The organism is Oceanobacillus locisalsi (genome assembly GCF_042675985.1).
Classification (GTDB): domain Bacteria; phylum Bacillota; class Bacilli; order Bacillales; family Amphibacillaceae; genus Oceanobacillus; species Oceanobacillus locisalsi.
On sequence record NZ_JBHTKK010000031.1, the window covers coordinates 1 to 43542 of the forward strand.

General features: G+C 38.5%; 39 protein-coding genes and 3 pseudogenes. 11 read left to right on the forward strand and 31 right to left on the reverse strand.

Annotated features, from left to right (window positions below):
- The first annotated feature begins 1010 nt into the window (after positions 1-1010).
- Positions 1011-1766: a polysaccharide deacetylase family sporulation protein PdaB gene (gene pdaB / locus ACFQ19_RS17995; RefSeq protein ID WP_379594069.1), complete on the forward strand. Its 756-nt coding sequence runs from the start codon at positions 1011-1013 to the stop codon at positions 1764-1766.
- 194 nt (positions 1767-1960) lie between these two features.
- Here the strand turns inward: pdaB and ACFQ19_RS18000 are convergent, their stop codons facing one another.
- Entirely contained in the window at positions 1961-2728 is a 768-nt protein-coding gene (locus ACFQ19_RS18000) for a KinB-signaling pathway activation protein (RefSeq protein WP_379594070.1), read from the reverse strand.
- Between the two features lie 69 nt (positions 2729-2797).
- Here ACFQ19_RS18000 and gerD point away from each other — a divergent pair, with 69 nt between their 5' ends.
- Entirely contained in the window at positions 2798-3415 is a 618-nt protein-coding gene (gene gerD, locus ACFQ19_RS18005; protein ID WP_379594071.1) for a spore germination lipoprotein GerD, read from the forward strand.
- A gap of 66 nt (positions 3416-3481) precedes the next feature.
- On the opposite strand, the gene ACFQ19_RS18010 is transcribed toward gerD, so the two are convergent.
- Positions 3482-4540, reverse strand: a complete 1059-nt coding sequence (locus tag ACFQ19_RS18010) for an Mrp/NBP35 family ATP-binding protein (RefSeq protein ID WP_379594072.1) — start codon at positions 4538-4540, stop codon at positions 3482-3484.
- Positions 4541-4859: 319 nt separating this feature from the next.
- Complete coding sequence (gene cwlD, locus ACFQ19_RS18015; RefSeq protein ID WP_379594073.1) at positions 4860-5588, reverse strand: N-acetylmuramoyl-L-alanine amidase CwlD; 729 nt, start codon at positions 5586-5588, stop codon at positions 4860-4862.
- Between the two features lie 255 nt (positions 5589-5843).
- On the opposite strand from cwlD, the gene ACFQ19_RS18020 reads away from it, so the two are divergent.
- Positions 5844-6275 carry a DUF948 domain-containing protein gene (locus ACFQ19_RS18020; protein ID WP_379594074.1) on the forward strand — a complete coding sequence of 144 codons (432 nt, stop codon included), beginning with the start codon at positions 5844-5846 and terminating at the stop codon, positions 6273-6275.
- 48 nt (positions 6276-6323) lie between these two features.
- On the opposite strand, the gene ACFQ19_RS18025 is transcribed toward ACFQ19_RS18020, so the two are convergent.
- Genes ACFQ19_RS18025 through ACFQ19_RS18035 form a run of 3 tightly spaced genes read right to left on the reverse strand, consistent with a single transcriptional unit; the run spans position 6324 to position 7442 of the window.
- On the reverse strand, positions 6324-6557 hold the full coding sequence (locus ACFQ19_RS18025; protein WP_379594075.1) for a hypothetical protein: 234 nt from the start codon (positions 6555-6557) through the stop codon (positions 6324-6326).
- Positions 6547-6999 (reverse strand): DUF948 domain-containing protein, encoded by a 453-nt coding sequence (locus tag ACFQ19_RS18030; RefSeq protein WP_379594076.1) that lies wholly within the window; start codon positions 6997-6999, stop codon positions 6547-6549. The genes ACFQ19_RS18025 and ACFQ19_RS18030 overlap by 11 nt, the downstream gene beginning before the upstream one ends.
- Complete coding sequence (locus tag ACFQ19_RS18035; RefSeq protein ID WP_379594077.1) at positions 6996-7442, reverse strand: DUF948 domain-containing protein; 447 nt, start codon at positions 7440-7442, stop codon at positions 6996-6998. The genes ACFQ19_RS18030 and ACFQ19_RS18035 overlap by 4 nt, the downstream gene beginning before the upstream one ends.
- Before the next feature lie 391 nt (positions 7443-7833).
- On the opposite strand from ACFQ19_RS18035, the gene ACFQ19_RS18040 reads away from it, so the two are divergent.
- Entirely contained in the window at positions 7834-8700 is an 867-nt protein-coding gene (locus ACFQ19_RS18040; protein WP_379594111.1) for a YihY/virulence factor BrkB family protein, read from the forward strand.
- Between the two features lie 44 nt (positions 8701-8744).
- On the opposite strand, the gene ACFQ19_RS18045 is transcribed toward ACFQ19_RS18040, so the two are convergent.
- The 3 genes from ACFQ19_RS18045 to ACFQ19_RS18055 form a co-directional block, all read right to left on the reverse strand.
- A complete protein-coding gene (locus tag ACFQ19_RS18045; RefSeq protein ID WP_379594078.1) occupies positions 8745-9926 on the reverse strand; it encodes a GNAT family N-acetyltransferase in 1182 nt (393 codons plus the stop codon).
- A gap of 128 nt (positions 9927-10054) precedes the next feature.
- Positions 10055-11461 (reverse strand): NADP-dependent phosphogluconate dehydrogenase, encoded by a 1407-nt coding sequence (gene gndA / locus ACFQ19_RS18050; RefSeq protein ID WP_379594079.1) that lies wholly within the window; start codon positions 11459-11461, stop codon positions 10055-10057.
- 212 nt (positions 11462-11673) lie between these two features.
- Positions 11674-12087 carry a CotD family spore coat protein gene (locus ACFQ19_RS18055; RefSeq protein WP_379594080.1) on the reverse strand — a complete coding sequence of 138 codons (414 nt, stop codon included), beginning with the start codon at positions 12085-12087 and terminating at the stop codon, positions 11674-11676.
- A gap of 300 nt (positions 12088-12387) precedes the next feature.
- On the opposite strand from ACFQ19_RS18055, the gene ACFQ19_RS18060 reads away from it, so the two are divergent.
- Positions 12388-12651 carry a hypothetical protein gene (locus ACFQ19_RS18060; RefSeq protein WP_379594081.1) on the forward strand — a complete coding sequence of 88 codons (264 nt, stop codon included), beginning with the start codon at positions 12388-12390 and terminating at the stop codon, positions 12649-12651.
- A gap of 199 nt (positions 12652-12850) precedes the next feature.
- Here the strand turns inward: ACFQ19_RS18060 and lhgO are convergent, their stop codons facing one another.
- The 8 genes from lhgO to ACFQ19_RS18100 all read right to left on the reverse strand — a co-directional run bounded on the left by lhgO (position 12851) and on the right by ACFQ19_RS18100 (position 24335).
- Positions 12851-14056: an L-2-hydroxyglutarate oxidase gene (lhgO, locus tag ACFQ19_RS18065; RefSeq protein ID WP_379594082.1), complete on the reverse strand. Its 1206-nt coding sequence runs from the start codon at positions 14054-14056 to the stop codon at positions 12851-12853.
- 21 nt (positions 14057-14077) lie between these two features.
- Positions 14078-15358: a (Fe-S)-binding protein gene (locus tag ACFQ19_RS18070; protein ID WP_379594083.1), complete on the reverse strand. Its 1281-nt coding sequence runs from the start codon at positions 15356-15358 to the stop codon at positions 14078-14080.
- The gene (locus ACFQ19_RS18075; RefSeq protein WP_379594084.1) at positions 15351-16757 is read right to left on the reverse strand and encodes an FAD-binding oxidoreductase; all 1407 of its coding nucleotides are present in this window, start codon (positions 16755-16757) and stop codon (positions 15351-15353) included. The genes ACFQ19_RS18070 and ACFQ19_RS18075 overlap by 8 nt, the downstream gene beginning before the upstream one ends.
- Positions 16758-16769: 12 nt before the next feature.
- A complete protein-coding gene (locus tag ACFQ19_RS18080) occupies positions 16770-17471 on the reverse strand; it encodes a FadR/GntR family transcriptional regulator (RefSeq protein WP_379594085.1) in 702 nt (233 codons plus the stop codon).
- Positions 17472-17478: 7 nt separating this feature from the next.
- Positions 17479-19416: a TRAP transporter permease gene (locus tag ACFQ19_RS18085; RefSeq protein WP_379594086.1), complete on the reverse strand. Its 1938-nt coding sequence runs from the start codon at positions 19414-19416 to the stop codon at positions 17479-17481.
- On the reverse strand, positions 19416-20423 hold the full coding sequence (locus ACFQ19_RS18090; RefSeq protein ID WP_379594087.1) for a TAXI family TRAP transporter solute-binding subunit: 1008 nt from the start codon (positions 20421-20423) through the stop codon (positions 19416-19418). Before ACFQ19_RS18090 ends, ACFQ19_RS18085 begins: the two co-directional genes overlap by 1 nt.
- Positions 20424-22203: 1780 nt before the next feature.
- The gene (locus ACFQ19_RS18095; protein ID WP_379594088.1) at positions 22204-23448 is read right to left on the reverse strand and encodes a cytochrome P450; all 1245 of its coding nucleotides are present in this window, start codon (positions 23446-23448) and stop codon (positions 22204-22206) included.
- 188 nt (positions 23449-23636) lie between these two features.
- Positions 23637-24335: an L-2-amino-thiazoline-4-carboxylic acid hydrolase gene (locus tag ACFQ19_RS18100; RefSeq protein ID WP_379594090.1), complete on the reverse strand. Its 699-nt coding sequence runs from the start codon at positions 24333-24335 to the stop codon at positions 23637-23639.
- A gap of 149 nt (positions 24336-24484) precedes the next feature.
- Here ACFQ19_RS18100 and ACFQ19_RS18105 point away from each other — a divergent pair, with 149 nt between their 5' ends.
- Positions 24485-25372 carry a LysR family transcriptional regulator gene (locus ACFQ19_RS18105; protein WP_379594092.1) on the forward strand — a complete coding sequence of 296 codons (888 nt, stop codon included), beginning with the start codon at positions 24485-24487 and terminating at the stop codon, positions 25370-25372.
- A gap of 80 nt (positions 25373-25452) precedes the next feature.
- Positions 25453-26895 (forward strand): sodium/proline symporter, encoded by a 1443-nt coding sequence (locus ACFQ19_RS18110; RefSeq protein WP_379594093.1) that lies wholly within the window; start codon positions 25453-25455, stop codon positions 26893-26895.
- Between the two features lie 104 nt (positions 26896-26999).
- On the opposite strand, the gene ACFQ19_RS18115 is transcribed toward ACFQ19_RS18110, so the two are convergent.
- The 5 genes from ACFQ19_RS18115 to ACFQ19_RS18135 form a co-directional block, all read right to left on the reverse strand.
- Entirely contained in the window at positions 27000-27806 is an 807-nt protein-coding gene (locus ACFQ19_RS18115) for a VOC family protein (protein ID WP_379594095.1), read from the reverse strand.
- Between the two features lie 163 nt (positions 27807-27969).
- Positions 27970-28497 (reverse strand): GNAT family N-acetyltransferase, encoded by a 528-nt coding sequence (locus tag ACFQ19_RS18120; RefSeq protein WP_379594096.1) that lies wholly within the window; start codon positions 28495-28497, stop codon positions 27970-27972.
- 24 nt (positions 28498-28521) lie between these two features.
- Positions 28522-28974 carry a MarR family winged helix-turn-helix transcriptional regulator gene (locus ACFQ19_RS18125; protein WP_379594097.1) on the reverse strand — a complete coding sequence of 151 codons (453 nt, stop codon included), beginning with the start codon at positions 28972-28974 and terminating at the stop codon, positions 28522-28524.
- Positions 28975-29102: 128 nt separating this feature from the next.
- A complete protein-coding gene (locus ACFQ19_RS18130; protein WP_379594098.1) occupies positions 29103-29408 on the reverse strand; it encodes a monooxygenase in 306 nt (101 codons plus the stop codon).
- A gap of 16 nt (positions 29409-29424) precedes the next feature.
- Entirely contained in the window at positions 29425-30351 is a 927-nt protein-coding gene (locus tag ACFQ19_RS18135; protein WP_379594100.1) for a DsbA family protein, read from the reverse strand.
- A gap of 179 nt (positions 30352-30530) precedes the next feature.
- Between ACFQ19_RS18135 and ACFQ19_RS18140 the strand changes: the two genes are divergently transcribed.
- The gene (locus ACFQ19_RS18140; protein WP_379594101.1) at positions 30531-31082 is read left to right on the forward strand and encodes a TetR/AcrR family transcriptional regulator; all 552 of its coding nucleotides are present in this window, start codon (positions 30531-30533) and stop codon (positions 31080-31082) included.
- A 149-nt stretch (positions 31083-31231) separates the two neighbouring features.
- On the opposite strand, the gene ACFQ19_RS18145 is transcribed toward ACFQ19_RS18140, so the two are convergent.
- The 3 genes and pseudogenes from ACFQ19_RS18145 to ACFQ19_RS18155 all read right to left on the reverse strand — a co-directional run.
- On the reverse strand, positions 31232-32389 hold the full coding sequence (locus ACFQ19_RS18145; protein ID WP_379594102.1) for a pyridoxal-phosphate-dependent aminotransferase family protein: 1158 nt from the start codon (positions 32387-32389) through the stop codon (positions 31232-31234).
- Positions 32390-32548: 159 nt separating this feature from the next.
- Positions 32549-33112: a cysteine hydrolase family protein gene (locus tag ACFQ19_RS18150; protein WP_379594103.1), complete on the reverse strand. Its 564-nt coding sequence runs from the start codon at positions 33110-33112 to the stop codon at positions 32549-32551.
- Between the two features lie 261 nt (positions 33113-33373).
- A pseudogene (locus tag ACFQ19_RS18155) lies at positions 33374-33964 on the reverse strand (pyroglutamyl-peptidase I); the annotation flags it as partial.
- 278 nt (positions 33965-34242) lie between these two features.
- Between ACFQ19_RS18155 and ACFQ19_RS18160 the strand changes: the two are divergent.
- Positions 34243-34803: a PadR family transcriptional regulator gene (locus ACFQ19_RS18160; protein WP_379594104.1), complete on the forward strand. Its 561-nt coding sequence runs from the start codon at positions 34243-34245 to the stop codon at positions 34801-34803.
- A 187-nt stretch (positions 34804-34990) separates the two neighbouring features.
- Here the strand turns inward: ACFQ19_RS18160 and ACFQ19_RS18165 are convergent.
- Positions 34991-35558, reverse strand: a pseudogene (locus ACFQ19_RS18165) (site-specific integrase); the annotation flags it as partial.
- Between the two features lie 272 nt (positions 35559-35830).
- On the opposite strand from ACFQ19_RS18165, the pseudogene ACFQ19_RS20350 reads away from it, so the two are divergent.
- Positions 35831-35893, forward strand: a pseudogene (locus ACFQ19_RS20350) (hypothetical protein); the annotation flags it as partial.
- Positions 35894-36232: 339 nt separating this feature from the next.
- Here ACFQ19_RS20350 and ACFQ19_RS18175 read toward each other — a convergent pair.
- From ACFQ19_RS18175 to ACFQ19_RS18185, 3 genes are all read right to left on the reverse strand, one after another.
- Complete coding sequence (locus ACFQ19_RS18175) at positions 36233-36745, reverse strand: TetR/AcrR family transcriptional regulator (protein WP_379594105.1); 513 nt, start codon at positions 36743-36745, stop codon at positions 36233-36235.
- A 23-nt stretch (positions 36746-36768) separates the two neighbouring features.
- Positions 36769-37977 (reverse strand): MFS transporter, encoded by a 1209-nt coding sequence (locus ACFQ19_RS18180; protein ID WP_379594106.1) that lies wholly within the window; start codon positions 37975-37977, stop codon positions 36769-36771.
- A 647-nt stretch (positions 37978-38624) separates the two neighbouring features.
- Positions 38625-39776, reverse strand: a complete 1152-nt coding sequence (locus tag ACFQ19_RS18185) for an FAD-dependent oxidoreductase (protein ID WP_379594107.1) — start codon at positions 39774-39776, stop codon at positions 38625-38627.
- Between the two features lie 173 nt (positions 39777-39949).
- On the opposite strand from ACFQ19_RS18185, the gene ACFQ19_RS18190 reads away from it, so the two are divergent.
- The gene (locus tag ACFQ19_RS18190) at positions 39950-40543 is read left to right on the forward strand and encodes a TetR/AcrR family transcriptional regulator (protein WP_379594108.1); all 594 of its coding nucleotides are present in this window, start codon (positions 39950-39952) and stop codon (positions 40541-40543) included.
- A gap of 130 nt (positions 40544-40673) precedes the next feature.
- On the opposite strand, the gene ACFQ19_RS18195 is transcribed toward ACFQ19_RS18190, so the two are convergent.
- A complete protein-coding gene (locus ACFQ19_RS18195) occupies positions 40674-41717 on the reverse strand; it encodes an aldose epimerase family protein (protein ID WP_379594109.1) in 1044 nt (347 codons plus the stop codon).
- A 150-nt stretch (positions 41718-41867) separates the two neighbouring features.
- Positions 41868-43256 carry a sugar porter family MFS transporter gene (locus tag ACFQ19_RS18200; protein WP_379594110.1) on the reverse strand — a complete coding sequence of 463 codons (1389 nt, stop codon included), beginning with the start codon at positions 43254-43256 and terminating at the stop codon, positions 41868-41870.
- Positions 43257-43542 lie beyond the last annotated feature (286 nt).

A 43542-nucleotide genomic window follows, 5' to 3' on the forward strand; every position in this document is an offset into this window, starting at 1 on the left:
TCAAACTCTCCATAAAAGTGTTTGTGTTTCTTAGCTTTCAGAAGTCATTACTGACTTTTTTTAAGAAAAACGAGGTTGTCTTTCTTCTTTCGTACTGGTTGTTTTGTTCAGTTTTCAAAGAGCAATTATTTAATCTGTCGTTTTTAGCGACAAGATATAATTTATCATGTTTCGTTTTTGTTGTCAACAACTTTTTTTAAAGTATTTTGTCGAAGCAAAATCGCTTTATTTCGTTTCTTTATGACAACAAAAATTAATATACCATAGAAAAAAGAGAAGGGCAATACTTTTTTACAAAAAAATTACTAATTAAATTACTTTTTTATCCTCTACTTAGAGGAACATAATCCGCCAAATATACAATGGCATTATTCTTACGCAGAAATATCCCTCATAAATGTTGTGTTCAGGTAATGTCTATGAACTCTTTTCTATCTTTATTATACACATTTTAACATTTTACCTGCAAATTATACATCTTAGACAGGTTTATTTTTCTACTATCTATTATTCCAGAAATTTTGGAAACATTTCATACATAATTATGCCATTGACCCATTCTTTTCTCTATACATAATGATTTTTTATAAAATCACACAAGCTTGTACATAACTCTCCAAACACAGCATATATATTAACTATATAAGTTGAATTATTAAATCTATCTTTTTAATTTTTCTAACGTAATCATTCATAATTATGTTGTTATAGCTGTAATCAGCGGAAGAAAACACGGAGAGTCCTAGTCGGCTAAGACCGGTCACGTCCTGTGACCAACGGCCGACACTAGGACGTCCTGTCCGTCGTGGGAACAGGACGAGCTTCAGCTAACTTGAAAAGAAACCCGCTTTTCAAGTTAGCTGAAGCCGGCCCCATGGAAAGGGCAATGTTTTTCCAGAGCGAATGCCAGAAGGCAAAATCTTTACTTCAACTTATATAGAACGAATTATTTCGCACTTCTACAAGTACCGGTCATACATTTCACTACATGGAAAAAGGGAGGAATAAAATTGAATCACTTCTATACAATTCGTTTGAATCGGAAGAAAATAATATTAACTGCTGCTATTATCTTAACAGTAGCGATTCTTATCGGAACGCAAACACCTTCTATCATGGCAATGTTTACAAAAGACGAACCTGCCGCTCTCTCAAAAGGAAATGAAGATGTAGAAGATGTTGCTCTCACCTTCAATATTAGTTGGGGAGAAGAGAGGGTAGAAAGTATTCTGGATGTTTTAGAAACAGAAGATGTACAAGCTACTTTTTTTGTCAGCGGCGAATGGGCTGAGAGGCATCCAGATTTATTAGAAGCAATTTCTGAAGGAACACATGAAATCGGATTGCTCGGTTATCGCTATAAGAGTTATTTAGATCAGGAGCCAGAACAAATAAGAAAAGATTTAATAAAAGCGCAAGAGGTTATGGATAAATTGGGATATGAAGATGTTCAACTTTTACGGACGCCGCATGGGCATTTAAACGAAGAAATTATTGAGTTGGCGGAGAGCATGCAATTTCAAGTTATTCATTGGAATGTGAATCCAGACGATTGGGAGAATCCTGGAGTAGAATCTATCATTGATGAAGTCATGGAACAAACAGAAAATGGGGATATTATTCTGCTGCACGCTTCTGATAGTGCCAAGCAGACCGCCGAAGCTTTGGAGACAGTGCTTCCCGGATTAAAAAATAAAGGGTATGGGTTGATTACGATATCAGAGATGGTTAATCAGGCAAAGGCAGATACCGAACTTATCGATTGATGTTTGCCGTCATCCTAAAATTCTCTATAGTCGCCATGGAGCCTCCCTTTTAAATATAAAAAAGCATAAAAACATGCAACAGGCAGCACCTTTTTAATACAAAAGACGCTGCCTGTTTACTGTTTATTCTTAAATGGTAATTCCATCAACTTATAGAGCACTTCCATGGTGAGGTTAGGCTCTTTCTCATCTCGTTACGCTTTCTTCCTCTGCTCTTTATTTGATTTCTGCTGCACTTTCTTTTCCCTGTCTGGTTTTTTCTCCACAAAAGGCAACTTATGCAGTGTCAAGATTTGATACGTGTTACAAGCTAATAGCGGAACAACCATTAACCAAGCGTAATCCGTACCATCTACCATTAATCCGGGAACCCATTCGGCTGTTGTAAAAACGATCATAAAAAAAAGCGCTGGAACAAAAGCTGTCGTGTTTGTTTCTTTTGTTTTTATTTTTGCAACAATCCATCCAATAACAAGCATTGCAGCCGCAATCAGTATAAACCAATATATTGCTGTTTCTCCATTTGCTGCACGATACGGAAAATAGATAAGATCAAATAAAACAAAAATAATTAAGCCGACTTGTACGAATGTCCAGTATCCTTTGAATACATTCAACCCCATCCGATTGACAAATAAATACGCAAAAAATCCTGTCATACTTACTGCTGCAAAAGTTAAACCCAAACCTAAAAAGAAAACAAATACCCCAAGTAACTCCATCACATCAAACGGAGACATATATGTAAGATATTCTTCCGGTCGTATAAAGAAACTTGCAATCAAGCCGGCAAGCCCTCCAAGCCAGAATGTTTTCCAAAAGAAATTAACCAATATTCTCGTGTTCAATTCTTCACCCCCTAAAGAAGTCGCCATCCGTATTTTATCACGAAGTATCTTATTTTTCTTCATTGCCTGTGTATATTTTGTTAAATTATCAAACATATTAAAGGTACAGATCATATTCTTATCCTCTAAAATTTTCTTTGTACCATAATACTTTCTGATTCCGCTTACGAAAGGAGCGTATATATGAAACGTCACTTGCCCATTATATTTTTACTCCTATTCCTATGTTTTATCTCTGCCTGCGGAAATAATGAAGAATCGCGTGAAGCTGAGTATGAAACCACAAAAAGAATGGTTGTTGATATTTTACAAACAGAGGACGGCAAAGCTGCCATAAAGGACATCCTAAACGATAACGAATTGCAGGAGAGTATCGTTATCGAATCAGATGAAGTAAAAGAAGCTGTAACAAGCGCTTTATCATCCGACAAAAGCAAAGAAAATTGGAAGAAAATGTTCCAAGACCCGGAATTCGTACAAACTTACGCAAAATCTATATCTACAGAGCAGCAGAAACTGATAAAAGACCTGATGCATGACAGTCAATTTCAAGAGCAGATGATTGAAATATTGAAAAATCCGGAAATGGAGGAGCAGATGCTTTCTGTCATGACAAGTCAGGCATATCGAGCGCATCTGGAACAAACCATTCAAGAAACGCTCCAATCTCCGTTATTTCAAGAAAAAATAGATAAAGCATTAAAAGAAGCTGCCAAACAAAGTTCCTCCGGCAATAATGGAGAAAGCAGCGAGGAATCTCAAGATAACAATGAAAATGACGGGGCAGATTCCTCCAATTAAGGAAATTTTGCACGTAAACAAATAGGGTGCTGTTCTTCTAAACAGACACCCATTTGTTTTACCATGCTATTCCTCTAATTTTGCAACTATTTTTGCTGCAAGCTTATGATACTCTTTTCCATTGGGGTGATCCTCCTGATAAACAGACGGAGCAAATTCCTCTTCTTCCTCATATGGCTGCTGCAGTGACAATTGCCCGATAACTTTTGTTTTCAAAGCATCCGCCAGCTTTTGGCCGCCGCCTTTTCCGAAAACATATTCCTTCTCACCTGTTTTTCTGCTCTCATAGAATGCCATGTTCTCCACGACGCCAAGAATCTCATGTTCTGTTTTCAGAGCCATTTGGCCCGCACGAGCTGCTACGAAAGCCGCTGATGGGTGAGGTGTGGTCACAATCACTTCTTTACAAGATGGCAGGAGTTCATGCACATCCATTGCAATATCGCCTGTTCCAGGTGGTAAATCAAGCAATAGATAGTCTAATTCTCCCCATTCTACTTCTGTAAAGAAACTGTTCAACATTTTACCGAGCATCGGCCCGCGCCAAATAATCGGCGAATTGTCCTCTACAAAGAATCCCATGGAGACCACTTTGACACCAAATCGTTCTACAGGAATAATCTTTTCTCCGCGAACAACAGGCCTTTCTTCTACCCCCATCATATCAGGAACACTAAAACCGTAAATATCCGCATCGAGAATACCTACTTTCTTACCTAAACGCATCAAAGAAACTGCTAAATTAACAGTTACAGTGGACTTGCCGACACCGCCCTTTCCACTGGCTACAGCGATAAACTGTGTATTGGAAGCGCCGCTTATTAATGTCTCTTCTTTTGCTTTTTCCGCTTCTCCCTGATATTTCTGCACCGTTTCTTCCGGGAGCTGTTCAAAACGCAGCCCGACTGTATTAGCTCCATTACGTTTTAAAATCCCGACAATCTCTTGTTGCAACTCCATCTGCTCGCCGGTATTCGTCTTGGAAATGCCAACTTTCACACTGACATGTTTTTTGTCTTCCTTAATCGTAACAGAAGAAATCGCATCCAATTCCTGCAAGGTTCTATGTAAAAAAGGATCTTTTACAGAGCCAAGTAACTCTATAACCTCTTCTTGTGTTAACATATTTCCACCATCCTTTATGAATCTGTCCACTGGTTAGTATAACATAAAACGAAACTTCATTCAGTTGGTTTGCTTTATAACCAACTGAATTAGCCTAAGTTAATCAGGAGATGTAGTGACCGTTTTTTCCCAATCTCTTTACCATAACCCTTATATAAGCTTCGGGAAAATTACGGACACTCATGCTGTGGAAAAACGAAACTTCATTCAGTTGGTTTGTTTATGCTTCGAAATCATCCCTTCAAACACGAAAAGGCTTGGCAGCAGCCAAACCCTTTTACGCACAAAGATTAGAAAACCAATATGATTTTTTCGTTCCTTACTCTTCCTCATTGCCTTGAGGCTCTTCTGTAACATATCGTAAAATACCTTCATAAATACTAGCAGCCATTTGTCTTTGATATGTGTCGTCCTTCAACAGCTCCCGTTCCCGTTCATTCGATAAGAAGCCAATCTCCACCAATGCGCCCGGCGCCTCTGCATGCTTTAACAAATACATTTGATCGATAGCAAGAGGCTGCCTATCGGTATTTTCTAAATTTCTGGTGATTTCTTCCTGAATCATCGTCGCCAGATGCTCTCCCTCTTCAAACTTTGGATAATAAAATGTCTGAGCGCCATGCCACTGCGAATCAGGTAATGCATTCAAATGGATAGAAATAAAAAAATCCGCCTCTTTCTCCTGAATAAATGCTAAACGATTCCGTATATCCTCGGATTTACGATTAGCCAGACCGCTTGTCCCTTCTGATGCTAAATCCACATCCTCCTCACGAGTTAAATGAACAATTGCCCCATGCTGCATCAGATAGGTTTGAATACTTTTGGATACAGCCAGCGCAATATCTTTTTCTTCTGTACCGTCTGAACCGACTGCACCACCATCCGGACCTCCATGCCCAGGGTCAATAACAATCACTTTTCCATTTAGCGGCAGCGACCAAGTAGAATTGGAAGAATTAATTGCTTCCTTCGTGGGATACTGTAATAAGAAAATAAGTATGAATAAACCAAGAAACCAAAAGGACAGCTTCTTCTTTTTTGACATATGGCTTCGTTCCTTTCGTTCCCATATTATTTAAGGGCATATTTTTTATGAGGTTTGGTTTTGCCGCACAGCTATTTCTAACAGCATGTACAATCTTTAAAAGATATAAACAACAAAAGCCTTTATTAAAAATTTATGGGAGAAACTCACGGTTTATGACTTATCTTTTGTAGTATGCTAAAATAAAAATAAATGTTTGAAACTGTTCCACATGTGATATTGTATTTATAGGAATAATGATTCGGAGGTATTATTATGGCAGATTGGATATTAATTGTATTAGGTATTGGAGCTGTTCTGATTGGCATTGGTTTACTTGGGGTAGCAGCTTTTCTTTTTCTAAAATTAGGAGGAGCAGGCAAACTGATCGCAAGCGCCAAAAAAACAACAGATCAATTGCCAGAACAAATGGAAGGGATCACTTCGCAAATAACAGATGTTCTTAAAACAGGGAATGAAACATTGCAGCAAGTGAATCAACAAATTAAAGAATTATCTCCTATATTCTATTTGATTGGTGATGCAGGACGGGCTACTCACAACATGTCATCATCTGTACTTAAAACCGCAAATCAATTACAGGAGACGACCGAAGAAGCAAGTATGACAATCGCTAATAAAAACCTGCAAGGCATCTACGGTCTGGCAACAATTGGTTATTTCCTTGCACAGATGAACAAGAAATAAACCATTAAAAATCCGCTTGGAATATCGTTTGATTTCCAAGCGGATTTTTTACTTTTCTTCAGCAATTCTATTTTCAACTTCCTGCCGTATCTCCCGTAGCTCTGTCGATTTTTGAAATCCGTCATGATAAAGACGTTGTTCAAAATCCCGCATCCGGGCCAGCAATGGCGGATTCTCTTCCAAGTTTCGTTTCTTGTCCAGATAAGAAGCGGCTGCCCATCCTAATGCGGCGCCAACAGCGGAACTGACCACAACTCCTGCTTTATATACTTTATTGTTCATGAGTATATGCCTTCTTTTCCCGCTTCAAGTCCCGCTTTTTCTTTAACCAGTAATAACCAAGCGCAACGCCGCCGTATACACCGCCTAAATTATTTTTACCGGACAATTCCTGCCCTGCTTCTGTTTTTGTTTTTACAGAATCTGTAGCATCCACTAGAGAAGAAGACAGTTTTCTTGTTGCATTTCCTACATCTCCAACAATATAAAAGAGCGGACTTAATTGTTCCATTTTATTATTTATATCCGCTAATGCCTGATTACTTTCATTCATAATACTCGTTGTTTCTTTTAAAATGCCATCCATTTGTTCCGGCAATTGCTGTACTGTCTTGTCAACGCCGCTTAATACACTTGCTAAGTTATTTAATAAATGACCAATAAAAATAGCTAAAATAATACATGCGACTCCAATGATGATGACGCCGACTCCGATTAATGTCATTTTACTTCCTCCTTCTTCTGGTTGCCTTTATTTGTTTTGCCTGCCAGGTAAATTTTATAAATTTGTATCGCTGCTTCGCTCCAAGTGATGCCTTTCATTGTCTTATTTAATTTTTCCTCTAAATTCGCATCATCCAATGCTTGCCGCTTCACTTTATAAGCTTCATTCAGACTCTGAACAGAGGTGCCCATATCTTCTAAAGAGCCAAAAACACTGTCTGTTGCCTGCAGCTTTTCATGTGTATCATCTATTAAATGATTTACCTCTTGTAACGATGTCGAAATTTCTGGCGTAATATGATTCATTTCCTCTTCCATTTTTACAACGGACCTGCCGAGTGAACGAATATTGCCGGTAAGCCGGTTTAACGTAAAGGCTATATAACAACATACGATAGCGAACGCAATAGCAACAAGTAAAATCCCTACGGAAATAATAGGCATATGTAAAAATCCCTCCTTTTTCATTGCGTGTTCAAAAGAATAAAATGGATTTGCTGAAGCTTTCAGTGGTGAACGCTTCTTTTTCCATTTTGAACCGGACTTTTTGAACAGCCTCTATAGACAATATTATACCACCTTCAAAAATAAATAAAACGTCTTCTCCTATAATATCAGAAAACTTGACATTCGTTAAAGGGAATATCGAAAGCATCTGTTGTTTTCTTCATCATCTAGAGGAAATCTTATAAATTTCCATTTGCCAAGATTATATTCTTATCTTTTCGGGTATAGAATCCATATACCTTATCTTTTCCAAAACGTTATAGATATATTTATTCCATTTTTTAAGGAATACCTCTAGAATAGAAAGGTATTAAAATTTCCATTGGAGGTGCCTAGGCTTATTAAACAATTCGGTAAAGATTTCATGAAACGTTTTTCAGAAAATAATACAACATTACTTGCAGCTGCACTGGCTTATTATTTTCTATTAGCCGTATTCCCGCTTCTGATTGTCGGTTTTGCAATTATTCCTTACTTTAATATAAGTCCCGATGATGCTGTCAGCTTTATCGGTTCCATCATGCCGGAAGAACTCGCATCAACTTTTGAAGAAAATATTATCAGTTTGGTTGATACAACCCGCGGCGGATTGTTAACCGTAGGGATTTTAGGAACAATCTGGTCAGCGTCAAATGGTATTAATGCTTTTATTAAGGTTTCCAACCAAGCATTTGAAGTGGAGGAAACAAGGTCTTTTCTTAAAGCACGGGGAGTAGCCATCCTGCTGACAATCGGATTGCTTTTAGCAGCTATTTCGTCTATTATCCTTCTGGTTTTTGGCGATATGATTATCCATTTCTTGACTTCCTTTATAGGTATCAGTGCAGGTACAGGAATTATCTTGCAAATATCACGAGTAGTTATGGTAATCTTGATTGTAACGCTTATTCTACTCGGTCTGTATCGTTTTGCACCAAATAAACGGTTACCATTCCGACATATTTTACCTGGTACCTTGACTGCCAGCATATTATGGTTAGTGAGCTCTTTTGCTTTTTCCATTTATGTATCTAACTTCGGAAATTATTCCGCTACGTATGGAAGTCTAGGAGGCATTATCGTTCTGATGATCTGGTTCTTCTTAACAGGCATTATCCTTCTCGTAGGAGCACTGTTAAACAGTATGTATCACCAGAAAAAAATAGATGATTCTGCAAAGGCTGAAAAAGAAACAGCCAGTACCAGTGAAGAGTAATGTTAGAAGCCAAAGGCCGGCCTTTGGCTTCTTCTTTATCTGATTTAGAAAAAATCTGCTAAATATGGATGCCGTTTTTTAGGAAGAAAAGCATCCAGATGTTTTATACGTTCGAAGTGGCCAACAAGCAACCCTTGTTCATAAAGCTGTTCCAATGTATGTTTCCCTAATAAAATCATCGCTAATTGTTGGACAGTCAATGATGCTGTTATTTCTTGCGTGCTGGCGTCTTCTATTTTTTCTACATGATGAGATTCCTTTCGAAGATGAAGACGGTATAGCCCGCTGTTCTCTTCAAAAGCAGCGTCTTCTACTTTAATCGTATACGTTTCTTCTTTATCTGCAGATGCCCGGAATGGATAAACTCCTAAAAAAGCTTCCACATCTACAATCCTTGTCATGAAATACGGCTTTTGTTCCTGCTTTGCTCTTGGTTCGTCCATAAACAGCGGGAGAACATCATCATCCGGTAGCGTCATATGCACTTCCTTTGCCATGGAATCATGATTTGCAATAAATTGAAGCAACCGCTTTTTGCTATTCGGAGTAACCGTAATCCATTCATCAATGTCCATCTTATTCTCTTTCACTTTATACCGCATATATCCATCTGCGTGTCCTTCTGGATCATAGCTGATCGCTGTAGTAAATCCTTCTTTCTCAAAAACTTTATATTCCCACCAATGTTCGTCACGTACCAGCATACCTGTATACTGTTCCGTATAAGCTTGATACACTTCCTTTACCTTTGCTTCATCGCCTTGTTTCATACGGCGCACACAGCCTGCCGCTTCCTTGAACTTAGGAACATACTCCATCGGGATGGTAAATTTCATTTCATTGATGGTCATTTCCCATCCAAATTTCCGATAAAACGGAACACTGAATGGTGCCAGATAGGAAATAAGATAACCTTGCTTTTTCATTTCAGAAATGGCATGAGTCAGCAACTCCCGAACAGCGCCTTTTCTGCGATGTTCAGGCCATGTGGCAACATTGGTGATGCCCCCTGTTTTAACCACTTTTCCATGGATCCGCATTTCTAACGGAAGCAGATGGACCTTTGCTGCCAGGTCTTCTCCTTCCATCCAGCCCCAGACTATTTCACTTTGTTTTTCCTTCTCTTTTTTCTTCTTCTCTATCTCTTCGGGTGTAGGCTTAAATTGAAAAGCAAAAGCAGATAGCTCATAAATTTCATCGTTTGTGACTGGGATTTGTTTAATCATTATTGTCCTCCTTATTGCGAGCAAGAAATCATTGATACCCCTGCTTATTGTGACGTTCAAAAAATCCCAGAATCATGCGTTCAGACCCTGAGATTTTTTGCACTTATATTTATTTCATCACATGGCAATTAAAACCATTGCGAATGGAAAACGCCGTCTTTATCTTTACGCTGATACGTATGTGCCCCAAAATAATCACGTTGTGCCTGAATTAAGTTAGCTGGCAAATTCTCTGCACGATAGCTGTCATAATAAGAAATCGCACTAGCAAATGTCGGCACAGCAACACCATGTTGGACAGCTAAAGAGACAACCTTACGAAGGGATGCTTGATATCCTTCTACAATCTCTTTGAAATAAGGGTCCAGCATAAGATTTGGCAAATCTGGTTCCCGGTCGTAAGCATCTTTTATTTTTTGCAGGAAGTTTGCACGGATAATGCAGCCGCCGCGCCAGATCATGGCGATATCTCCATATTTCAGGTCCCATCCATTTTCTTCTGATGCTGCACGCATTTGTGCAAAACCTTGTGCGTAAGAAACAATTTTACTCATATAAAGTGCTTGACGGATCGCTTCAACCAAATCTTCCTTGCTTTCGGATATTTCTGTTTTAGCTGGTCCGGAAAATACCTTATTTGCTTTTACGCGCTCATCTTTTAAAGAAGAAATAAAGCGTGCAAATACAGACTCGGTGATTAATGGAAGCGGAACACCTAAGTCCAGTGCATTCTTACTTGTCCATTTTCCGGTTCCTTTTTGGCCGGCTTTATCAAGAATCACTTCGACTAGCGGCTTGCCGGTTTCTTCATCCGTTTTTGTGAAAATATCCGCTGTGATTTCAACTAGGAAGCTGTCAAGCTCGCCTTTATTCCATTCTTTAAATACCTCATGAAGTTCCTCGGCATCTAACCCGGCTACGTTTTTCATTAAATCGTACGCTTCTGCAATTAACTGCATATCTCCATATTCAATACCGTTATGAACCATTTTCACAAAATGTCCTGCTCCATTTGGTCCAATGTATGTCACACATGGATCCCCATCTACTTTGGCAGAAATAGCTTCAAAAATTGGTGCAACCAGATCATAAGCTTCTTTTTGTCCGCCCGGCATCATGGAAGGTCCTTTTAACGCTCCTTCTTCCCCGCCGGATACGCCAGTTCCGATGAAATGAATGCCTGTCTTATCTAATTCTGCATTTCGGCGCATTGTATCTTCATAGAGCGTATTTCCTCCATCAATCAAAACATCGCCGTCCTCTAAGTATGGCTGTAATGACGCAATTGTTGCATCTGTTGCAGGGCCAGCTTGTACCATCAGCATGATTCTGCGCGGTTTCTCCAGAGAATTAACAAATTCCTCAATCGTTTCCGCACCATAGAAATTTTTTCCTTTGGCTTCATTTTCCATGAATTCTTCTGTCTTTTTATAAGTACGGTTAAAAACAGATACCGCAAAGCCTCGGCTTTCTATATTTAATGCGATATTCTTCCCCATTACGGCTAAACCGATAACGCCAATCTCTTGCTTCATATATACTCGATCCTCTCTGTGGCAAATTTGAAAATAAACCTTTATTTATTATAACGGATTTCCCATACATAAACCAAGTCACACGCTATTTTTTCTTAATAATATGACAACTCACATGAAATTAAGATATAACAAACACATAAAAAAATCACTCACCCGCCACTGGATATCCAATAGCAGATGAATGACTTTTAATCACATATTATCACCTTTTAACAACCACAAGGGCCTTGCGGAGGACAAGGGTGATGCGGCTTCCCGCACATAACATGTTGTTCCTGAATATCATTTACAACCGATTCTGTGTGTGGAAAATAGTGTTTGTGTGTTGTCATATGCTTATTAACATTAGTAGTATGACTAGGATGGATATGCTTCATTTCTGTATTTGAAACGTTTGTTTTTACGTATTGCTTCGTTGGAGACATTTGAGTCGGACCTTGTTGTGTAGGTGATACTTGTGGGGCACAGAATTCCGGCTGCATTTGTTGCTGCGGCATTTGTTGTTGCTGCATTTGTTGCTGAGACATATGATTGCCATTGCCATCCATAGAAGCTCCTTGTACCTGTTGATTTCCCCAGCCTTGATTAAATTGTCCTTGATGATGTTTACTACCTCTTCTCACCGTAAAGGACCTCCTTTCCATTTCTTTAATCTTTCTCTATAGACTATGTGCTCGCTTCCAGGTCGGTTTGATACAAAAACCTATTTTTCAGGAATTTCTCTTGGATTCTAATCTCACCTTCTTCCTTGAGGGTTACCTTCCAAAATCGACGGATAAACCTGTATCCTGAAAAAGACTCTCCCTTTTAGGATACGTTTCAAAGAAGGCAAAATTAGGAAAAAAGTGTCAGATTAATTACATGGACGACCGGGAATCTTATACAAAGAAACCTAAATTTTAATTCGTTACTGGAGTGATAAAATGGGATTTCTAACAGGATACTTACCAATTATGGTTGGCGTGGCTGTTATTCTATTTTTAATAAGCATATTTGTGAAAGAGAAGCGAATTGTCCCGCCAATGGTTGTCAGCACGCTCAGCCTTATTGCTATATTTATCAGTTATTTCTTTGAGGGAAGGCAAGAATCCCTGGTAGGTTATATAAGCCTGGCTGTTTTTGGCAGTTCTGTCATTGTTCTTATTGTGATGGTAGCTATTTCCTGGTCCCGTACACGCCTAAAATAATAAAACCGCGTTTTTATATCGGGAGAAACCATAACTCGGGAGGTAAAAAATACGATTGTTCACTCCGGGTTTTGAGAAATTCTAAAAGGACGTGAGATGGATTATTTATACAAAATAATGAGCTGTCTCCTTATTGAACAAGAGACAGCCTTTCAAGTTTTTTCTTTCATTCGAAAATGTAAGGCATCAGTATAAACGTTTATATGGCTGCTTGCATCTTTTGGTGAAAACGCTCGGCGATTTCCTTGCCAATTTCAATGGAACATGTCGCAGCTGGAGATGGAGCATTTAATACATGGAGGCTGGACGCATTTTCTTCAAAATAAAAATCATCCAGCATCGTTCCATCCGGTTTCATTGCTTGTGCACGTACCCCTGCTTCCATTGGTTTGATGTCTGCTGTATTTAAGGAAGGGATTAATTTTTGTGCTTCTTTGACAAACGCTTTTTTACTGAATGACCGATAATATTCCCCTACAGCTTCTTTGATATTTTTCAAACCCATTCGATACAGTCCCGGGAAAGTCATAATTTGAGATGTTTCTTTCAAATCAAAGCCAATTTTCCGGTAAGCTTCTTTCTTAAATCCGAGCACGGCATTCGGTCCAACATCTACCCCACCGCCGATCATATTTGTAAAATGCACTCCTAAAAACGGTAAATCTGGATTCGGTACCGGATAAATAAGCGTCTTTACATAATGTTCCACCTTCTCATCCAATTCAAAATACTCTCCGCGGAACGGGATAATTCGAACATCTGTCCTCACACCTGCCATACGCGCCAGTTCATCACTATACAGCCCGGCACAGTTAATAAGATACTCCGCTTCATATGTTTCTTCATTTGTCACTACAGTTAATTTATCACTTTCAACTTGTATATCGTTTACTTCTTTATTTAGTCGCAGCATTCCGCCATTTTCTTTGAATAGCTCCGCATATTTTTCAGTCACTTTTTTAAAATTAACAATCCCTGTATTCTTAACATAAATGCCGCCAACTGTATTCACGAATGGTTCGATTTCTGTCACTTCATCCTTATTTAGAAGCTGAACATCCAGCCCATTTTCTATACCACGTTCATACAACTTATTCATATTCACTAGCTGAGACTCATCTGTCGCTACAATGACCTTTCCGCATTGATTATACGCTATATGGTGTTTATTGCAGAATGCTACCATGGACTTCGAGCCGTTTCGGGCAAACCTCGCTTTATAAGAACCTGGCTTATAATAAATACCTGAATGAATCACACCGCTGTTATGTCCAGTCTGGTGTTTCGCTGTCTCTGGCTCTTTATCGACAACAATAATCTTTTTATCAGCATGCATTTTTGACAGCTGGTATGCTGTGCTCAATCCAATGATCCCCGCTCCGACAATAAGTATATCTACTTTCACGATGACTTCCTCCTGTTCTCGTCAAGTTGTTTCTATACCACAGGCTTCTGCAACAACTTCCACAATGTGCTTTACAGAAATCTCCTCCGATAATCCTTCTCTTTCTACACCTAACTGCATTTGCATATGACAGCCAGGGTTGGAAGTAATAATTAAGTCCGGTTTTGCTGTTTGAACATTTTTCATTTTCATATCTAAAATTTGCATTGATTCCTCGAAATGAAGGATATTATAAATCCCCGCTGATCCACAGCAGAGTGATTTATCTTTTAGTTCCATATAATTCAATCCAGGGATGCTTTTAATAATCTTTAGTGGATCCTCAAATACCTGCTGGACATTTTCTAAATGGCAGGACGGCTGGAATACAGCATTTGCCGGAACCTCGTACTGAAACTGCAAATCAACCATTGCCATCAGTTCTGAAATATCTCTGACCTTTGCTGTGAAATTCACAGCTCGCTGATGCCACTCCGTCCCTTCTTGAAACAGCTTAGGATATTCTTTCAAAGTCGCTCCACAACCGCCGATTGTATTAACAATATAATCAAATTCATATGCTTCATATGCTTCAATGTTTTTCTTGGCCAATTCTACAGTTTGATCATGCTCCCCGGCATGATGCTGCAGAGCGCCACAGCATGTTTGCGCCTGTATATTCGTTACTTCCATGTCATGTTCTTTTAAGATGTTGATTGCTAAATCATTTATCCTGCTAAAGAAAACGTCCATAATACACCCCTGAAAGAAACCTACCTTGATAGTGGGTTTTCTAAACGGATTCGATGGGTTCTTTAACTTCTTGCTTAACTGGACTTCCGGCAGTGCGTTATTTAAATCACGATATTTCTCCGTTGGCTTCAAAAGATTATGCCGATTAATCACACGCTTCACACCAGTAATTTGATAAGCATATAACCCCTTATTTACCAGTCTCAGAACCTGTTTATTTTTAAGAACTACTTTAAATGCGGCTGTTCTAAGACCCTTTTCAAACATACTCATCTCTTTATTATCTTTTAACACTTCGACTGCTGACATCAGGATATCCCCATACCGGACATTGGTCGGACAAACCGTCTCACATGCGCGGCAGCCCAAACATAAATCAATCCCCTCCCGCATGTCCTCGATATCGATCTTCCCTTCCGCCGCCATCTGTACTAAATTGATACGTCCTCTCGGGGAATGTTTTTCTTTTTTGAAGGCAAGATAGGTTGGACATGCAGGTAAACAGTATCCGCATTGTACACAGTCAAAGGTTGCCTGATAATCCAGCTTGTCGATTAATTGTTCAGTCATTTTTTAACACTAACCTTTTCTCTCCCGCTTCCGGGAATATTTTTCCTGGATTCAAGATGTTCTTCGGATCAAGTGCTTGTTTAATAGCTTTTTGGAACAACATACCGGCCTCTCCTGTTTCCTTGGGGAAAAAGGGTTTTTTCATAGTTCCGATTCCATGCTCTCCGGATAACGTACCTCCTAATTCAATCGCATAATGAAAAATTTCTTCCACGGCATCCTCGACCCGAGAAACCTCATCTGCATCTCGCATATTGGTATTAATGGTAGGATGCAAATTGCCATCGCCGGCATGACCAAATACGACAATATTCAGATTATACCTCTGCTTTACTTCATCAATTTTCCGGAACATTTCCGGAATTTTACTCAATGGGACCGTTGCATCCTCGGATATTTTGGTATAACCGCTTTCAACAATGGCAGGCGATACCAGCTTTCGCACTTGCCAGAGCTTTGCTTCCTCTTCTTTGGTACTCGCAATTTGCACATTATCCACGCCAATTTCCAAAAGCGCTTGCTGAATGACCTGTAATTCTTTCATCAACACATCCGCATCTCCATCCACTTCTACCAGCAGAATAGCTGCAGCCGTTCTTGGTAAATCAAGTCCGGCATAATCCTCGACCTTGTTTACCGCATTCTGATCAAGGATTTCCATTTTTGACGGTCTTACACCGGATGTTAATATTTTTGAAATCGATTTCCCTGCTGTATATAAATCATCAAATATAATCATCGCTGTTTTCGTATCTGCAGGCTTGGGAATCAATCTTAATGTTGCTTCTGTAATAATCCCGAGAGTTCCCTCTGAACCAATTAACAACTTGGTCATATCATAACCGGTTACATTTTTAACTGTATTCCCGCCAGTATGAATGATTTCTCCCTCTGCTGTCACCACTTCCAGACCCAGCACATGATCCTTGGTAACACCATATTTCACCCCGCGCGGTCCTCCTGCATTTTCCGCTAAATTCCCGCCTATTGTACATATGATGGAAGAAGAAGGGTCTGGAGCGTACATTAAGTTATGTTCTTCTGCCAATTGATGAATATCTCCTGTTTTCACTCCCGGACTTACTTTCATTAATAAATCATCTGGAAAAATGTCCAGTTGTTGATCCCACTGCGAAAAGTCCATCACAATTCCGCCATATACCGGCAATGGACCGCCCGAAAGGCTTGTACTCGCCCCTCTTGGATAAATCGGAATCTCGTGTGTATTTGCCAGCTGGACAATTTTCTGCACTTCTTCCGTTGCCATTACTTGTACAACATAATCCGGCATATACTGGCCAAAAGAGCTATCATAACCATAAGATACACGTTCATCAACATCTGTTAACAAACGATTCCCGACGATTTCAGCTAATTGATCTAGTATGGTTTCATTCATTGTTCGCCCCTCCTATACCCTGTCGTCACCTAATTTTCTGCGCATGTTTACCAAGTGTATGCGCATGGCTTCTCTGGCAGCTGCTGTATCCTGCGACTTTATTGCTAAAAAAATACGTTCATGCTCACTATAGACTTCCTCTCGTTTTCGAGGCTTCCCCAGATTCAGCTGCAAAGAATATTCCAGCGCATTTCTATGCACATATTCTAAATTTTGAAAAGTCTGGATCATATAATTATTTCCTGTTGATTGAATAATCGCTTGATGAAAATTATAATCAGCCTTTAACCCGATTGAATATTCATTGCTCTTAATTTCTTCAAAGTCCTTCAGTGCCTGCTCAATATCTAGAAGCGCTTCTTGTGTTCGCCTCTCTGCACTGAATCCTGCTGCTTCCACTTCCAGCAGCGCCCGCATTTCCAATAAATCAAATAATTCTTTTTTGGAAAATTCACCATAAGTGTATGCTTTAAATTCATCCGTTGCATCCAATCTTTTTACAAAACTGCCTTTCCCCTGCATCGACTCGACATAACCGACAGATACTAATTTACTGATAGCTTCACGAATGGGTACTCTGCTAACATCAAAATATTTTGCTAATTCATTTTCAGAAGGTAGCTTCTGTCCTTCCACATATTCACCGGTTTTAATCATTTTTTCTAATTGAGAAAAAATAACATCTGATAATTTTTCCTTTTTAAAAGGATTCATGATTACATCATCCTGTCTGTTGGAGCCGTTTGCTTCTGATAAAATGGAATATGAGTATTAAAACAAATAATACGACACCAATAAAATCAAATAGTTGATTCGTAGATATCAAAAAGAAAGCTACTCCAAGTAATAAGATTCTTTCTACTATATTTAATTTTACGCGAATATAGTTCCCGAATCCAACAGAGAGGGCATAAACGCCTATTAATGCTGAAATAAATGCTTGAGCCAATAAGAAATAATTTATTGGTCCATCATCCGTTTGTAGCAGCAGTATTGGGTCATACACAATGATAATCGGAATAATAAAACCAGGGAATGCTAGTCTTAAAGCTGTCCAAGCAGTCGGCATTGGATTGGACTTTGCAATGCCAGCTCCAGTATAGGCAGCTAATGCAACCGGTGGAGTAACATTGGACATAGCACCGTAATAAAATACAAAAAAATGTGCTGCTAAAGGGTTAACGCCTGCTTGCACAAGTGCTGGCGCAGCTGTCACTGCTACCACAATATATAAAGCGGTTGATGGCAGACCCAGGCTGAGTATAATGCAGGTAACCATCACGAACAGTAAGATAATAAACAGATGCCCTCCTGCAAGATCTGTTACATTATAAGCAAGCATCGATCCGATACCACTCATTGATACAACAGCAATAATAATTCCAACAGAAGCACAGGCAATAGCTACTTGAACTGAATTCCTGCTTCCCTCAATAAGAGCTTGAAAAAACTTAGAAACCGTAATTCGATTTGTTTTATCTTTCGTTAGATAGGACGTAATGATTGTGGCGATAATACCGGCAAATCCGGCAAAAATAGCTGTTCTTCCTAATAGAAGTACAACCATCACCACAATAATTGGCAAAAGTAATGCACCTCTTTCCAACAGTACTTTCTTAATATCCGGAATGTTTTCTTTGCTTATCCCTTTTAACCCCTGTTTTTTTGCTTCTGTATCAATCGCAAATACTAAAGCGATAAAATATAATAAAGAAGGCAGAATGCTGGCCAATACAATCGTTGTATAAGGTATTCCTAAAAAACCAGCCATAATAAAGGCGGCCGCACCCATAATTGGCGGCATCAGCATTCCGCCAGTAGAGGCAGCTGCCTCTACGCCGCCTGCAAATCTCGGTTTTAGCCCGATACTCTTCATCAGCGGAATAGTGAACGCACCTGTTGTCGCCACGTTCGCTACAGCACTTCCATTTAATGATCCTGTCAAGGCGCTTGTAATAACGGCAACCTGTGCTGGCCCTCCTCGGCGCTGGCCTGCGATTGCTAGAGCCAAATCATTAAACAAATTGCTTGCACCGCTGACAGTCAAAAATGCACCAAACAAGATAAATAATACAATATACGTAGAAGCAATAGATAACGTATTACCGAATATCCCATCCGAAGTCATATAAATCCGGTACATCATCCGTTCAAAGGTAAACCCGGAATGTGCAAAATCAATTGGAAAATAAGCACCATATATACCATAAAGCAGCGCTAGAACACTTAAGATCGGAATAAACCAACCAATTGACCTGCGCGTGATTTCAAACAGTACCAGAATACATAAAACTGCAAATACATAATCGATTGTATTTGGCTGTGACAGCCGGTCCACATGCAAATTAGTATATGTGACGGTAATGTAGCCTATAGAAATAACAGAAAGGAAAATCATCATGATATCTATCGACGCTATTTTTCCTGTCTTCTTTTTATTTGCAGGGTGGAGTAAAAATCCCATTACAAAAATCAAAATTAAAAAGATCGTATTTCGGTAAAATTCTTGAATATTTAAATAACTGGATGTGAGTAACACAAAGACAGACAGGATAATACCAACAATGGCAATAATTCTATTACGCAGTGATTGAGGATCCACAGGATTCCCTTCCGGAGTACTGTGCATTTCCGTATTCGACACTTGTGCATTTCCCATTAATTTTCCTCCTCTCTGACTTCTTCAGGTATAAGATGCTCTTCAATCTCAATACCTTGTTCTTCAAAATAACGGTATGCTCCCGCATGAAGGGGCGTGTTTAACCCTTCCAAAGCAGTTTCCACTTGCATTTCCCGGGCCGAGTTATGAGTATTTATCATATATTCACGGTTTTCAAACAATATTTTGGTTAAGTTATAAATCATTTCTTCATCCATATCGGAAGTAGTAACTAATATATTCGGCTGTGCAATCGTATCAATATCTTCCTCCTGTCTTGGATAGGATCCTGCTTCAATCGTATAGCGATACCATGTATTTACGATATCATTGATGTCACCCATTTGTTCATCGGTTACCTCTAAAATATCCGCATTTAATCCACTAGCATACATGTCTGTAATTGCAGATACCGGTACACCTGCCGGAAGAGAACCGCCATCCAGCCTTCCATCTCTCATTGCCGAAATCGTATCATCGTAACCAAGATACTCTGTTCTGATGTCATTTGTACCAAGACCAATACCTTCCATCATAGTTACAGTAGATTGCTCTGTTCCGCTCGCTTGTGGACCAACAGAGAACGATTGTTCTGCAATATCTGAGATATTTCCAGTTTGTACAAGATCCTCCATTAATACAAAATGTTCTACATTGGGCCAAATCATCCCCACAGATCGGAGTTCTTCAAATTGCTCTCCTTCATAAATCCCGCTTCCCTCGGCTGCTTGTGTGGAAATTAATCCTTGAAGTATTGCAAAATCAGCTTCGTTATTTTTCATTAAATCAATGTTTTCTACAGACCCCGCAGAAGCCTGCCCATTAAATTTAATATTTTGTTCACGATAATGCTCAGTCCAAAGCTGTCCCATTCCGACGCCAATCGGATAGTATGTACCCCCCGTTGTTGCTGTTGCTATATTGTAAATCTCTTTCTTTTCAAAATTACAGCCAGATAAAACCAAAGCAAAAATAAAAACTCCAATTAAAAATAACTTATTCTTCATTCAACCTCTCCTTTGAATGCGTTTTCATAACTTGTAATACAATGTTACAACATTGAACATTTTGTGACAATACTTTTTTTAATGATTACCATAAAAGATGATTTATTTAATCTATCTTTTTAATTTATCTAACATAATCATTCATTATTTAATGCGGTTAAATAATGTTATCAGTGGGGTGTTTTCCAGAGCGGATTCTAGAAGCGCGTGTTCAAAAAAGTCCGATAAATAGGACCAAGTCGGCTAAGTTCGTGCTTTATAATACGTGAGTAACGGTTTTGGTGGGGCGAGTAATCGCAGCAACGGTTTTAATAGACCGAGTAATCGCAGGTCTCAATGTTGTCAGGTTAATGAATTTTGTGAAATTTACTCAAATTATGCGCTTAAGAATAAGCATATAATCCTTGCTGTTTTAGAATGGACAAGATCTCTATTATCATGCTTGCTTTTGGTTAGAGCCCCTTCTATTTTTTTAACAAGATATGGTGTATAGCTTCCGCTCCGGCCAACCACTACGCTTTCCGACGTACAACGGTTTTTGATGGGGCGAGTAACCGCAGTCCCAGGACGTACTAGTGCAGACGTTGCAACAACGGTTTTGATGGGGTGAGTAAGCGCAACCCCAGGACGTTGCGTTCTTAGTCTGCCATGGGGACGGCTTCAGCTAACTTGAAAAGAAACCCGCTTTTCAAGTGGATCTTCAGCTCGCCCTGCTCCCACGACGGACAGGACGTCCTAGTGTCGGCCGTTGGTCACAGGACGTGACCGGTTTTAGCCGACTAGGAGTCTACGTGGTTGGCCTGCGCTCTGATGGGATGCTACAGCTTTTGGAAGAAATAACATCCTAATGGAGTTAAATGATTTTATTTGTTCAACTATTTCATGTATAGAACATCCCACTAGCGGAGGCGGACCGTTTTGACTCCTGAAAGGAAAGCGGAAAGCGTCGTTTAAAAACGTAACAATTGCGCCCCCGATCTTTGGGGGTGGTTCGACCTTGGTCGAACTTCCATCACTTACGAGATAAAGGAATCACCGTGAGTTTACGAACGGATGATGACTTTCACCCGCGGGGCACGACGGACACGACGTCCTAGTATCGACGTTGGTCACAGGACGTGACCGTTCTTAGTCGATGAAAGTGCGGCTTTAGCTCTGTCTGCGCCTATTGGCTTGCCAATCGCTAAGTCTTCTTTTCACCCGCGGGGCATAAGTGCGACTTTAGCTCTGTCTGCGCCTGCCGGCTTGCCAATCGCTAAGTCTTCTTTATCGTAGGGCGCTCTCGGGAAGTTGTCTAGTTTTTGACGCTTGTAGCTGGACGAGGGATCAGCACCCTCTGAAGATCCACTTTTGCCAAGCGATCTTCTTGGAAAAAGTTAGCTGAAGAGCGTGCCCCTAGGAAAGCAAAACGGTCCGCCGCAGCGGTTATACTAACCTGACAACATTGGTAATCGCAGCCCCATTGGAATTTGCTAGTCAACCCACTTACGCAGGATGCGGTGGCTTCTACGCCCGCCACACCGACGTGGGCGTTCTTAGTAGAAGTTCCTTTTCCTGCCGCGTCATTTTTATTGGACTCTTTGAACATCCTCTAGAAAGTAAAATCTTTATTTCAACGTATATAGTAATAAAAGCTATATCTTACGGAGTAAACTTTAAGTAAGAGGATCATGAAAGAACAAACAGATAAAACACCAATGAACCCTTCCTTTTATACAGAAAAAACCAAAGCAAGCCTGAGACCGCTCTGGTTTTATAAAAGTAATTTTCTCTGTTTAATTTATTTAAACTGTATATCTCGAACCATCACGCCGCTTTTGGTAATCGGCGGAAAATCATCCATCTCATAACTCAAATCCTGTTCTGTAAACGCAAAAGAAAGATGATTAACAAAAAAGTCCAGGGTTGTTTTTAAAACGTCCATCGTCATCCATTCGCCTGCGCAGCGATGGCCAATGTCAAATTCGCCGCCGCCTTGCGGAATAAAATTAAATGGCGATTCCTTCCATCCCTGAAATCGTTCCGGCTGAAACTGCTCCGGCTTATTCCAAATATCCGGATCATGATTAGTGCCGTATAAATCCAGTAATGTTAATGTTCCTTCGTTAAAAGTATATCCATTCCATGTAAAATCAGCTTTGACCCGTGCTGGAGCAACAGGGAAAAATGGATAAAACCGTCTGACTTCTTGAATAAAACGGTGCATATCGTCTGCGGATTCCAATTTTTTCACTTCTTCCGGATAGTCATGCATAGCCAGAAGGAGAAAGTCGATATAAACTGCAATCGCTACAATCGGCCGCAGCAGATTCAATATTTCAACGGCAACTGTCTGTTCATCAAGTAATTCACCGTTTAGATCACGATGCATTGCAAATTGATATGCTGGACTGTCCTTATCAATTTCCACATTACCATTGCGTATCCGTTCCGTCAGGCCTGCTATCCGTTCTTCTGCCATAAACCTGTATTGTCTTGCTTGCCAATGGTTCCATCCGACGGAACCAGCAGCTTCAAACATGTAGCTTAGCTGTTCTGCCCATTCAGGTATGTCTTCTTCCTCATGAGGGGTACCTGTCCAGCGCAGAGCAGACCTTGTTAATACATACTTTGCTGCTTGATAAAGTTGAACTTCCCCTGTGGAATGGCTCTTCATTTCCTGCTCCCACTCTTCTCGGAGAATGGAAGATATCTCTTGCAGCTTTTCTTTTGTCATCAGAGACATAAACATTTCTTTCCGGTGATGATGCTCTTCACCATCTAAGCCCTGAACGCCTCCCTCTCCAAATAATGTCTTCTGAATCCGGTCGGGAGAAGCATCCTTTCGGGAAAATTTGGCATTGTCGTAGAAAAGTTCCGCTTCTTTCTCACCTACCATACAAATGGTTTTCTCACCTAACAACCTTGTTTCAAACACGCGTGATTCAAACTTATTTGAACGATTGGTTACAAAACGGTATCCTTCATCTAAAAGCTTCAGTGTATGATCTAAACCTTTGTCTTTTGGCATGTGAGTCTCTGTCATTTTGATTCACCCTTTCCTTTGTATATGTGATATCTTTCTGTTATTATTCCTGTTTTCCCCTCCATTTAAACAAAAAGGCAGCGGATATCTCATCGTAGTATGAAATATCCGCTGCCTTTTATTTGAGTTATATTTAACAATCACTTGACATACTGTATAGTTACAATAATACATTACAAATCATTTACTTACTCTTTCATCTGAAATTGAAAATGACATTGGCCTTCACGCAAAACATACTGGTCATGCACAACTTCGAAATTTTTATTATAACCTTTGGCTACAGCAGGATCGATCATTTGGCAATACAGAATACCGTATTCACCCATATCATCATCTGCCCACTGCTGACCGAACGGGCAATACGTAAAGGTTTGTTCTACCTCATTCTCTTTATGCACGGTATCCACTTCGAATAATTCACTGCGGGCCATATCATAGTTTTTCAAGTAATTATCTGAGTTATTTTCTAAACCATTTGAGCGTGCGCGCTGGGCAATACCTTCTCCTCGTTTTCTCCCGTACCTTTCCACAGCACGGCGGATAACATCTTCGCCCTCTTCCCCATATTTGTCTGCGACTTGTTTCGCAATTTGAGCAAACATTTTAGAAAAACGCGCAAAAGCTGTTACGTTTGTATATTTTTCTTCTGCTTCTACAACTTGTGGTAAATATTCATAAAAGACATGGTTCTGTCCTTCTGCTGTTGCTTTTTTAGCCAATGTTTCCGCATCTTTCAAACCAAATGTTTCCAGGCCTTGCTGTACAAGATTGCGTCCTTCTTCGTCTCCATACGTTTCTGTAATGGATTGATGCAGTTCATTAAACATTTTCGCTGTAATAATATCCATGGACAGAGCTTTCATCATCAGTTTTTCTTCACTCATTTTATGCCTCTCCTTAAATTCATATTACTTTACTCAGGTTTATATCTATTATAAAATATGATTAATTATAAATCGAATGAATATTTTAATATAGAACTATGAAAATAATTCATATATTTGCAGAGGAATAATCTGAAAGGGAATCTGTTATGCCTACGTTAGCACAATATACCGCATTTCACACATTAATCGAAACGGGGAATTTCACGGAAACTGGATTGAAGTTAAATCTGACGCAGTCCTCTATTACACATGCAATAAATAATTTAGAGAAAGAATTAGACCTTTCTTTAATTATTCGCAATAGGAATAATATTGTTTTAACCAGCGATGGAAAAGCAGTCTATGCACACGTTTCGAAAATGCTGCAGGAACAGCAGAAATTAGAAAATACGGTTGCCAATTTAAAAAATCTGATTGGCGGAACAATTACAGTGGGGGTTCTCCCCAGTATTTCACTCGTATTGCTTCCAAAGGTTCTATCTTATTTCGAACAGCATTATCCCGACGTCACTATCCGTCTGATGGAGGGAGATTATGATCAAATTGAAAACTGGCTCCGGCATGGTGTCGTTGATATTGGTTTTATTGCCAAGCCCGCATCTGAAAATGTTGTATTTCATTTTATTTTTGAAGACGTGCTTCGATGCATTATGGCTAAAGAACACCCACTTGCCTCTGAAGAACATCTGACGCTGAATCAATTAAAAGATGAACGCTGGATTATGCCCAAACAAAACATTGATCGCGATGTATTACGTATTCTATCGGAGCATAAAATCGATCCGGATGTTGTATATGAATTGTCGGTTGATCAAGCCATTTTAACGATGGTAACAGAGAATTTAGGCATTTCGATTGTTCCTAAATCTATTTTACATCATGCACCGGCAAACCTTGTGCAAAAGAACTTTTCTGAACACTATGCACGGACAGTTGGAATTGCACATAAACGAAACACTTATCCATCTCCAGCAGCAATGAAATTTATAGAAATATGTAATAGATTAGCGGAAGATTTTTCAAATGAGAATTGACAAATCTTTCAAAAAAGCATAATATCTGATAAAAATGATAGGTATTGTCTTATTTAAACTTTAGATGGGAGAAAGAACTTGTGCAAACAATCATTTACGTAGAAATTATTCTCTATTTGCTCGCTATGCTTGCAATAGGAATTTATTTCAGCAAAAAAGACTTAACACATAACGATTATTTTTTAGGGGGCAATAAAGTTCCCGGCTGGGTACTTGCCTTTTCTGAACGTGCTACCGGGGAATCTGCCTACATGTTCCTGGGAGCCATCGGGTTTATTTATGTAGCTGGTTTATCCGGGATCTGGGTGTTATCAGGAATGTTCTTTGGCGTGCTCGCTTCCTGGCTGTTCCTGTCGAAACGATTTATGTTGGAGCAGCAAAAATACAAGGTAAATAGTTTAACAGATTATATTGCGGTTAAATTTCCAAGGCATGCGGATATTATCCGCTGGTTAGCTTCTACAGTCATGGTTGTTTTCTTTGTCTGTTATTTAGCTGCGCAGTTCTCAGGCATGGGTAAAACCGTTTATTCCATTTCCGGATTCAGTATCACTTGGGGAACGATTATTATCGCCCTGATTATTATTGCATATTCCTGCTTAGGCGGCTTTATGTCGGTTGTCTGGACAGATACGGTACAAAGTTTTTTAATGCTGATATCTTTTATTATCATACCAATTGTTGCCTTTATAGAGATTAAAAATCAGGGGTTGAGCGTTTCTGCAGAACTATCATTAAGAGGCGGCGGAGCAGATAGCTGGACTGGCGGATTAAATGGGCTTGCCTTAGGAGCAATGCTGTTTACCAACTTTTCCTGGTTTTTTGGATGGCTCGGCGGACAGCCGCAATTAAGTTCCCGGTTTATGGCGATAACAACCGAAAAAGAACGCGTAACCGGCCGGAATATGGCGCTTATCTGGACAATGATTGTCTATGTGGGAGCTTTTCTATCAGCTATTTTTGCTTCTGCTTTATACCCGCAAGGTACATTGGCTGATCCGGAGATGATTCTGCCGCATATGATTTTTGAAATTTTACCGCCATGGGTATCTGGAATTATCCTTGCAGGGATTCTGGCTGCGATTATGTCAACAGCATCTTCTCAATTATTGGTTATTACAACTTCTATCAGCGAGGACATTATTCATAAAACGCTCAAGTGGAACATTACCAGTAAAAAACTTGTACATGTATCCCGCTTCGTTGCGTTAATCAGCGGTATTGTCGGAATTATTATTTCTCTGAAATCAGAATCTGTTATTTACAGCCTCGTATCTTTTGCCTGGGCAGGGATTGGAAATACATTTTCTGTCGTGGTGCTGTTAATCTTCTTTTGGAAACGGGTCTCTGGAATCGGGGTTATCGCAACCATTCTTACCGGTGCAATCAGCGCTGTTCTCTGGTCTCTTTCCCCGCTGGAAGCGATTATATCTGCCAAAGCCGCAACTTTCTTTATTTGTTTGATTGTCGGCATTGTATTTTCTTTACTCTATCCGGACAACGAACAAAAAGCGGCAGTTTAACATAGAAGATTTTTTCTGTTTATATGATTTGGCTGAAAAACTCCCTCTTAAAAAACCCCTTTGTCAGGGGTTTTTTAAGTAAGGGTAAACAGCTGAGTATTGCTTTACATAAACCGGTAAATGGCATTCTGCACTTCAAATTGTTCTTTCTGCTGTCCTCCTGAGATGGTAACAATAAAAGGTTTCTCTCCTCTTTGTTTCAGCGTATCAGAAACCGCCCCTTCTCCATTAGGTTCATAAAATATAATGTCTCCACCTTCCAGCATTAAACGATATCCTGTGGCATGTAAATCTTCATCAAAAAACGATTCTCCCTGTTCCAAATCTAAATATGCCGCCCACTTTTGTATAGCCGCTTTCGCATCTTTTACAGCAAAACCGACAAAAGATAAGGATAGATCTCCTTTGGGGTGCGTGGCAATCGTTCCTTGCTCTTCCAGACTTTGTCTGCGTTCTTTATCTGTTTCTTCCCATTCAATAAAAAATGGCAAGGTCAGCTCTTCTTCCGGATTCCCTGCAAATAACAACTTCCAATTGATCATACTGCCATCCGGTTTTTTCCTGCCTAAAGGAACCGGGCCAATCACCTCCAGCCCAAGTAATTTCAAACGTTCTGCTTCCTGCTCCAGATTAGAAGACCGTAATGCGATGCGTGATAAACCGGACGCATATTGGTCTTTTTGAAATGTGTCTCTCAAGCTATATTTTTCAGCAGGTTGGTCCGCTAATTCCTTATCAAAGACACCAATCAATTCAATATAACTTAAACCAAAATGGCTAAGTGTATTGTACGTTCCGCCATTATCATGCTTTCCTCCGTCTACAGCATGAAGTCCGAGATTTTTTAATTCATCCCTAGCTTCTTCTGGGTTATCGACAAAATGAACAAGATGGTCAAATTGAAAAGACATGTATCTTCCTCCCTTTTTAAATTCTATTTTATAAGAAATAGTTGATAAATTGAAATATTCAGCAAGAGGAAACGATAAATAACTGACTCTATTAATTTTTTCTTTCCTCCGTTCGGTGATTTCTGCTATTTCGCTAAGAAACATACTTTTTGCTTCTTTAGATTTAAACGTGTATTTTCAGTGTTTTCATCATAATATAATCTGTCTGCTCATCATCCCCCATGAAAAAGGAGTGTGATCCAGTCTGCACGAAACCATTTTTCTTGTAAAAAAGAAGCGCCTGTTCATTATACTCCCATACACCCAGCCAGATCTTTTCCTTCTTTTTGTCTTTAGCAATGTCAATTGCTTTATCCATCAAATAGTTTCCTAAACCTTTCCGTTGAAATCCGCTCCGAATATAGATACGTTCTATTTCCAGAGCATCCTCTCCCACTTCTTCAGATTGTGCGTTATCTGTATTCACTTTCATATACCCGGCCAGCTGGTCATTATAATAAATGAAAAAGAACGTTGCATTCTGCTGCGCCATTTCTTTTTGAAGTTTATCCAATGTATATGCGCTTTCTAAATAGGCTTGCATATTTTCCGATGTATTCTGTTCTTGAAATGTTTCCGTAAACGTTTCGACGCTGATTTCTTGAAGCGCCTGTAAATCATCTTGGTTGCAAGTTTTTATGTTCATTGTCATCTTCCTGCCTTCCTTTCATCCAGGTTAATACTCCCGCTTATTTCCCTTCTTCACAAATTCCCAGTCTACTTCAATATTTTTTCGTACCTTCTCCAGTAAATAGACAAGGGAATCCGCTTCTGTTTCCGTCAGCCCTTCTAAAGCAACTTGGTTGGAATAATCATTTTCCTTTTTAATCATCGGATAAATGCTTTTTCCCTTTTCTGTCGGCATCAGCTTTTTTATCTTTCTATTATTGGTATCTGCTTTCTTTTCAATAAAACCATTGATCTCCATATTTTTGACAGCACGAGCTGCTGTTGTCCGGTCTACCTTAATCATTTCAGCCAGCTTTTCTTGAATAATCCCCGGATTTTCACAAATACGGACCAGATATAAATATTGGCCCTTCGTAAGATGATAGTCTTTAAATTCAATATTGCTGATAGAGTCAAGTGCTCTCGCAATCATTCCAATTTCCCGCAGAATTTCTGCCATATCTTCCCCTCCATAACTTTTCCTTGTGATATATTTTAAATTAATTTTGTTGCATTTACAACAAAAAAGCAACTAAAAAAAGAGTTATGATTGAGAATTTCTCCCAATCATAACCCTTTTCGCTGCAATTATTCTACTGGACCATCCGTCACTTTCGTCAGTGTCTCGTTAATCGCAAACACTTTTGAACGAACATCGGTGATTCCAAATTGCGCCAATCGTTTGGTATGCATATCTAAATATTTCTCGGCAGCGTCTTTTGTATCAAAAACATAGATACCGCCAGCTTCTTTCGTATCCGGGTTTTCCGTCCATATTTTCCATTGGAATCCGTCTTCCTCGCGGATACTTACGGCTAAATCGTGGAATGCTGCGGCCATTTCCTCTCCAAACGGACCTTCCATCGTAAAATCGACTTGTAATATATGCGCCATTTTCAGAGCACCTCTCTTATTTTTTCAATGTATAATACTGTTCGCCAAGCAGCTCATGCACCTGATAATCTGCTGTTGCCAATTCTTTTTCTGCAAAGCTCTGTACCTGGCTGTTCTCTAAATCATACAATGCTTCCACTTCTTTGGAAAATAAAAGATTCTCCTGTTTCAGCAAATCGGCAAAGGCAGGTACTTGTTTTGGTGCCAGTGTTTCTGACGGAAGTACTTGCTGAAGCCCGCTCACATAATCTTCAAATGTGCGTGCACCAACGATTTTGATGCCCTGCCCTTCCTGATTCACCATAATAATTGTCGGAAATCCTCTGACTCCCAAGCTGTCTTTCAAGTTAAAGTCTTCTTCTAACAATTGATGCCCCAGCGCTGAATCAGCTTGTTGGACAATTTTTTCTCCATCAAGTCCCAGTCCTTCTATCAGCTCTATTAGGATGGCAGCATCTGAGATATTCCGATTAAAGGCAAATAAGGCTTCTCGTGCATGTCTCAAAAACGTATAAGCCAGATTATCATTATACTCTTTTTGAATCACTTTAAAAACACGGGACGGCGGATAAGACGATGTCACATAGTCATCAGCCATTAACGAGCCGTCAATCGGCATTCTCGAATGCTCTCCTACCTCTTTCCAATGTCCCACAACGTCAGCTGGACCAGATATCCCATTCGCAGGATCAACGGACGTGTCGCTCCATTTCTCCAAAAGGCCGCCCATCACAGTATGTAGTTTAAAATACTGTTCAAACTGTGTCAGAAAACGCCGTAACACAGGTTCCAATGCCCAGCAATGCGAACAAATCGGATCCGTCACATAATAGATATCAATCTCTTTCTTTGGCTGATTGAATTGAAATGTTTCCATTTCTTCTCCGTCTGCTTCTCCGCAAAGGCCTGTTTCCACATCACATATCATATTTTCTTGACGCATGATCATTCTCCTTATTCTGTATTTCTTTACATATTCATTATTTCAGGCGTATTACTTTTGTTCCCTTCCTTATTATTCTATTATAAGACACAAGTAATAACGTAAAAACCAATAATCTTCTGGATTCATTGTATATACGACATTTTTTGAAAACTGTTGAAAAACAGGAGGAGATTCAAATGACCGAGGAAAAAACAGATTTGCGGATACTGCGTACACGACGACTGATTATGGATGCATTTATTTCCCTTTCCGAGAAAAAAGAATTCAACGATATTCGTATTACGGATATCACAGAAGAAGCGATGGTCAACCGAGCTACATTCTACTATCACTACAATGATAAATATGATTTGCTAGAAAAAGTTTTGTCTGAAGTCTTGCTATTTAACCTGGATACAAATGCCATCCATCAAATGGCATGGGGAAATCAAGTTGTCATTGAGCTATTTACTGCTGTGGCAAACTTCCAAAACACTTTATCTTCACGTTGCCACCGTGGATACGAAGAAACGATTGCGCGTATTATCAGAGAACACGTAGCAAGTATCCTCTATCCGCTGCTGCACAAAGAAAACCCAGCTAAAGAAGAGGCCCTCCTTCGTCATATGGCAGCAATCCTTAGCTGGACCATTTATGGAGCTTCCATGGAATGGAAAAAAAGCAACGTATCTCCGGAAGCTTTTATTCGGCCATTGCTTCCTTTTATTCTGCATAGACTCGATACTTAGCACTTTATATCTTGCGAACCATTAACCAATGAATGATTCGCAAGATATACATCCATGTCATGTGAAATGAGGTGTATGATTTTTCTTAAAGTCATGTCAAAAACCTTTCATATTTCACGGAATGAACGCTGCTTTTTACGATATACAGATTAATTTTTCACAGAAGACAAGAACACATCCTGTGCCGCTTTTACTCCTGCACCGCTCTCAAATGGATAAGAAAAGTCTTGTAACCCTGCTTCGATTAAGGAAACTGCTTGAAGTATATCACTAGGGAAGCAATATCCCATATGTCCGAACCTAAATACTTTACCTTGAAGATGGCCAAGACCGCCCGCTAAATCAAGATGATACTTCTTCTTCAAATGTGTTAAAAATGCAGACAAATCTAATCCCTTCGGAGCACAAATTGTCGTTAATGTTGGTGATGCGTACGTATCACTTGTTAACAAATCGATAGAAAGAGCCTTCATAGCTGCCCGGACCATATTTTTCATGAGCTCGTGCCGCTCTACTGTTTTGGCAAATCCGCCTTCTTCTTCAATGAGATCGCACACAGCAGACAATCCCATAATCAATGAAATCGCTGGTGTGTTGGGTGTCATTGATTTTTCTGCCCATGCACGATAACTTAATAAATCTAAATAATATACAGTCGTGCGGTTCGCCTCTATGACTTTCCAAGCTTTTTCACTTACAGCTACAAAAGCGAGTCCCGGCGGCAACATAATGGCTTTTTGCGAACCAGTTACTAAAATATCGATACCCCACTCATCCATTTCAGACGGAGCACCGCCAATACAGCTCACTCCATCAACAATAAATAACGCATCGGTGTGTTCATGTACTGCCTCTGCCAACTGTTTAACTGGATTTAAAGCACCCGTAGAAGTTTCATTATAAGTGGCAAAAACAGCTTTAATATTGGATAATGGCTTTAAAAAGGCAGCAAGGTCTTCTTTCGTACAAGCTTCTCCCCAACTTTTTTCAAGCTTATGCACATGCAATCCATGTTTTTCACATATGGAAACAAAATAGTCCCCAAAAGCACCTATCGTCACAACAACTACCTCGTCACCAGCAGAAGTGGTATTGGCGACAGCTGCTTCTAATGCTGCCGTCCCGCCTGAAGGGAGCAGTAAAATATCTTGCTTTGTTCCGAATAAAGGTTTCACACGTTCCGTAGCTTCTTGATATAATTTGGTAAATTCTTCGGAACGATGACTGATCATATTTTGTGTCATGGCCAGTTCCACTTTTTTAGGAATTGGTGTAGGGCCAGGATGCCTCAGGATATTTGGATACATAACTTTTCCCCTCTCCATTATCTTATTAATAATTTGTTTAATTCTTAATTATATGAATCTACAATAGCAATACTAGCACTGTTTATTTGTAAAGTATAGTGTATGCTATTTGCTGTTGGTAATGAAGGGAATAATGAAAACCCAAAAAAATATCTCTTATTATTTCTCTTCAAATTTCTTCACTTCAGCACCCATAGTACCTTCAAAATGACCTAATGCCCAATCATGCCCAGCTTGATTAAACGAAGCAACCGCATCTTGATACACGACAATGTGAAAACCTTTGTTATAGGCATCGACAGCCGTATGCAGCACACAAATATCTGTACACACGCCAACCAGATGCACTTCTTCAATCTTTCTTTCCCGCAATTTTATTTCTAAATCCGTACCTGCAAAAGCAGAGTATCTCGATTTATCCATGTAATATACGTTGTCTTTATCCTGATTTCCTTCATATGTTTCCTGCAACTGCCCATATAAGTCTCTGCCGCTCGTTCCACGGATATTATGAGGCGGAAATAGCTTGGTTTCCGGATGATAGACATCATCTTTATCATGAACATCAACAGCAAACACAGTATAATTGCCTTCTCTGATAAATTGCTCGGTGATTGCAACCATCGTATTTTCCAAATCCTGACCAGGTTTACCACAAGTTAAAGCGCCTTCATCTGCCACAAAGTCAACCGTATAATCAATGTTTAGTAATGCTTTTTTCATGAATGATTCCTCTTTTCTTAAAATGGTCTAGGTAGTAAATCAAAAAACGTCAACTGTTGCTAACTATTTCTGATAAAGTGAAACTTCCTTCAGTGGGGGTTTTCTTTTCCCCCACTGAAGGTTAGTTGAACGAATCGGGCCATTACTGGCTGTTGGATCTCCCACTTAGAATTTTTGATTTTTCTCCCTTCTTGAAGTGGGAGTCTTACAAAAGCTCTTCGATGGGGCGAGTAACCGCAGCCCCAGCCAGTTACGCTGCGGTAAAGTCTCTACACAAACAACAATGGCTCTCTTCAGATCATCATGGCTCCAACTCGGTATTTTCTCGTGTTCGATAGCAAGTTCATGGGATGCAGGAATATGGATAAAACCAGCAGGCAGACGAAGGCCATTTGTCCGTACATAGTGCAGTGCTTGATACATGACATGATTGCAAAGATACGTCCCTGCTGTATTGGAAATTTCAGCGGGAAGTTCTTGTTTTTGCAACTGCTGAACCATTTTGCTGATTGGTAATGTAGAAAAGAACCATCTGCGCCGTCTTCCCAAATAGCTTCATTATCCAGCTTATGACCTTGGTTATCCGCAGGTCCATCATTCACATTCAATACAATTCTTTCCGGGTTAATCTTGAACCTGCCGCCTGCAAGTCCGAGTGAAATAATCGCATCTGGTTTTGTTTCTTCTATGAGTTGGAGGAGCTGTCTTCCTGCCTTTTGGAAATCTACAGACAGTACCCGGGAAGTAATCAGATAATCTCCAATCATTGCATCATCTAATTCTTCTGCGATTTTCATCGTTGGATTAATGGAGAAAAGGTTCAAATCCAGTTAGTAGTAACTTCTTTGTCATCTGCTACACCTGCCTTCCAATACACACATAAAGTTATTTACTCCAGTATAGCATAGGATGACGCATGTTGAACGTCCACCTCTCTTTAGAATAAGATACTTCATCTTGACAGTTAACGATATATCGTTAACTTCGAAGCAAAAAATATACAGGAGGAATAGATTATGTTTCAATAAGATGAACAACCTTTTTTCCATAAGCTGGCACATTTTAATCATCCTATTTTTGATGAAGACAACACATTCCATAAGGAGTTTCTAAAACGAAATAAATTCGGAATGGGGCATGAAAAGTTCCCAAGAAGAGGCGGATCCCATTTCTTTGCCGGACATGACGAAAGAGGTGGCAGCCGTGGCGGCGAAAATTTTTTCAAACGCGGAGATATTAAGTTGGTTTTGCTAAAAATATTACAAAAACAACCAAGGCATGGTGACGACATCATCAAAGTTTTGGAAGAAAAATTCAAAGGCTTTTATTCACCAAGCCCAGGTTCCGTTCACCCTACACTTCAAATGCTGGAGGATCAGGATTTTGTTGAAGCCGTTAAAGAAGGAAGGAAAAAGGTATACCATATTACCGAGGAAGGTACGATCTATTTAGACAGCCATCAAAACGAAGATCCTTTTGTTTCACGAATGAACCAATTTGAAAACGTGAATATGGAAGAAATGCAAAACCTTCGATCGGACATGCAAGGTTTATTTCATGACTTTATGAAGACAGCTCGACAGGTTATGGATCATCCCGAAAAGAAAAAACAACTGCAAGACCTTCTTAAAACAACACACGAAGAGCTTTCAAATATTGCTAGTGATGGGAATAAACCAGACGATAAATAATATTTTTGATTGAAACATAGTATAAATTTCTGATTATCTTTTTAAATATTCTTAAATGCTCGTATAGCTTTATTCTATTGGCTTTCGAGCATTTTTACTGTCGGTAGATACTTCACGTTTCTTTTCATATTTCCCTATGTCTTAGCTTTCAAAAGTGGTAAATAAATAGTACATTCATTTGTTACTACTAAGCAGCAAGCTGTTCCTGTTGTTTTCTTTTTTTAGCATTCAACTTCTGCCATTGCGGAATCGAATGTTGCGTGTGGTCCAGTTTCATCGTTATATTTGCGTGCCCCATGATGTATTGCAATGCTTTCGTGTTCATACCTTCTTTTGCATAGTTGGTACAGAACGTATGTCGCAAAATATGTGGTGTGATGTGGTAACTTATCTTCGTTATACTTGTTGTACTTCTTAACAAGGCTTTTCAACATAGCTCCATAATCAGCAGCAACCTTTGGATATCCTTTACGATTAAGAAAAAGGAAATCACTATATCCATCAATCACAACACGTTTACCATTATTATGATTTGCTAACATTCGCTTAAATGCTTGATAGGCTTCAACCATAGGAACTTGACACTCGCCACTTTTGGCTTTTGGTATTTCAATGTAGTACCCAATTTCAGTATCTCTCAATAGCCAATGGTCTACATGGATAAGACGATTTTTCAAAATCTAAATCTGAAAGTGTCAAACTCCAAACTCTGAAATACGAAGGCCTGTTTTTAAGAGTATCAGAGTTTCATCATAATATAATTTTAAAAAATTTAGACTTGCGATAAAAGGAACCCGTACAAAACAAAATTTAACTCGAGAACAAGTAGGATCATTAATAGAAATTGATCTCCATTATTAAACGAATATTGAAAATAAGGGACACACCCTAGCATACAGGTACTTTATGATCTTGTAACGTTACTTAATGTATCTGTTGATGAATTTTTCTACATTATTCTGATAGGATGAAAAATACTAGAAGAAGGTAATTAGAAAAACAGCTTGATAGTTTAACAGATAATGACCTTATTATTATAAAAAGCGTTACTAATGGTATCATAAAATCCAAAAAGGCAGGAGAATATTAAATACTAGCGTTGCATAAATTAAATCTAAATATTCAATAAAACAAATCTAGCGCTTTTTTATTCTATATTAAAAACAACAAAAAGAGTGATTTAAAATGAGTGATAGGTCGCGTAAAGGGCTTATGTGGAAGAGGAAAAAGCTAATAACATTATAAATAACTCAATAATAACACACACTTCTTACCCAATTTAACAGTAAACGAAAATGCTCACTTTTGAGCGTTTTTTATCGTAATATTAAATTTTCTTATTTCACTAATGTGACTAGTCACTTTAAGTACATCATTTCACATACTTATTTGTTTTCAAACATTTTCTAGGTCTAAATTAATGTCGCAATCAACGGCTTTTTATCAAATTTACTAAGAGATTTAATACAGATTCAAGCTCGGTTTCAGAGTAATAATTATCTTTAGTAAATATTCCATTTGTTGTTAAGACGACTAAAGTAACCCATTCATCAGAAAGTTCCTTAGATAACTCTTCTACTACCTCTTCATAAAACTTCTCCCAGAGAACTTTTGTCTCTTCATTAACCTCGTAATTAAATAATGACATATATGTTTTTGTCTCATCACTCTTTGCAGCTAGTAGACAGGCATGAAGATAAGCTTCAGTGTATGTTTCTCTGACACTCTTTTCATCCATGATTAATTGTTCAATATACCCAATGATGTACTCATGTAATGATGTTATTAAGATTTCTTTTGAAGCGAAATGATACATCAAGCCTCCCTTACTAATTTCTGCTTCGTCACAGACATTCTGAATGGAAAAATTGTTGATTCCCTTTTCGGAAATTACTTTTATTGCAGCTTGAAAAATTAACTCTTTTCTATTGTTTACCTTCATTCCATCACCTTCTATTCATATAATTAATTCCGCACATAATCTTTGGCTCTTAGCGCAATAATAGTAGCTATGATCAAGCCCAGTAAAGAAAATGCGAGTAACACGTATTGAATATTAAAGCCAATTGCGCTAAACATACTAACCAAACCATATGCAAGTGGATCAAATCCATTCATTGCTAGGAAAATGATACTCATTACTCTTCCCATTAACCGGCTGTCCGTTTGTTCTTGTGCAGCAGTGAAAAACGGGATATAAACAAATGACATGAAAAATCCAATAAAGAAACCAATTACTGTAAGGATTATTAAATTCGATACTTGGCTAAATATCAGTGCTGTAATTAGTGTAGCAAATAATCCGAATGTGGACACGAACCCTTTCCTATTTATTTTAACAACGCTTAATATCATTGTACTAATTAACATCCCCACCATTTGAGACGATTCTAAAAAGCTAAGATGAATAGGACTTCCATCAAGTAATTCAACTAGAATAGGAACGGCAACGTGTATCGATCCAAAGACGAAAAAGTTCGCCGTGATCAAAATAAGGATTCCAACCACCAGAAAACGGCTTTTTCTGAGATAAGAAAATCCATCTTTAAAATTTTGTAACGGAGTAGCTTTTCCAATATCTTCAACTGCCGTTTCTTTAATAAATGGTGGAAAGATTATTACCGCTGACATGAATACTAACATAGTAGCTACTAAAAAGCTCCATTCGATACTTGCTGCTTCCATAACCAATCCTGCAAGTATTGGACCACCAATAAAAGCAAGCTGATCGACACCTTGAAAATAAGCATTAGCTTGTTGTAACTGATGTTTTTTCACGACTTTTGGAATCATGGAGGAACTAGCTGGTCCGAAAAAGGCATCTAAACCGCCGAACAATCCAGATAGTACTAATATCCAAGCTAAATTCAATTGATCATTAACAAGTAGAAGAAACAATAGTAACAGTAAAAAACCTTGAATTAAATTCGTGGTAAACATGATCGTTGTCTTTTTATACTTATCAGCTAAAACACCACCAAATGTCATCATAATTAACCTTGGTACTGTGGCGGCTATTAAGATTAATCCTAATGATCCTGCTGATCCCATTACCGTCACCGCATACCATGTGGTCGTTGTTAAAAATACACTAAACCCTAATACAGCAAATATCCCAGCAATGATTAAAAGGTTAAATGTGCGGTTACGAAATAAAGAATTTTCTTTTGACATGATAATTCCCCTATTCAATAATTACTATACCGAACAGTCGGTATAGTAATTATTATATATTCTTAATTTATCTAAGTCAACAACAAACAGGAAAAATATACACTCTTACCCTGCTATAAATTTGTTCAAATCTGTTGGTGAATCATGATAATAACACAACGAAAAATGGTTTCACTTATCTTTTTATGATAAACGAAACCATCTTTACATTTTTTGACTAGTTATACCACTATTTCTCTTAAACACTTCATGCACTAACTCTCTAAATATAATTAAGTCTATTTCCATAATAGCCACATTAGCTTTCTGAAAGAAACATTTAATTGTTAGTAATTGCTATGATTCATTTCAGTTGTCGTCGTACACTTTTCTCAATAATTAACACAATTAGAATCGATATTTTAACTGGGCAAACGGCATCCGAGAGTCAGATACCTTGACACCTGGTATTTTCGATAATACAAATAGGTACACTAAAAATAATGAACAACTTCGGAAAAGGATAATAACTCTGGCAGACCACACTTTCCTCAAAGGTTGAGAGTAGGTTATATGGACAAAACGAATCCCGATAAATAAATAGTCAATGACGGTTATATTGCTCTTCAGACCGCATGAAGTCAACATGAGCATCGGTTTGTTTCATTCTACTTATCCCAGGTAGTCCCATCTCCGTCATTAAAGAATGCATAATCTTCTACATTATCAAGCTCTAAATTGTCTAATAAATTAGCACTATGAAACACTTTTTCTGCACGTGGCTTGCGGTCATGCTCGAAATAATAAAAGGCATCCTCATAATCATAATCACGTAGCATTTTTGCTAAATACATCGCATCTTCAAACGCTAAAGTTGTTCCCATACCTGCGTTCGGATCCGCTGTATGCAAGGCATCACCGATTAATACAACACGACCGTGTGAATAATGCTCCATTAAGTCGATGCGATAAAGTTGCTTTGCAATAATATGGTCTGTTGCTTCTATTAATTGTTGTATTGGCATTTCCCAGCCTTCAAACCGTGCAGCTAAGTCTACTTTTAATTCCTCTATCGGTTTTCCTTCAAAATCTTTTTTCGCGATTTTCCGTGGCTCCGTTGAAATAAGTGACCATGAAATTTCTTCATCTGTTGGGTGATGCTTCGATACGAAGAAATTAAAGTTATCATGGAAATATATAAGGGACTTATCCGTTGTGAAGTATTCCTTAAACTTAGCTATTTTTTCTGTTTCAATCATGCCGTATACACCTGTTTTGCCTAAATATTTTAACGGATTTGCCGGAAACGGAAATAAAAGTTCACGCGTTTTCGAACGGACACCATCTGCTCCAATTAAAATAGAACCAAAATCTTCAGTACTATCTTCAAACGTTACGTTTACACCTTCTGCATCCTGTGTAAATCCTTCTAAACGTTTCCCGAACTGTATGTCAATTCCTTGACTTACAACTTCTTTATATAACAAATCGATTAGATGGAAACGGGCAATATTAATGAAGTATGGCATTTCCTCAAATTCTAGTTCAGCTTCTAATTCTGTTTCTTCAAATAATGGTTTGTTGTCCTTATCAAGGACTGCAAAATCCACTATATGATGACTATTCTTTTTAATTTCTTCACTTAACCCTAAGATTTCAAGCATTTGTACTCCACTTGGGTGGATAACAAAATGCCCACCAACTTTTCTATACGCTTTTGCTTGTTCATACAGGACACTATCAATATTTGCTTTCTTCAAAAATAATGACATTGCTAAGCCTGCAACGCCTCCACCAATAATAATGACTTTGTTTTTCAAATGAATCGCTCCCCTCGAAAAAAACATAACACTATTCGGACAAACGGTCAATTAATTATATGCATGTTTATATAAAATAAAACTTGAATGCCAAATAATTGAACAATTATCCGATTAATTCGCATAATAAGCTATAATACGCTAAAATAGAATTAAAAAACAGTGGAGGAAGTATGAGTAGACCAACAGGCGTGAATAGCGACGATACGAGGCAATTTATCGTGGATATCGCAACGAAAATATTTGAATATAAAGGCTATAGTGCCACATCCATGACTGAAATTAAAAATGAGACAAATTTAAGTAAGGGGACGATTTATTACCATTTTAAAAATAAAGAGGAACTGTATCTTTACTGTATTCAGGAAGTATCTAATGAATTTATTCGAAATTGGGATATTACGTCAAAGGCTGAGCAATCAGCTGAGAAAAAATTATACATTTGGGCGAAATTAAATCATATAATGCTAGAAAAGCCGATTATGAATACCATTCACGAATATTTTGTTTCAACAAATAAAAACCATTATGACGCTGTGCTAAAACTGTATGAACCCGAATTTCAAATCGTGAACCGTATTTTAGAGGAAGGCATAAATCGTGGGGAATTCAAAGAAGATTTGCATATTGATGATGTATCTGTACTTTTATATAATTTTATCACATCGTTAGTGAATGCAGAATTGTTTGGCTATCATTCAAGTCAGGATCAGAAAAATTTATACAAGCTAGCCATCGACCTAATTCTACCTGGACTGAAAAAATAAGAAGAAGTGTATATGATCTGACTGAAAGGACTGTTGCACAATCAGGTAACTGATCGTGTAACAGCTTTTTTGTGTGTATTGTAATGCGCATATTGATATTTTATAATGGTAAACTTGATAATAAAATGGATTACTCTACACCAAATCGATATTTGGTAACGGAATGATACTTTTCATCAGCATGAATCATAATTGATGGGAATGTAGGAAAATGTACTGCGTTGGGTAAGGCTTGTGTTTCCAAACAAATCCCCAGGTGTTTTCTTGATGGAACACCTCGAATATTCCCTCTATTTATAGAATTTCCGGAATAAACAATGACCCCAGGTTCATCTGTTTCTATCGTTAGCTTTCTTCCACTTTCAGGATCTTTCAGTATTATTTCTTCGTCATGATTGCTTTTAAGAAGAAATGGATGATCGTATCCTTTTCCTACAAGCATATTTTGCGGATGGTTGGAAACAGTTCCTGATTTTATATTTTTTTCTTGCGTAAAATCGAATGGCGTATTTCTTACATCTAATAAGGTACCAGTTGGGATAAATTCCTGATCAAGCTCCAAGAACTGGTCACTTTTTAATTTTAATGTATGATCTAAAATGTCCCGCTTAAGGTTACCACTTAAATTAAAATAAGAATGATTTGTCATTGTCAGAATTGTTTTCTTATCTGAAAGTGCTTCGTACTCGATAGCTAATTCATTTTCGTTATTAAGCGTATAAGTAACTTGTACTGTAACATTCCCCGGATACCCTTCTTCACCATCTATACTCATATATTTAAATTGAACACCCGCTGCGCCTTCACTCTTAAAAACTTCCGCATCCCAAACCACTCGATGAAACCCTTTTATACCTCCATGAAGATGGTTTTCCTCCTCATTTTTTGTCAGTGTATAGGTTTGTCCCTCCATCTCAAAATAGGCATCTTTTATTCGACCGCCAACAGGGCCAATGATAGCCCCAAGAAATGTTGTGTCATGAACATATTCTTCCAGCGTATCATAACTAAGGACGACATTTTCAAGGGTACCTTGCCTGTTTGGTGCCATTATTTTCGTAATAATGCAGCCATAATTGATACATGTTAATTCTGCGCCGTTATTATTTGTGATTGTAAATGAGTAGACAGTCTGATTATCTATTTCGCCGAATTTATTTTGTGATAGTTGCATATTGTTTCCTTCCTCTCTATTGAAATAATGGATGATAGAAAAAAGGGCCGGAATAATTACTCCGACCGTAAGAAAATGTTTAGCTACATGTTAAATCGATTATGATTGATTGATACTTTATTCAAAACACTATATTAATCGAATTATTTATTATGCATTTTTTTCTTTCAATATTTGGTTTTCCCCTATTTTTTCAATTTCTTCTAAACTTCGACCACGAGTTTCTACGACCCGTGTTCTGATAAATAGTACACCTAATAAACAAATTGTACCGAAAATTGCAAATACAGCTTCCTGCGCCATTGATGCGGTCATAATAGGAAATAGCAAACCAACTAAGAAAGAGCCGACCCAATTAAAGGAGGAAGCTAGTCCTGATGCTCGTCCACGAATAAGCAACGGGAACATTTCTCCCACAATAACCCAAGTTAATGGAGCCCACGTGAATGAATAAAATGCTACATAGATACTTAAAAATACTACTATCATAATTGGATTTGCATTTGGAATTATAATGTTAATTATCGCCGGTAAAATAAAGGATAGTCCCATTACTGTTCCGCCTAATGTTAATAAGGTACGACGATTAAATTTATCTGCAATCAATATGAAAAGCAGTGAACCTAGCACTAATATAACTCCTTGAATAATTGGCCACATTAAAGCTGAACTTGCTGCATTGCCTGTTGCATTTTCTACAATTAATGGAATGTAATAAAAGATTGCATTCGCACCTTGGAATTGCTGAAATGCAGCAACGCCTACACCGGCAATTACTAAATAGCGGTATTTACCACTTAATAATGTACCCCATGATGTTTTTTGATTTACTTCCTTTTTAGAAGCTTCTTGAATTTGCATTACTTCAGACTCAATTTCATCTTTGCCAGAGCGAATATAACTCAGCACTCTGCGCGCTTCATCAAATTTACTGTTCTTAATTAAAAAGCGTGGTGATTCAGGTAATTTTAATACCCCAAAAAACAATATTAATGCCGGCACAGCAGCCAAACTCAACATCAATCTCCATGCCGCTGTTTCTGGTAAATCTTTCAATATAAAAGCTACAATATACGAAAGCAACATTCCAGAAACAATCATTGTTTGATTAATTCCAGACAAACGTCCACGTAAACGCGCTGGAGCCATTTCTGACATATAAGCTGGAACTAATGCAGAAGCTGCCCCAACAGCCAATCCTAATATAATTCTAGATACTACCATAAATAAAATCCCATTATGAGGAGATACCCCTGCTAAAATAGAACCTATAACAAAAACGACAGCAGCTATCAAAATCATTTTACGTCGACCCAAACGGTCAGAAATTTGTCCAGCCGTTGCGCCCCCGAAAATTGCCCCTAACATTAAAGAAGAGGTGATCCAGCCAATAGCCACAGGGTCATTTTGAAGGTTCCAATCACTTTGCAGAAATGGTAAAGCTCCTGTCATAACACCAATATCATAACCAAATAGAATACCACCAAAAGCTCCGAAAAAATAAATAAATCCACTTGGTATTTTCTTTTCTTGAGCCATTATAATCCCTCCCTAAAAGTTAAAAAATAAATTTTATGTTCTTTAAACAAAATGTTTTTTAAATAATAAACCTTCCTGAGGATTAAAATATAACGATGTTCACCTTTTGTTAAGCGCTTTCAAGTATGTTAAAAAACTTTTAAACATACTTCTTATAATCTCAACTTTCGCACCTAGAAAAATTTAATAAAATCAAGAGACTCTAGTGCTCGTAGTTACTGTAATAGGTTCCTTGACAAAGTATTTCAAACAAGAAAAACACCTCTCCATTTGGTATAGTTGATTT

Bases quoted from the DNA above. Each gene is read 5' to 3' on its own strand.
- ACFQ19_RS18000 (WP_379594070.1), bottom strand. From the start codon at position 2,728: ATGATCTGTACCTTTAATATGTTTGATAATTTAACAAAATATACACAG.
- gerD (WP_379594071.1), top strand. From the start codon at position 2,798: ATGAAACGTCACTTGCCCATTATATTTTTACTCCTATTCCTATGTTTT.
- ACFQ19_RS18010 (WP_379594072.1), bottom strand. From the start codon at position 4,540: ATGTTAACACAAGAAGAGGTTATAGAGTTACTTGGCTCTGTAAAAGAT.
- cwlD (WP_379594073.1), bottom strand. From the start codon at position 5,588: ATGTCAAAAAAGAAGAAGCTGTCCTTTTGGTTTCTTGGTTTATTCATA.
- ACFQ19_RS18020 (WP_379594074.1), top strand. From the start codon at position 5,844: ATGGCAGATTGGATATTAATTGTATTAGGTATTGGAGCTGTTCTGATT.
- ACFQ19_RS18025 (WP_379594075.1), bottom strand. From the start codon at position 6,557: ATGAACAATAAAGTATATAAAGCAGGAGTTGTGGTCAGTTCCGCTGTT.
- ACFQ19_RS18030 (WP_379594076.1), bottom strand. From the start codon at position 6,999: ATGACATTAATCGGAGTCGGCGTCATCATCATTGGAGTCGCATGTATT.
- ACFQ19_RS18035 (WP_379594077.1), bottom strand. From the start codon at position 7,442: ATGCCTATTATTTCCGTAGGGATTTTACTTGTTGCTATTGCGTTCGCT.
- ACFQ19_RS18045 (WP_379594078.1), bottom strand. From the start codon at position 9,926: ATGATTAAACAAATCCCAGTCACAAACGATGAAATTTATGAGCTATCT.
- gndA (WP_379594079.1), bottom strand. From the start codon at position 11,461: ATGAAGCAAGAGATTGGCGTTATCGGTTTAGCCGTAATGGGGAAGAAT.
- ACFQ19_RS18060 (WP_379594081.1), top strand. From the start codon at position 12,388: ATGGGATTTCTAACAGGATACTTACCAATTATGGTTGGCGTGGCTGTT.
- ACFQ19_RS18070 (WP_379594083.1), bottom strand. From the start codon at position 15,358: ATGACTGAACAATTAATCGACAAGCTGGATTATCAGGCAACCTTTGAC.
- ACFQ19_RS18075 (WP_379594084.1), bottom strand. From the start codon at position 16,757: ATGAATGAAACCATACTAGATCAATTAGCTGAAATCGTCGGGAATCGT.
- ACFQ19_RS18080 (WP_379594085.1), bottom strand. From the start codon at position 17,471: ATGAATCCTTTTAAAAAGGAAAAATTATCAGATGTTATTTTTTCTCAA.
- ACFQ19_RS18085 (WP_379594086.1), bottom strand. From the start codon at position 19,416: ATGGGAAATGCACAAGTGTCGAATACGGAAATGCACAGTACTCCGGAA.
- ACFQ19_RS18090 (WP_379594087.1), bottom strand. From the start codon at position 20,423: ATGAAGAATAAGTTATTTTTAATTGGAGTTTTTATTTTTGCTTTGGTT.
- ACFQ19_RS18095 (WP_379594088.1), bottom strand. From the start codon at position 23,448: ATGACAGAGACTCACATGCCAAAAGACAAAGGTTTAGATCATACACTG.
- ACFQ19_RS18100 (WP_379594090.1), bottom strand. From the start codon at position 24,335: ATGAGTGAAGAAAAACTGATGATGAAAGCTCTGTCCATGGATATTATT.
- ACFQ19_RS18105 (WP_379594092.1), top strand. From the start codon at position 24,485: ATGCCTACGTTAGCACAATATACCGCATTTCACACATTAATCGAAACG.
- ACFQ19_RS18115 (WP_379594095.1), bottom strand. From the start codon at position 27,806: ATGTCTTTTCAATTTGACCATCTTGTTCATTTTGTCGATAACCCAGAA.
- ACFQ19_RS18120 (WP_379594096.1), bottom strand. From the start codon at position 28,497: ATGACAATGAACATAAAAACTTGCAACCAAGATGATTTACAGGCGCTT.
- ACFQ19_RS18125 (WP_379594097.1), bottom strand. From the start codon at position 28,974: ATGGCAGAAATTCTGCGGGAAATTGGAATGATTGCGAGAGCACTTGAC.
- ACFQ19_RS18130 (WP_379594098.1), bottom strand. From the start codon at position 29,408: ATGGCGCATATATTACAAGTCGATTTTACGATGGAAGGTCCGTTTGGA.
- ACFQ19_RS18135 (WP_379594100.1), bottom strand. From the start codon at position 30,351: ATGCGTCAAGAAAATATGATATGTGATGTGGAAACAGGCCTTTGCGGA.
- ACFQ19_RS18140 (WP_379594101.1), top strand. From the start codon at position 30,531: ATGACCGAGGAAAAAACAGATTTGCGGATACTGCGTACACGACGACTG.
- ACFQ19_RS18145 (WP_379594102.1), bottom strand. From the start codon at position 32,389: ATGTATCCAAATATCCTGAGGCATCCTGGCCCTACACCAATTCCTAAA.
- ACFQ19_RS18150 (WP_379594103.1), bottom strand. From the start codon at position 33,112: ATGAAAAAAGCATTACTAAACATTGATTATACGGTTGACTTTGTGGCA.
- ACFQ19_RS18160 (WP_379594104.1), top strand. From the start codon at position 34,243: ATGGGGCATGAAAAGTTCCCAAGAAGAGGCGGATCCCATTTCTTTGCC.
- ACFQ19_RS18175 (WP_379594105.1), bottom strand. From the start codon at position 36,745: ATGAAGGTAAACAATAGAAAAGAGTTAATTTTTCAAGCTGCAATAAAA.
- ACFQ19_RS18180 (WP_379594106.1), bottom strand. From the start codon at position 37,977: ATGTCAAAAGAAAATTCTTTATTTCGTAACCGCACATTTAACCTTTTA.
- ACFQ19_RS18190 (WP_379594108.1), top strand. From the start codon at position 39,950: ATGAGTAGACCAACAGGCGTGAATAGCGACGATACGAGGCAATTTATC.
- ACFQ19_RS18195 (WP_379594109.1), bottom strand. From the start codon at position 41,717: ATGCAACTATCACAAAATAAATTCGGCGAAATAGATAATCAGACTGTC.
- ACFQ19_RS18200 (WP_379594110.1), bottom strand. From the start codon at position 43,256: ATGGCTCAAGAAAAGAAAATACCAAGTGGATTTATTTATTTTTTCGGA.